The organism is Moraxella atlantae NBRC 14588 (assembly GCF_001591265.1).
GTDB classification, from domain to species: domain Bacteria; phylum Pseudomonadota; class Gammaproteobacteria; order Pseudomonadales; family Moraxellaceae; genus Faucicola; species Faucicola atlantae.
The window spans coordinates 230,687-288,357 of the sequence record NZ_BCUL01000001.1 but is presented as its reverse complement, the minus strand read 5'-3'; the positions used below and the strand labels follow the sequence as shown (position 1 = coordinate 288,357).

Annotated in this window: 39 protein-coding genes (2 of these 39 running past the window's edge); 26 read left to right on the top strand and 13 right to left on the bottom strand. The window is 49.7% G+C overall.

The window, feature by feature from the left end:
- The 3 genes from MA2_RS01215 to MA2_RS01205 all read right to left on the bottom strand — a co-directional run.
- A protein-coding gene (locus MA2_RS01215; RefSeq protein ID WP_067055210.1) for an NADP-dependent malic enzyme crosses the window boundary here: on the bottom strand, positions 1-1,682 show its 5' portion. Its footprint begins 628 nt before the window's first position; only the first 1,682 of its 2,310 coding nucleotides appear in the window; the start codon lies at positions 1,680-1,682; its stop codon lies off the left edge, out of view.
- Positions 1,683-1,975: 293 nt separating this feature from the next.
- A complete protein-coding gene (locus MA2_RS01210; protein WP_067055208.1) occupies positions 1,976-3,466 on the bottom strand; it encodes a protein adenylyltransferase SelO in 1,491 nt (496 codons plus the stop codon).
- 26 nt (positions 3,467-3,492) lie between these two features.
- Positions 3,493-4,416, bottom strand: coding sequence for a LysR substrate-binding domain-containing protein (locus tag MA2_RS01205; RefSeq protein WP_067055205.1), 924 nt, complete (start codon positions 4,414-4,416; stop codon positions 3,493-3,495).
- Between the two features lie 280 nt (positions 4,417-4,696).
- On the opposite strand from MA2_RS01205, the gene MA2_RS01200 reads away from it, so the two are divergent.
- The 4 genes from MA2_RS01200 to MA2_RS01185 all read left to right on the top strand — a co-directional run bounded on the left by MA2_RS01200 (position 4,697) and on the right by MA2_RS01185 (position 9,396).
- Positions 4,697-6,247, top strand: a complete 1,551-nt coding sequence (locus MA2_RS01200; RefSeq protein WP_067055202.1) for an AmpG family muropeptide MFS transporter — start codon at positions 4,697-4,699, stop codon at positions 6,245-6,247.
- 28 nt (positions 6,248-6,275) lie between these two features.
- Positions 6,276-7,136 carry a peptide chain release factor N(5)-glutamine methyltransferase gene (gene prmC, locus MA2_RS01195; protein ID WP_067055199.1) on the top strand — a complete coding sequence of 287 codons (861 nt, stop codon included), beginning with the start codon at positions 6,276-6,278 and terminating at the stop codon, positions 7,134-7,136.
- A gap of 75 nt (positions 7,137-7,211) precedes the next feature.
- Positions 7,212-8,030, top strand: coding sequence for a HesA/MoeB/ThiF family protein (locus MA2_RS01190; protein WP_067055197.1), 819 nt, complete (start codon positions 7,212-7,214; stop codon positions 8,028-8,030).
- A gap of 55 nt (positions 8,031-8,085) precedes the next feature.
- Positions 8,086-9,396 (top strand): ABC1 kinase family protein, encoded by a 1,311-nt coding sequence (locus tag MA2_RS01185; RefSeq protein ID WP_067055194.1) that lies wholly within the window; start codon positions 8,086-8,088, stop codon positions 9,394-9,396.
- A gap of 2 nt (positions 9,397-9,398) precedes the next feature.
- On the opposite strand, the gene MA2_RS01180 is transcribed toward MA2_RS01185, so the two are convergent.
- Entirely contained in the window at positions 9,399-11,576 is a 2,178-nt protein-coding gene (locus tag MA2_RS01180; protein WP_067055191.1) for a DNA primase, read from the bottom strand.
- A gap of 192 nt (positions 11,577-11,768) precedes the next feature.
- A complete protein-coding gene (locus tag MA2_RS01175; RefSeq protein ID WP_067055188.1) occupies positions 11,769-13,073 on the bottom strand; it encodes an outer membrane protein assembly factor BamD in 1,305 nt (434 codons plus the stop codon).
- Between the two features lie 110 nt (positions 13,074-13,183).
- Here MA2_RS01175 and MA2_RS01170 point away from each other — a divergent pair, with 110 nt between their 5' ends.
- Positions 13,184-14,299 carry an RluA family pseudouridine synthase gene (locus MA2_RS01170; protein WP_079352156.1) on the top strand — a complete coding sequence of 372 codons (1,116 nt, stop codon included), beginning with the start codon at positions 13,184-13,186 and terminating at the stop codon, positions 14,297-14,299.
- Between the two features lie 44 nt (positions 14,300-14,343).
- Here the strand turns inward: MA2_RS01170 and MA2_RS01165 are convergent, their stop codons facing one another.
- Positions 14,344-14,778, bottom strand: a complete 435-nt coding sequence (locus tag MA2_RS01165; protein ID WP_067055186.1) for an MliC family protein — start codon at positions 14,776-14,778, stop codon at positions 14,344-14,346.
- A 183-nt stretch (positions 14,779-14,961) separates the two neighbouring features.
- Here MA2_RS01165 and MA2_RS01160 point away from each other — a divergent pair, with 183 nt between their 5' ends.
- The 12 genes from MA2_RS01160 (at position 14,962) to MA2_RS01105 (ending at position 33,301) form a co-directional block, all read left to right on the top strand.
- Positions 14,962-16,056, top strand: a complete 1,095-nt coding sequence (locus MA2_RS01160) for a WavE lipopolysaccharide synthesis family protein (RefSeq protein ID WP_067055183.1) — start codon at positions 14,962-14,964, stop codon at positions 16,054-16,056.
- 15 nt (positions 16,057-16,071) lie between these two features.
- Entirely contained in the window at positions 16,072-17,262 is a 1,191-nt protein-coding gene (locus MA2_RS01155; protein WP_115254050.1) for a hypothetical protein, read from the top strand.
- A 136-nt stretch (positions 17,263-17,398) separates the two neighbouring features.
- Positions 17,399-18,604 carry an amino acid aminotransferase gene (locus MA2_RS01150; protein ID WP_067055177.1) on the top strand — a complete coding sequence of 402 codons (1,206 nt, stop codon included), beginning with the start codon at positions 17,399-17,401 and terminating at the stop codon, positions 18,602-18,604.
- Between the two features lie 350 nt (positions 18,605-18,954).
- Complete coding sequence (locus MA2_RS01145) at positions 18,955-19,701, top strand: vWA domain-containing protein (RefSeq protein WP_067055174.1); 747 nt, start codon at positions 18,955-18,957, stop codon at positions 19,699-19,701.
- Positions 19,702-19,741: 40 nt separating this feature from the next.
- Positions 19,742-21,562 (top strand): PP2C family serine/threonine-protein phosphatase, encoded by a 1,821-nt coding sequence (locus MA2_RS01140; protein WP_067055171.1) that lies wholly within the window; start codon positions 19,742-19,744, stop codon positions 21,560-21,562.
- 15 nt (positions 21,563-21,577) lie between these two features.
- Entirely contained in the window at positions 21,578-23,938 is a 2,361-nt protein-coding gene (locus MA2_RS01135) for a hypothetical protein (RefSeq protein ID WP_067055167.1), read from the top strand.
- Between the two features lie 98 nt (positions 23,939-24,036).
- The gene (locus MA2_RS01130) at positions 24,037-24,813 is read left to right on the top strand and encodes an RDD family protein (RefSeq protein WP_245945380.1); all 777 of its coding nucleotides are present in this window, start codon (positions 24,037-24,039) and stop codon (positions 24,811-24,813) included.
- A 34-nt stretch (positions 24,814-24,847) separates the two neighbouring features.
- Positions 24,848-27,142, top strand: coding sequence for an FtsW/RodA/SpoVE family cell cycle protein (locus tag MA2_RS01125; protein WP_245945322.1), 2,295 nt, complete (start codon positions 24,848-24,850; stop codon positions 27,140-27,142).
- Positions 27,139-30,048, top strand: coding sequence for a hypothetical protein (locus MA2_RS01120; RefSeq protein ID WP_174519464.1), 2,910 nt, complete (start codon positions 27,139-27,141; stop codon positions 30,046-30,048). Before MA2_RS01125 ends, MA2_RS01120 begins: the two co-directional genes overlap by 4 nt.
- A 21-nt stretch (positions 30,049-30,069) precedes the next feature.
- Entirely contained in the window at positions 30,070-31,146 is a 1,077-nt protein-coding gene (locus tag MA2_RS01115; protein ID WP_067055161.1) for a hypothetical protein, read from the top strand.
- A gap of 296 nt (positions 31,147-31,442) precedes the next feature.
- Positions 31,443-32,381 carry a pseudouridine synthase gene (locus tag MA2_RS01110; protein WP_067055158.1) on the top strand — a complete coding sequence of 313 codons (939 nt, stop codon included), beginning with the start codon at positions 31,443-31,445 and terminating at the stop codon, positions 32,379-32,381.
- Positions 32,382-32,491: 110 nt separating this feature from the next.
- Positions 32,492-33,301 (top strand): alpha/beta fold hydrolase, encoded by an 810-nt coding sequence (locus MA2_RS01105; protein WP_067055155.1) that lies wholly within the window; start codon positions 32,492-32,494, stop codon positions 33,299-33,301.
- Positions 33,302-33,418: 117 nt separating this feature from the next.
- Here MA2_RS01105 and MA2_RS01100 read toward each other — a convergent pair whose 3' ends face one another.
- From MA2_RS01100 to MA2_RS01090, 3 genes are all read right to left on the bottom strand, one after another.
- Positions 33,419-34,930 carry an NAD-dependent succinate-semialdehyde dehydrogenase gene (locus tag MA2_RS01100; protein ID WP_115254051.1) on the bottom strand — a complete coding sequence of 504 codons (1,512 nt, stop codon included), beginning with the start codon at positions 34,928-34,930 and terminating at the stop codon, positions 33,419-33,421.
- Positions 34,931-35,131: 201 nt separating this feature from the next.
- Entirely contained in the window at positions 35,132-35,785 is a 654-nt protein-coding gene (gene thiE / locus MA2_RS01095) for a thiamine phosphate synthase (RefSeq protein WP_067055149.1), read from the bottom strand.
- Between the two features lie 42 nt (positions 35,786-35,827).
- Complete coding sequence (locus MA2_RS01090) at positions 35,828-36,775, bottom strand: lantibiotic ABC transporter permease (RefSeq protein ID WP_067055146.1); 948 nt, start codon at positions 36,773-36,775, stop codon at positions 35,828-35,830.
- Positions 36,776-36,937: 162 nt separating this feature from the next.
- On the opposite strand from MA2_RS01090, the gene accB reads away from it, so the two are divergent.
- The 6 genes from accB (at position 36,938) to MA2_RS01060 (ending at position 42,117) form a co-directional block, all read left to right on the top strand.
- Entirely contained in the window at positions 36,938-37,450 is a 513-nt protein-coding gene (gene accB / locus MA2_RS01085) for an acetyl-CoA carboxylase biotin carboxyl carrier protein (RefSeq protein ID WP_115254052.1), read from the top strand.
- Positions 37,451-37,569: 119 nt separating this feature from the next.
- The gene (gene accC, locus MA2_RS01080) at positions 37,570-39,003 is read left to right on the top strand and encodes an acetyl-CoA carboxylase biotin carboxylase subunit (RefSeq protein WP_067055139.1); all 1,434 of its coding nucleotides are present in this window, start codon (positions 37,570-37,572) and stop codon (positions 39,001-39,003) included.
- 50 nt (positions 39,004-39,053) lie between these two features.
- Positions 39,054-39,755, top strand: a complete 702-nt coding sequence (gene pxpB / locus MA2_RS01075; RefSeq protein WP_067055135.1) for a 5-oxoprolinase subunit PxpB — start codon at positions 39,054-39,056, stop codon at positions 39,753-39,755.
- Between the two features lie 74 nt (positions 39,756-39,829).
- Entirely contained in the window at positions 39,830-40,873 is a 1,044-nt protein-coding gene (locus MA2_RS01070) for a 5-oxoprolinase subunit C family protein (protein ID WP_067055132.1), read from the top strand.
- A 26-nt stretch (positions 40,874-40,899) separates the two neighbouring features.
- Positions 40,900-41,658, top strand: coding sequence for a 5-oxoprolinase subunit PxpA (gene pxpA, locus MA2_RS01065; RefSeq protein WP_211269862.1), 759 nt, complete (start codon positions 40,900-40,902; stop codon positions 41,656-41,658).
- A gap of 30 nt (positions 41,659-41,688) precedes the next feature.
- On the top strand, positions 41,689-42,117 hold the full coding sequence (locus MA2_RS01060; RefSeq protein WP_067055129.1) for an acetyl-CoA carboxylase biotin carboxyl carrier protein: 429 nt from the start codon (positions 41,689-41,691) through the stop codon (positions 42,115-42,117).
- Positions 42,118-42,448: 331 nt separating this feature from the next.
- Here MA2_RS01060 and MA2_RS01055 read toward each other — a convergent pair whose 3' ends face one another.
- Positions 42,449-45,301 carry a DNA methyltransferase gene (locus tag MA2_RS01055; protein WP_067055126.1) on the bottom strand — a complete coding sequence of 951 codons (2,853 nt, stop codon included), beginning with the start codon at positions 45,299-45,301 and terminating at the stop codon, positions 42,449-42,451.
- Positions 45,302-45,655: 354 nt separating this feature from the next.
- On the opposite strand from MA2_RS01055, the gene MA2_RS01050 reads away from it, so the two are divergent.
- The 3 genes from MA2_RS01050 (at position 45,656) to MA2_RS01040 (ending at position 48,431) form a co-directional block, all read left to right on the top strand.
- The gene (locus MA2_RS01050; RefSeq protein WP_306303887.1) at positions 45,656-46,936 is read left to right on the top strand and encodes a cupin domain-containing protein; all 1,281 of its coding nucleotides are present in this window, start codon (positions 45,656-45,658) and stop codon (positions 46,934-46,936) included.
- A gap of 154 nt (positions 46,937-47,090) precedes the next feature.
- Positions 47,091-47,777, top strand: coding sequence for a hypothetical protein (locus MA2_RS01045; protein ID WP_067055120.1), 687 nt, complete (start codon positions 47,091-47,093; stop codon positions 47,775-47,777).
- A gap of 90 nt (positions 47,778-47,867) precedes the next feature.
- Positions 47,868-48,431 carry a hypoxanthine-guanine phosphoribosyltransferase gene (locus tag MA2_RS01040; RefSeq protein ID WP_067055117.1) on the top strand — a complete coding sequence of 188 codons (564 nt, stop codon included), beginning with the start codon at positions 47,868-47,870 and terminating at the stop codon, positions 48,429-48,431.
- 57 nt (positions 48,432-48,488) lie between these two features.
- Here MA2_RS01040 and recD read toward each other — a convergent pair whose 3' ends face one another.
- The 3 genes in view from recD to MA2_RS01025 are tightly spaced (at most 41 nt apart) and all read right to left on the bottom strand, a layout consistent with a single transcriptional unit that may run on beyond the window.
- Entirely contained in the window at positions 48,489-50,456 is a 1,968-nt protein-coding gene (recD, locus tag MA2_RS01035) for an exodeoxyribonuclease V subunit alpha (RefSeq protein ID WP_067055114.1), read from the bottom strand.
- 41 nt (positions 50,457-50,497) lie between these two features.
- Complete coding sequence (locus MA2_RS01030; RefSeq protein ID WP_067055111.1) at positions 50,498-54,832, bottom strand: UvrD-helicase domain-containing protein; 4,335 nt, start codon at positions 54,830-54,832, stop codon at positions 50,498-50,500.
- Between the two features lie 32 nt (positions 54,833-54,864).
- Positions 54,865-57,671, bottom strand: the 3' portion of a protein-coding gene (locus tag MA2_RS01025) for an exodeoxyribonuclease V subunit gamma (RefSeq protein ID WP_067055107.1). Its footprint extends 1,462 nt past the window's final position; the window shows 2,807 of its 4,269 coding nt (coding positions 1,463-4,269); its start codon lies off the right edge, out of view — the gene reads right to left on this strand; it ends in the stop codon at positions 54,865-54,867.

The following is a 57,671-nucleotide window of genomic DNA, read 5'->3' as shown; positions in this document are numbered from 1 at the left end:
ATGCCGTCTGCCGCGCCCAATTCAACCAACAACGCGCCAATCAATGAGGTTTTGCGGCGCACATCACGGCGCGCAAGCTCGACGGTGACGCCACGGCGTTGATTTTTTTGGTAATAAAATTGCCAGTAGTCTTTGTAGCGTGGGTCGCTTTCAGGATTGACCAGTTCAAAATCCGTGCCTGCCGTCAAGCGCAAGCCCAATAGCTTGATTTGTCGCTCAACAATGGTAGGTCGCCCGACCAAAATTGGTTTTGCCAAGCCTTCATCAACCACCACTTGCACCGCGCGTAGTACGTTTTCGTCCTCGCCTTCACAGTATACGATACGTTTAGGGTCTTTTTGCGCTTTGGCAAAAATCGGCTTCATCAAAAACGCTGAATTATAAACAAACTCAGACAATTGTTGGCGATAGGCGCGCATATCATGAATGGGTAGGGTGGCAACACCTGTGTCCATCGCAGCTTTGGCAACAGCAGGTGCAATTTCAATGATCAAGTTTGGCTCAAGTGGGCCTGGGATCAGATAATCACGCCCAAAGCGTTTGCTTTCATCAATTGCTTTTTGTCCAGCAGCAGGGGTTGCCTCAACGTGTGCCATCGCAGCAATCGCGCGCACGCATGCAATTTTCATGTCTTCATTGACCGTGGTCGCGCCCACATCAAGCGCACCGCGGAAAATATACGGAAAGCACAGCGCGTTATTGACTTGGTTGGGGTAGTCTGAGCGCCCTGTGGCAATGATGACATCAGGACGCGCAGCTTTGGCATCTTCAGGCAAAATCTCAGGGTTTGGGTTTGCCAAGGCAAAAATAATTGGGTTATCCGCCATTTGCTTGACCATGTCGGGTGTGAGCATACCTGCTGCCGACAGACCCAAGAACATATCTGCACCTGCCATCACGTCTGCTAAAACTTTAGCATCGGTATCGCGCGCGTAACGCTGCTTGGATTCATCCAAATTGGTGCGACTGGTCGAAATGATACCTTTAGAATCCGCCACCACAATGTGATCTTTGTTTACCCCCAATGCACAAATCAAATCCAAACAAGAAATCGCTGCCGCACCTGCACCCGAGCACACCACACGAATGTCTTCTATTTTTTTGCCATTAATCAGTAGCGCGTTTAGCAATGCTGCGCCAACGATAATCGCCGTGCCGTGTTGGTCGTCATGAAACACAGGGATGTTCATGCGTTTACGCAATTCGCGTTCGATATAAAAACACTCAGGGGCTTTGATATCCTCAAGGTTGATCCCGCCAAAGGTTGGCTCAAGCGCAGCAACCGCCTCGATGAATTTATCGGGGTCATTTTGCGCCACCTCGATGTCAAACACATCAATGCCAGCAAATTTTTTAAACAATACGCCTTTGCCTTCCATGACAGGCTTGGATGCCAGCGGCCCGATGTTGCCAAGTCCTAGCACCGCTGTACCGTTGGTCACCACACCAACCAAATTGTTACGCGCGGTATACAGCGCGGCTTTTTTGGGGTCTTTTTCAATCTCTAGGCACGGAATTGCCACCCCTGGTGAGTATGCCAACGCCAAATCGCGTTGGTTTGCCAAAGCTTTGGTCGGGGTGACTGAGATTTTGCCAGGGCGACCGTTGGCGTGATAGTGGAGCGCGGCTTGTTCAAACTGTTCCTTTTCTGACGCGGTGGGCGCGGTTTTGGTCTGTTCCATGGGGCTTCCTGATGATGTTAAGGTATCCAAAGGTAATTTTGCTTGTGATTATCGGCTTAGTATCAGCTTTATAACGTCAGCAAATACGCGATTGATCTTGTATAACAAAAATAAATGGTCGCGTTTGTTGTATTCTAACACCAATTTTTCCGCTGTAAATAGGTGAAAATGACTGTCGGGATGATGGTTTTACTGACCATTGGCTAAGGTATGGGTTTTTAGCAATTGTTGGTTGGCAAAAACTTTTATTTGACCGCTACTATTTGACCGCTACCTGAATGTAAGCAAACAAACTAAGACGAACAACTGACACAAATTTCTGCTGCATCGGGTGCAGGTGGTTGCGTATCTTCGGGGCGGGCAAGGGGTGAGACGGTGTATGGTGTGGCAAGCACATCAAATAGCCGCGCCACCTCGTCCATATCGCCTTGTTCGGCGCGTTCAATCGCCGCTTGCGCCATGCTGTTACGTAGTACATACACAGGATTATACTGCGCAATTTGCGCCGCGTCGGGGCTGAGCGCGCGATAATCGGCTTGCCATGCCCTCCATGCCGCCAACCCATCAGGTGTTGCTGCCAGCTCGTTGTTTAAGGTTGCTAGCAGTGCCTGTTCATGCAAGCCTGCCTCATCGCTTGCGATCGCCAATAATGCGCGCAGGCTGTTGGTATAATCCAAGCGATGTTGCTGCATGATGTCCAAATAACGCAATGCCACCGCCGCGTTGGCTGCGCTGACAGGCAAGCCGAATTTTTGGCACAAACCGCGCTCATACGCGGCATAAAAACGCTCGCCAAAGCTGTCTAAAATATCGGTCAAAACCTCGCGGCTTAAGTCCTCACGCGCGTGTTGTTCACTAAGTGCCAACCCATCAAGGCGTAAAAAATGGGTAATCAAGCGTGATAAGTTCCACAGGGCGATCGATGGCTGATTTTGATAAACATAACGCGCGTTGTAATCTGAATGGTTGTTAATCCACATTGGGTTGAAGCGCTCCATCATGCCAAATGGACCAAAATCCAACGTCGCGCCTGTGATGGATAAATTATCGGTATTCATCACGCCATGGGCAAAACCGACCAGCTGCCACGCCGCTAGCGTCTGTGCGGTGGCATCCACCACCGCTTGCAAAAACGCTGTGATAGGTGTATTTATTGCCAAGCACTCGTCAAAATAAGTCGCAATGACATAGCGCGTAAACGGCAACAGCAAATCAGGTGCGAATGCAGCAATCCATTCAACATGCCCAAAGCGTATGTGGCTATCAGCCGTACGCAACAACGCCGCACCACGCTCCAGCCGCTCGCGGCGCACGGGTGTGTCGCTGATGACAAACCCCAGTGCATTGCTTGCGCGAATACCCAACGCATTGAGCGCGTGCCCAGCCAAATATTCACGCACCACGCTGCGAATCACCGCGCGTCCATCACCCATGCGCGAATACGGCGTGAGTCCTGCGCCTTTAAGGTGTAAATCCGTCAAACGCCCATCGGTGTCCAACACCTGCGCCATCAACAAGCCGCGCCCGTCGCCCAATTGCCCTGCCCATTGCCCAAACTGATGCCCTGCATACGCCATCGCCAGTGGTGCAAAGCCGTTTGGCACAATCTTGCCACCAATGATGGCGACCCAATTGGTCATCAAAAAATCATCATCCAACCAACCCAACCTAGCGGCTAGCTTACGATTAAAATGCCCTGCTTGCGGATTGGCAAGCGCGGTTGGCGGCTGCTTATGGTAGAGCCGCGCATCTAAGGTTGCGTAGGTATTATGAAAACGTAACATGGGCAATTCTCATGATGGTGGCAAAACTAAGCAAACTGCTGCTGACAAATAACAATAAAATCCTTGGCAAAATGGCGCAAATCACTATCGGCGCGTGTCGCAATCCACGTCACATGTTTGCCAAACAGCTGGGTGGGGATTTTTACCAGCCCACGCGCATTGGGTGCATACGCCATCTCGGCAATCGTACCCACCCCCATGCCAAGCGCAACATACGTGCTAATCACATCGGCATCCAGTGCTGTCAAAACAATATTGGGCTGCAAACCTGCGCGCGCAAACGCCGCATCAATCGCCCCACGCCCCGTAAAGCCGCCGTGATAGGTGATCAGCGGATACTGCGCCAAAGTAGCGATATCCACGCTGTCTTGCGCCGCCAACGCATGACCCTCAGGCACGATGATGTGATGATACCAGTCATAATAGCGCGTGCATTGCAAATTGTCTTTGGTTAAAAGTGACTCGGTAGCAATGCCGATATCCGCTTGCCCTTGTGCCACCATATGTGCAATGGACTCAGGATCAGCTTGGCTTAAAATCAAGCGCACATTGGGGTAACGCTCGCGAAACCGCTTGACCACCCACGGCAGCACGTAGCGTGCTTGCGTGTGCGTCGTGGCAATCGCCAATTCACCTGTATCGGGATTTTGAAAATCCAGCGTCAAATTTTCAATTGTACGAATTTCAACAAAAATTTTTTCAATATGTGGCAACAACTGCTCACCAATCGGCGATAGCCCAACCAAGCGTTTACCTTGACGAATAAACACATCGGCTTTAAGCTGATTTTCTAGCGCGGCGATGTGTTTGCTGAGGCTTGATTGGCTGGTGTGCAGCACCTTGGCGGCTTGGCTGAGGTTATAATCGTTGATGACCGTTTGCCATACCGTCTCTAGCTGTTTAAGCTGAATTTGTAAATGCCGCTGATTGATAACCACCTGAATCGCCATAGGTTTCCTTACTTGAGTGCAAAAAGTTTAACTATAAAAGATTTACAAACAAAATCGCTTGTCTAAAATAGCCTAAGTAAATGTTAAAACCGTCATGCCAAATTTCCACAAATTTAAAAAAGCACCGATTTTAAAGCAAACCTACAGTATAGCACAGCCATGCGCAAAATTTGTGCTTGTACCGTGTGGCAAACAGGTTACAATAGCACAATTTTTGCTTGACTTTATACGCCATCAGCGCGTTTGATTCTCAACGATTTGACAAATTTAGGTACTTTGCATGGCACGCCAATCCGCTTCCCCTAAACGCCAAACCTCATGGCAGCAGGCACTTTTAGCATATGCTGATAAACGCGCAGGTATCATGGCGTTGCTGGGTTTTTCGGCAGGTATCCCGATTTTGCTGATTTTCTCTAGCCTATCGCTGTGGCTGCGTGAGGCAGGGGTGGATCGTAGCACGGTGACGATGTTTAGCTGGGCGGCGTTGGGCTATTCGTTTAAGTTTATTTGGGCGCCGCTGATTGATGCGCTGCCGTTGCCTGTTTTGACGCGTACGTTGGGGCGGCGGCGTGGTTGGCTGTTGGTGGCGCAGTTGATGATTATTGGCGCGATTTTGTGGATGGCAAGCGTCAATCCTGCCAACGGGACGCAGCTGTTTGCCATGGCGGTGGGCGCAGTGTGGCTTGGGTTTTCATCGGCAACGCAAGATATCGTGATTGATGCGTACCGCATTGAGCTTGCCGATACCCAAATGCAGTCTGTACTCTCGGCAACTTACAACGCAGGCTATCGTATTGGCATGATTGTTGCAGGTGCAGGGGCGTTGTTCTTGGCAGAGTACTTTGGCTCGGTCAAAGACGCGTATATTTATGAAGCGTGGCGCAATACATACTGGGTGATGGCAGCGGTGATGGGCGTGGGCGTGGCGACAACGCTGATGATCCGCGAGCCTGCGGTCAATCGTGCGCCGCCTGAGCGTCCTGTTGGTGATTATGCGCGGTTGGTGTTGGTGTTTGTGTGCGCAGTGTCGGTGTTTGTCGCTTGTTTTGCAGGTTTGGGCAAGCTGTTGCCTGAAGTAGAAGGTGTATTAGCCGGGTTTTTGCTAGAAGCGATCACGCTCGTTGCGTCGCTGGCAGCGGCATTGGGTGTCGGTACAGCACTGGTGCATGCAGGCGTGGTGCAAAAACAAGTCGCCGTCACCACGTGGGTTGAGCCGATTTTAGACTTTTTTCGTCGCTATGGCAAAAGCGCATTTTTGCTGCTACTGTTGATTGGTTTGTACCGTATTTCGGACATCGTAGCAGGCGTGATTTCCAACGTGTTTTATGAAGACATGGGCTTTAGCAAGTCTGAGATCGCCACAGCGGTCAAGCTATATGGCGTGATTATGGTGATTATTGGCGGCTTTGTTGGCGGTATCGTCGCGCAGCGTTTTCGCATTATGCAAGCGATGATGATTGGCGGTGTATTGGCATGTATGACCAATTTGATGTTTGTGTGGTTGGCAAGCGTTGGGCATAATTCATTGGTGATGTATCTAGCGGTCATCATGGACAACCTTGCCTCGGGGCTAGCAGGCGCGGTGTTTATCGCGTTTTTGTCATCCTTGACCAGTATTCGCTTTACCGCCGTGCAATATGCGATTTTTAGCTCGCTGATGACGCTAATTCCCAAGGTGTTGGGTGGCTATTCAGGCACGATTGTTGATAACATGGGCTATGCGTGGTTTTTTACCTTTACCACGTTGTTGGGCTTGCCAATTTTGGCGTTGATTTATTGGGTGGATAAGACCGTTATGGCAAAGCCTAATGACACAGCGGTGGTCAAGTAATTTTTTAAAATAAAAATAGCCTAAGTAAATGCAAAATTCAATCACCATTAAACAACTGCTTGCCGAAAGCAGCCCCGTTGATCGGCACACGCGGCAGCAATGGCTTTTACATTGTCTCAACCAGCCGTTGGGTTACTTAATCAGCCACGGCGATGACACGCTTAGTGATAAGGTGTTGGCAAACTATCGCGCAGGGTTGGCCCAACTTGCCCAAGATATACCCTTGGCGTATGTCATTGGTAAACAAGCGTTTTGGCGGCATGAATTTTTGGTCAATGAACACACGTTGATCCCACGCCCCGACAGCGAACGACTGGTGGAAACCGTGCTTGATGTGCTAAATAACCCCAAAAATAGCCTAAGCAAAAATCACACGAACCAACCAAAACAGCTGTTAGACTTAGGCACGGGTAGCGGTTGTTTGGCGATCAGTCTGGCGTTAGAATTGCCCGATTGGCAGGTTACCGCTGTCGATATTTCTACCGACGCGTTACAAGTTGCCCAACAAAACGTGACGGCATTACAGGTCAATAACGTCACCTTGCGACAGGGCAGTTGGTTTGCATCGTTTGCTGCCATGCCGTCGCCGCCGCAATTTGAGGTGATCATCAGCAATCCGCCATACATCGCAGCCGATGACACACACCTAGCGCAACTACACGCTGAGCCGCTGCGTGCTTTGGTGGCAGCCGATAATGGTTTGGTAGATATTGCCCATATCATCGAGCACAGCCGCGCATTTTTGGTGGCGCATGGGTTATTGGCGTTTGAGCATGGTTACCAACAGGGTGGGGCAGTGCGCAAGTTATTGGCAGAGGCAGGCTTTGATGCGATTCAAACCGTGCGCGATTATGGTGGCAATGAGCGCGTGACGTTTGGTTTTGCCTAAACGACTAATAAGCAAATAGATCGCTTATTGCTCGCTAATTTTTTATAAAATAGCCTAGGTAAATTTAAAAATCTTATGAATTCCACAACAAAAAATAATTTTTTAAACCAAACGCTCAGTGACGATGAGCTCATGCGCTATGCTCGCCAAATCCTGTTAGATGAGTGGGATATTGAGGCACAACAACGCTTGAAAAACAGTAGCGTGTTGATCATCGGTGTTGGTGGGTTGGGCTGTCCGTTGGCAGAAACCTTGGCACGGGCAGGAGTTGGGCAGATTACCTTGCTTGATGATGATACGGTAGATATCAGTAACTTACAACGCCAGAGCCTGTTTTTACCCAACAATGTCGGGCAGCCCAAAGCCTTGGTTGGGCAAGCGCGTTTGCAAACTATCAACGAGTTTTGTCAAGTTGATGCGCATTATACCCGTTTAAATGCGAGCAATGCCGATGTCATTTTAACTCAGTTTATCCAAAATAGCCTAAGTAAATTAATTTGCGACTGCACAGACAATTTCAGCATACGCAATGATCTTAACCGCTTGGCTGTCAAGTATCAATTACCCTTGCTTAGCGCATCAGCAATCGCCCAGCAAGGGCAGTTAGCACTGTATGAAGCTTATTTGGGCACAGGCTGTTATCAGTGTGTCTTCCCTGAAACGGGCACACAGGATGACACGCGCAACTGCGCGACTAGCGGCGTACTTGCCAGTACGACACAAATCATGGCAAACCTACAAGCACAAGCTGCTTTGACATTTTTGGGATTAAACAAAAACCCAATCGCAAATCAGTTATTGTTGTGGCAAGGGCAGAGCATGAATTTACGCAAGTTACGTTATCAGCAAGATCCACAATGCCTAGTTTGCGCGCAGACGGATCGCATTTTTTAGCTCAAACGAAATATGCTAAAATACCTTAGCATCTATTTTAACTGACCAAAACGCTATGAATTTTATTAAAAAATCGCTTAATGTTGCACAGCGTATCGGGCAAACTGCCAATGTTGCTGCCAAGACAGGTTTGCACCTTGCGCGTGGCGAAAAAATGAGCCCTCAGCTATTGCGCCAAAGTTTTGAGCAGTTGGGTACCACGTATATCAAAATCGGGCAGTTTATTGCCAGTACGCCATCATTGTTTCCGCGTGAATACGTTGAGGCGTTTCAAGGCTGTCTAGACCAGACCACGCCATTGCTATATGACTATATCGAAGGCGTATTGCGCACTGAGCTTGAACGCGATGGGCAAACACTAGATGATATTTTTGCCAGTATTGATAAGATACCGCTGGCTTCGGCATCAATTGCGCAAGTACACGCTGCTGTGCTAAAAAATGGTGATCAGGTTGTGCTTAAAGTACAAAAGCCCGATGTTGCTACCACGATTGATACCGATTTGGGCGTATTGTACGGCGCAAGTAAGCTGCTTGAGGCACTCACGCCGTCATTAAAATTTGCCAGTCTTGCGCCAATTATTGATGAAATTCGTTTGCGTATGCTGGCAGAAACCGATTTTATCGAAGAAGCACAAAATATTGATGAGTTTCAAGAATTTTTGCAGCATACCGACAATCAGCGTGTGGTCGCGCCGCGTGTGTATCACGAGCTATCTACCCAAAAGGTACTCACCATGCAGCGATTGTATGGCGTGTCAATGATTGATGAAACCGCCATGCGCCGCTATTGCGCCAACCCTGCGGATGTGATGGCGACAACCTTGAACACATGGTTTGCAAGCCTTATGCTGTGCAACAGTTTTCATGCCGATTTGCACGCAGGCAATCTCATGCTGCTTGAGGATGGGCGAATTGGGTTTATTGATTTTGGTATTGTTGGACGGCTCAAGCCTGAGGCATGGCAGGCGTGTGTGGGTATGATGACAAGCTTTGCCGCAGAAGACTATCGCAGCATGGCAAAACACATGATTGAGATGGGTATGACCCACGAGGCGATCGCGGTTGATGTGGACACGCTGGCGGCAGATTTGCGCCGTGTGATGAAACAGATTTTGGCAGAAGATAGCTTGTTTATCGGCAAAACCATCGACCAGCACGACCCAACGCAGCTCAAAGATCATGCTGAAGAAATTAATCAAATGCTGCTTGAGATGGTGGAGGTGGGCAAGCGGCATGGTATTCATTTTCCACGCGATTTTGCGTTACTCACCAAACAGATGTTGTACTTTGATCGTTTTATGAAAGTACTTGCCCCTGAGATGGATATGTTTCAAGATGCGCGCATTCAGATGACCCAACGCTAACGCTATTGTAATTGCTGGCGGTGGTAGTCGCGTTGCCATTCGCTGATGGCAATGAGGTGTTGGCGATGGGTTTGTACGGCAAGTAGATCGCGTTTGGGCAGCGTTTTGCTTTGCTCCTCTAATGCTTGAATCATTAAATTTAGTAAAATCTCGTTGATCATCACCGTCAAGTCATCAACCGATCGCGCTTCTAAATCAGCCGCAAAGTTCAACCAATGCGGCACTAGCTGGCGTTGCTGCTCGGGCGGTAAGCCTGCCAAAATAAAATACGCCTTGGCATCGGTACGCTCACTGGTGGTGAGTGTGTCGTCGTTGTAAATTTCAGCAAGATTGGATTGGGCTTGTTGTACACGTGCAATTAACCGCAGCAAGTCATCATCGGCGATGTTTTGCCAAGTCAAATAATGGTGTTGATAGTGCAAAAATAACAACCGATCGATAACACTTGGGTTTTGCTGCAGGCGTACATATAAATCATGGTGATCGTGTCGGTAGGTAGGCAAAAACGTTAGTTTGGCAAAAAGCCGATGGGCATTGGGTGAGGTAGATTTTTTTGCCAAACGCGGTGGTAAAACAAATGCCCGATACGCGCGGCTGTCTTGATAAATTTGGGTCAGCAGCGTTTGGTTAAGGGCACCATCGACGTTTGCGCCCAGCAATTCGGGATGATACAAAAAACACAGCTGAAGTTGGATTTGTGCGGTGACTTTACTGGCAAAGTTAATCAGGGCATCTTGGGCTTGTCGCGCCTGTTGTCGCCGACCAAGTCCCAACCGTGTGCGGATGTCCTCACGCAACAGCCAACCATAGCTGCCTTTAGGTAGTTTTTGGGTCAGCGTACTAACTTGGCGTAAAATCCTGCTGCGATCTTCGGCACTGGTAATGTCATAGCGACGGCTTAAAATTGAGAACAAATATTGTGACAGCGGCACAGCTTGGCGGATTTGCTCGCGCATTGCCTCGGCGCCATGCGCTTTAACAAAGCTGTCGGGGTCATGCTGGTCAGGCAGGGTCAAAAATCGTAGCTCTTTACCATCGCTAAGCGCGGGCAAGCCGTTTTCCATGGCACGCCATGCTGCTTTTTGTCCAGCTTCATCACCGTCAAAACTCAACGTCAAAACAGGGTTAAGCTGCAACAATCGCTCGATTTGTGGTGTACCAATCGCTGTGCCCATACTGGCGACCGCGCCATACACGCCTGCCTGATACAGGCTGATGACATCCATATAGCCTTCAACCACCAACCAGTCGCTGGCTTTTGCCGTGCGTGCCTCATACAAGCCGTATAACAAATGCTGCTTGTGAAATACAGGCGAATCGCTAGAGTTGATGTACTTGGGCTTGTCATTATCCGACAGCGCGCGTCCTGCAAAACCTACCACTTGTCCTTGATAATCGCGAATTGGAAAAATCACCCGGTGACGCAGCAGGGTATAATCATTGCCAGTTTTGTCAGACTGGCGCACCAGTCCCAACGCGCGCAAGCCCTCAATGTCACGCGCAAACGCCTGTTCTAAGTGGTGCCAATCGGATGGCGCATAGCCAAGCGCGAACGTGGCGATGGTATCGTCAGTCACGCCGCGGTTTTTAAAATACTGCTGAGCGATTGGGCTTTGTTGTAGCGCATGCTGATAAAACTGACAAACGGCTTGCAGCAGTTGATACAAATTGCCTTGCGTGTCTGCCTCATTGCTCGCAGTGGGATTGGTAGGCGCAAAATTTGCTGCCGTGTCCTGAGGCAAAAACGGTATATCATCACCATGATTACTCACGGACGCATGCCAATCGGGTGGTAAACTTGGTGATGGGCTAGGTAGGTTTTGGGGTGGACTTGTGCTGGCTACAGGCACGGGCACGATGGGCTTACGCTGATATGATACGTCTTTGGGCTTGTCTTTGGGCAGCTCAATACCTGTTTGGCGCGACAATTCTTGCAACGCCTCGCCTGCGGTTAGGTTTTCATATTCTTTTAAAAAGGTTAAGGCATTGCCTTTGGCACCGCAGCCAAAACAGTTGTAGAGATTTTTTTGGGGATTGACAAAAAACGACGGGGATTTTTCGCCATGAAATGGACAGCAGCCTTTATACTCTTTGCCTGAGCGTTTTAGTTCGACATGCTTGCCGATGATCTGCACGATATCGGCATTGGCAAGGATTTGCTCGATGATGGCATTGCTCATAGTGACTGGGCGGCTGGTGGCTTAATAACTGCAAAAAGTAGTGGGCGGTATTTTTTAACCAAAAGTTTGGCTCAAACGATATTGAGAAGACAAAAAAGCCGCGCGTCTGGGTAGTTACAAACGCGCCAGGGTATATCGTTAAGCTTAATCTAGAAAAATCTAAATGGGGCTGTGTTCGGTCTTTAGCAAGTTTTATTTGACAGGGCTGGTATTATCAGGCGGCAAACCTAAACCAAAATTGATGTTATCCAATGGATTGGGTGCCACTGGTTCGGCTTCTTGCGCAGGTGTATTGGGCAAGTTGGTATTGGGCGTGGCGGTTGGTGCATTGGGCGCAACGTCAGCATTGGCAAGTCGTAAGCTTGCTGCTTGTTGGATAGCGGCTTGTTGCTGAAGTGAAGGCTGGATAACTTGAGTTTTGGTGGCAGTTTTGGTGGCATCTGGTTGGACGGTAGATAGGTCGCGGTTGGTTGCGCTTTGCCCAAGTAGGCCCAATGTGGCTTTATTCAGCCAGCTTGAGCCTGTCCGCGCGTCTTCTAGGCGTACGTTACCGTTACGGTCAAGTAGCTGTGGGTAGTTGATGGCAAGTAGCTGCTGGTATTGCCGTGCGGTGTCAGTCATGCCCAGTTGTTGGTAGCTGTAGGCAAGGGTCGCGATGGCTTCAGGAGTTGCCTCACTTTGCGGATAATATTGAAACACCCACTTGGCACGATTGGCAGATGCCACGTAGGCTTTGCGCTTGATATACCAACGCGCAATGTTCATCTCGTGCTCGGCAAAAAGATTGTACATATAGCGCAGACGCAGCGCGGCATCAGGGGCGTATTGGCTGTTGGGGTAGCGCGCAATCAGCTCTTGCAAATTAGCAAATGCCACACGGTAGTAACCCATGTCTTGATGGGCAGGGTTTAGGTTGGTGTATTTAGAAAATCCATCATTGGCAACCTGCATGTTTGCCACGCCGCGTACATAATAAGCGTACGCAATTTGTGGATTGCTTGGGTAGGACTGAATAAAACGCTCGGCACTTGCCACCGCATCTAGGTAATCGCCATGCTGAAATTCGGCATACATTTGGTCAAGCAAGGCTTGTTCGGCGTATTCGCCTGCAGGATAAAAGGTGCGCAAGTCCTTGAGTGTCGCAGTGGCGCGCGCGTAGCTGCCTTTAGCGATGTAGTTTTGCGCCTCACTGTAGTAGCCTTGTTGGGTAGTGCGCGCTTGGGTGGCTGAGATGTCATCTTTTTTGCCCTTGCCAAACACACCTTTGACTGTCTGACAACCCGTTGTGGCAACCGAACACGCCAGCACTAATGCTAACAAGCGCACTGAGATGACATTAACTTGACCTAATCGCATGGCGACACCCTCTTGATGGGCGCGTTTTGCTCGCGCCGTATAGCTATAAAAAATCTGTAACAACCGCAAAAATTTATCAATCAAAAATTCTGCTAAGTCTAGCATATTTTGGCGGCGTGGCTGTAGTGAAATTTGAACCACCAAAACGCTTGGCTTGTATCATGCTATAATGCAAAGTCAATTTTTAGCCAAATAAAGTTTTTAGCCAAGTAACCCAAGCAATTAACCTGAGTAATCAAAGTAACGCCACCATGACGACAGCCGCAACTGATGTAACCCGTTTTGATGATGCAAACACACCAACCACTTTGGCTGATTTAAAGGCTGATCATAGCGATTTTGATGATGACAGCGATGGATTCATACAGGCACAAAATGCGGCGCAAGGTCTAGCCGCGCCGAGCGTTTTGCAGCAGTCAATGACGATCAGTGACACGCAGGCAGGTGAACGTATCGATAAAGTTGCAAGTCATTGGTTGGCAGATTTTTCGCGTGAGCAGGTCAAAGATTGGCTCAATGATGGCGCATTAACCATCAATGGCATGACACAAAAACCCAAATACCGCGTCAAGGCAGGCGATGTGGTCGCGCTTTATGCAGCATTACAGGCAGCACAAGCAGATTTACCCGAAAATATCCCGTTAGATATCGTGTTTGAAGATGCGTATTTGTTGGTGGTCAACAAACCTGCAGGCTTGGTCGTGCATCCAGGGGCAGGCAACTGGACGGGCACCTTGGTCAATGCGCTACTGTATCATTACCCCGATAGCCGCGTATTGCCGCGTGCTGGGTTGGTGCATCGAATCGACAAGGACACCACGGGGCTATTAATTATTGCTAAAGACCACAAAACCCAATTGGCGTTGATCGCGCAGCTTAAAGACAAAACCGTATATCGCCGCTACCAAGCATTGGCATTGGCTGATACCGATACGCTTGCCAGCTTACCGCGTACGATTGATGCACCGATTGGGCGGCACGCCAGCCAGCGCACCAAAATGGCGGTGACCTCAAGCGGTAAGCCTGCCGTGACACACGTTGATCAGCTAACACCCGTCACGGACGGGTTGGTGTTGGCGGATTTGCGCTTAGAGACCGGGCGTACGCACCAAATCCGTGTGCATTTGGCGCATATTGGTTGCCCGTTGCTGGGAGATCCTATATATGGATCGACGCGCCAAACGGCGAAATTATGCAAACATCTGAACACAGCGCAGCAGACACAAGTCAATGACTTTGCGCGGCAAGCGTTGCACGCGTATGAGCTGGGCTTTGTGCATCCCATCACGGGGCAGGCGGTGCGTGTGCAAGCACCTTTGGCAGCGGATATGCAGGTGTTGATTGATGTTTTAACAAAAAAGGACTAGCCGAAACAGGCTAATCCCTTGGATTAAAAAAAAACGCCAGCAAATTACATGGCTTGGCAAGCGGTTTCTACCGTTGAGCCGTCCGTGCCCTTAAAGGTGAAAATCGCTTCATTGCCTTTTTCGTGCCATTCTGCACCTGTCCCCCACATACCTGTGGTTGCCACATAGCGCGCGCCTGAGCCTGAGGTGGCAATATTAAGCACTTGGGTTTTACCTTGTACGCTAATTTGCGCTTGGTTGGTGTTTAGATAGGTGATTTTTGGCATAAAACCGTTTTGGCAACGAAACGTGCGTGTGACGGCTTGGGTGGTGGTTTGCACGACAACAGGCTGCGCGGCAATGTGTGTTGTATTTTGTGTGGTGGTTGTGGTTTGTACCGCTGTGGTGGTTTTGGCGTTATTTGGCGCAGTTGAGTTACAACCAACCAAAGCGGCTGCGCTAAGTGCGGTTACGGCGGTGATGTTTAGCAATGTTTTCATCGTTTTTCCTGTTTAATATGTAAATTAACAATAGGCTTGATTAGACCTTCGGCATACTATCGTATGTTAAGCAGTGCGCTAAGTCAAATATAATTGTCGTGCGCTCTTAAATTATGGCGCGTTTTATTTTATGATAGCCTGCCAAGCAAAATTTAATATCCTATAATAATTTGAGATCATACTATGCCAGATAGCAGTCAAGTCACGATTATTTTTCAAGGTGGGCTCAATACCCAAAATCTTGGTACAGGCAATGACGATGGCAGTGATTTTTTGTATAACGTGACGCGTACCAAAGCCGCTTATCCACAAGCTCACATTATTTTATCCACGTGGCAAAGCGTAAGTTTGCCTAAAAAATGGGCAACTGCCGAACAATTGGGCATTGATCACATCGTGCGATCGCCAGACCCTGGAGGGTTGCCAAATATCAAGTTTGGTTACCATGCACCCAACAATGTTAATCGGCAAATTGTGTCAACCTTGGCAGGGCTACAGGTGGCGACTACGCCATACGCCATCAAGTTACGCACTGACAGCTATTTGACCTCCCATCAATTACTTGATTACTACCAATATTATCAGCAAAAAGTTTTCACTCATCAAAACAAAGTTTTCACTCATCAAAACGCGGATAATCACGCCCAACACGCGCCAACAAATACACGCCCAGCGTATGCGCCGATTGTGGTGCCGCATTTGTTCACCATTGACCCAAATGTGTATGAGCACATGGCGTATCATATCAGCGATTGGGCGCAGTTTGGTACAACCGAAGCGTTGCAGGCGTATTGGTCAGTGCCATTGATGCGTGAGGCGGATGCACGCTACTTTGAATACCACGAGCATGACATCGAGGCAAGTTACGGCAATGATGCATTTCGTACGCGGCTTGCAGTTGAGCAGCATATTGCTACCCATTATGCCAACGCGCGTGGGTTTGTCACGCCAGCATACTACAATCAAATCACGCCACGTATTTTGCAGGCGCACCAAGATTTTTTGGCGCGTCACATCATTGTGCTTGATACGGCAGCGTTTGGACTTGCTTTGCCAAAATACGCATGGGCATATACCGATGAATTTATGCGGCTAAATTGCATCAGTCACGATGACTGGTATCAGCTATTTTGTGATTATTGGCAGCTGCCCAATCCCGATGCCACAAGGCTTGGACACGCACAGGCAAGAGCGCGGCAAAAACAAGCGGCGCGTAGGGCATTTGAGCGCGCGCATCCACCTAAGCGGCGTAAGATTTTGGCTCGGCTATATCCCTAAACACCCATGACATTTATGACTCGTTTTGACCAATCAGGCTTTCAGATTCTAGCTGTACCCAGCCGATTTGCCACAATTACCGACGCGCTGAATTACTGCAAACGCCAAATTACTGATTATGGCGATGAACGCTTTTTTCAAATAAAAATCGCCGATGGTGTGTACTATTTTGACCAAATAGAGATCGATTTTTTTAGTGATAAGGTCGAAATTATCGGCAATGTTGCGCATCCTGAAAACGTTCAGCTGCATTTTAGTAGTTTGGATAATCGGTGCGGGTTTTTGCTACAGCGTGGTAACGGTATTTTTAAAATAGACGGCGTGACCATCAATGGGCATGGTGGGTTTTTAAGTTACGGTCAATGGGCGGATGAAAGCTATGGCGCAGGCATCATGTGCGCTTATAACAGCCAACTGCTGGTGGGTACAGGTGTGCGCGTGAATCATTTTTATTATGGCATCGCAGCGCGATATGGCGCAAGCGTTCGCTGTGAACCGGGTGTGATTGTGCAATTTGCAGGCGATGTGGGGTTTTTTGCGTATGCAGGCTCGATGGATGCTCAGCACTGTGAGGCGTATCACTGCGCGCATGTGGTTGAGGATTTGGGTTTTGGTTTTTGTGCAGAATCGGGTGGGTTTATCAATGCCGATTGTAGCAACGCCGCTCACAACCACATGGCAGGCTTTTATGCGCTGACCAATGGCTCACTGTGGTGTCACGACAGCAGCGCGAATGACAACCGTCATGGCTATTTGGCATTGCACAATGGCGTGCTAAGTGCCAACAGTATCAATCGGCGAACCAATGCGTATCAAAATTTTGGCTATGGTTTTTTTGCTGACAACGGCGGGCGCATTTTAGCAAATCGCTGCATGGCGAATGAAAACACCGTGGGCGGTTTTTTTGCCCGTCATTATGCCAGCATTGACATCACCAAAGCCACTGCCAATCACAATGCAGGGCATGGTTATGTTGCCATCAACGCAACATTGCTGGGTAACGCAGCGCAAGCCAGATTTAATCAAGGCAGCGGCTTTGTTATTGGGCAGGCAGGTTTTTTGGATGGCGAGTACTTGATGGCGTACGGCAATCACGCGTACGGCTTTGAGCTCAACCACGCGCAAGCTTATATCCCAAACGCCCGTGGCTGGAAAAATGGCTTGGGCAGAATGCTAAAAAATTACAGTTGGGTGGCAATTCGTTAGCAACCGCAGCGGCGTATAGTTTTGGCAAAATGTGGTCTAGGCTTTATGTTTGACTGACAAAGTGCTATGCTATGGCCATTTTGTAAGATTTAGCATGACAACAAACAACCTTTACTAACAACCATAAGGAGCTAACATGTTTAGCCATTTAACAGCCTACGCTGGCGACCCAATTTTGGGTTTGATGCAAAAGCACGATGAGGATTTACGCGGCGACAAGGTCAATCTGGGCGTGGGTGTGTACTACGACGATGATGGGCGCTTGCCTGTGCTTGAGTCAGTCAAACAGGCTGAAGAACGCATTGCCAATCCCATTAAGCCACGTCCATATTTGCCGATGGACGGCTTGCCTGGTTATCGTGCGGCCTGTCAGCGTTTGCTATTTGGCAAAGATGCGCAGGTTATCAAAGATGGACGTGTGGCAACTGTGGCAACGATTGGCGGTTCAGGCGCGCTCAAAGTTGGTGCAGATTTTATTCATGCGTGGTTTCCTGAAGCCAAATGCTATGTCAGTGACCCAACCTGGGGCAACCATATCGGGATTTTTGAAGGTTCAGGTTTTGAAGTTGGTAAATATCCGTACTATGACCCTGCAACCAATGGCGTGCGCATTGATGACATGCTCGCGTTTTTGGACAAGCTAAACCCCAATGACGTGGTATTGTTACACCCTTGCTGCCACAACCCAACGGGCGTGGATTTAACACGTGAGCAATGGGATCAAGTATTGGATGTCATTAAAAATAAACGCTTGCTTGCGTTTATGGATATCGCGTATCAAGGCTTTGGCGAGGATATGGACGCGGATGCGTACGCCATTCGCCGTGCAGCGGAGCTGGGCTTAAGCTTTTTTGTCAGTAATTCGTTTTCTAAAAACCTATCGCTGTACGGTGAGCGCGTGGGCGGTTTGTCGGTGGTTTGTCAAGACGCGGCGCAAGCCAAGTTGGTACACGGCCAGCTTAAATACACCATTCGTCGAATCTACTCAAGTCCAGCCTCACATGGCGGCCATGTGGTTGATATCGTGATGAATGATGACGCGCTGTTTGAACAGTGGGTCGGTGAGGTGTATGTCATGCGCGATCGCATCCGCGCCATGCGTGCACAGCTGCGCGAAGCACTTGAGCAAAAAGTTGCTGGACGCAGCTTTGAATACCTAACCAAGCAAAACGGTATGTTTAGCTTCACAGGGCTCACACCTGAGCAAGTCCAACGCTTGCAAGATGATTTTGCCGTGTATATGGTTGGCAACGGTCGGATGTGTGTGGCAGGCTTGAATTCACGCAACATCGATTATATTGCCAATGCAATGGCTGCGGTGTTGGCAAATGACAACGCCTAATTGGCGATCGGCTAGGTTTTAGCCAACTGCATCAATCACAAATCCCCTTACACCTGTGTGTAGGGGGTTTGTTTATCAGCCGTTTTTTAGGTTGCGGTTTGTTGGTTAGACGGTTGTTTTTTATCCATTTTATGGTTTACCAAATTAAGCCAAAGCAGCAAAATTGCCTGTATAAATCTGCGCTATGATGGGCACTTTTTTGATCGAGCCGTAAGCCATGATCGACCGCTGATTGCATTTTGTTGGATGGCAAAAAACATTCACCCAAATTTCATCTACAAAATCGCCATCTGCCTGCCAACTTTGCTACACTAAATGCCCAGCGCTAAGTAGGAAAAAGGAAAAACCGTATGCAGCCCACGCCCGCCACCACCTACACACCACAAGGCAATAGCCAATTTCGCCCGATTGACTACGGCAACAACGTCGCCCAGCGCACGCTGTGCGTATTGGTGCTGGATTTGTCGGGTTCGATGGAAATTGCAGCAGGCAACGGCAAGCGGCGCATTGATATGCTCAATGAAGGCATTGCCGCGTTTTACCACGACTTGATGACCGATGAAACCGCGCGTAACCGTGTGCGACTGGCGATTGTGATTGTCGGTGGTCCCAATGACACGGCAGAATTGATGATGACATGGACAGATGCGGTGGATTTTATGCCGATCGTGTTTCGCCAAAACGGCATGACGCCGCTTGGGCAGGGCATGTTGTTGGCATTAAACCTCATCGAGGACGAACGCGCCAATTTGCGTGACAATGGCATCAGCTACACGCGCCCATGGATTATTGCCATGACCGATGGGCTACCAACCGACAACCGCGATGTGTGGCAAGCGGCGGTACAGCAATGCCAAGCGGCAGAGCAAAACGGGCAGTGTATCATCTACCCAATTGCCATTGACGCAGGCACGCAGGAGCTTAACACGTTGCGCCAGTTATCCACGCTCACCCCTCCGATGCCGCTTAATTCGGTCAAATTTGTTGAGTTTTTTGTTTGGCTATCGGCAAGTCTTAAGACCATGTCGCAATCTGCACCAGGGGAGACGGTGCAGCTCGGCAGTATTTCGCCGTGGGCAACTATTCAAAACTATTGACAATATTATTTAAAAAATTTTAAAAAGTGTTAATATAAATATGACCGATAATCACACCAACGCAACTGCCAATCGCTGGCAAGGGTATTGCGCAAGCAGCATAGGCAAAGCACATGTCGACAGTGGTTTGCCCAACCAAGACCGCGCCAATATTTGGCAAGACGCGCGCGTAACGGTGGCGGTGGTATGTGATGGAGCAGGGTCAGCCACGCATAGCGAGCAGGGGGCAGATTATTTTTGCCAAGCGGTGGGGCAAGCGTTGTTTGTCATCGGGCAGGATCTGACCGATCACCACACCACACAAGCACGCCAAATGATCAATCAAACCGTGCTGGCGCGCCTTAGCCAAAGCCGCGACCAACTGGTGCAGCAGATGACGGCAGGGCAGAGCTTGCGTGATTTTCATACCACGCTTAGTGCTGTGTTGGTGGTTGAGGACGCGGCATTGTTGGTGCAAATCGGTGACAGCCCGTTGATGACCAGCAGTTTTGTGATGGATGATACAACCCAAACCGCGCAGGTGGATTACTTTGGTGATTTGCAAGTCTTTGCAGGCGATGATGGCGAATATGTCAATGAAACGCAGTTTATCACCCAAGCTGATTGGCAAAGCCAGCTGATGCTGCGCTGGTTGGATATCAGCGCGGTGGATTTGTTGGCGTTGATGTCAGACGGCTGCGCAGATTTGGTATTTACAGGCGCAAGCACACAAACGCAGGTGTACCGCCCGTTTTTTGGCAATGTGGTGTTTAATCTGTGCGCGAGCATATCATGCGCTGACGCAGAGGCGATGCTCTGCGACGTGCTTGCCAGCCCTGCAACGTATCGTTTGACAGGTGATGACAAAAGCTTAATCGTACTACTCAAGCAGCCCGAACGCTATCGCGGCATTGCGCCACTGGCTGACACCCCCCAAAAAACGCCCAGTATGCCAACCTCACCAATCGCGCTAGCAGCCAGCCCAACAGCAGCAACAGACCTACCTACAAAAAACCGTACGCCTGTATCCGCCCTGCCTGCCAACCAAGTGGTGACAGCAGCAACCCAACAGCGACGCAATGTGGCAGTGGTGGCAAGTGTTGCGGTATTGGTAGGTGTGGGTGCGTTATTGTGGAGTAATTACAGCCGCATACAACACTCTTTAACCGCAAATGTGGCAAGCACCCACGTACAGCCAGCACCCACGCCCGTGTTGCCGACATTAAGCACCCCTGCACAAGCGTTTGCACCGACGGCTGCGTTGGCGATGTGGCACGCCCAACAAACCCAGCCGCAGCAAGAGTTGCGCCAACAAGGTGTGATTGCGGCATGGGCGTTACAGTTTGTCATCGATGATAGCGCCGCGTCAGCCCTAGATGAATCAGTCCTAAGCGCGTCAGTCCTAAGCGCGTCAGTCCCAAGCGCATCGGTGGCGCAGACTGCTGTTCAACAAACGACGCAAGCGGCTCATGGCATACCAGCCATCATGACTGGCAAGATTGTAGCGTTTGATACGTTGCGCCCGTCAAATGATGCCATCGCGCTAACGTATGGTTTAGCCTGCCATGAAGTCACGCCTGCTGAAAATCAGACGCTTGCCCGTGTGGGTGTACCTTTGCTTGATGTCACCAGTCGCTACCAGCGACGCTATTGCCGTTTGACGTTGCAGCCTGTGCAGACCGTGGCAGCGTATAACACGCGTGCGTTGGTGTTGGCGCATGGGGTGGGCGAGACGTTAAAACATGCCACTAAAGACAGTCAAGTGTTTTATTTGCCGCCATCGTTTGATATTGATATGACGCAAACAAGCGTATCCGCCAGTGCCGTTGCCAGTCAGCCAGTGACCCAACAACCAGATCATCGCGCTAACTTGTCAAATTAAAAAGGTCAAAAATCCATGCCCTATCTGCTTTACAACACCCAACACTATCCACTTGAGCTTTCACCCAGCCAGCAAATTGGCGCAGGTGGCATGGGTGTGGTGTATCAGATTGGCGATTTGTTTGGCACAGGGCGGTTGGTGGCTAAAGTGTTTAAACGCCCCGATGACCCCAAAAACCCAAGCCTTGCTAAGCTGCAAACTATGTTGGCGCGCCCGCCTGCGCATGTGCAAGAGGTCATCACCGGCACGCGCTACACCCAATTTGCGTGGGTGCAATATCTGGTGTTTGCCGATGATGGGCGGCTGATGGGCTATGCCATGCCCGAGCTGGACTTTGACCGCTCAATTTCGCTAAATCCATTCATGTATCCACGTGAGGCAGCGCGGCTGACCCCATACCAAAACAGCCTAAATTATCGCGTGCAGCTGTGTGCCAATATCAGCGCATTGATGGCGGATTTGCACGCGCATGGGCATGCGTTTATTGATTTTAAAGAACAAAATCTGCGTTTGATGCCCGAAAGCGGCGCGATTGCTAATGACGCTTACAAAGGCTTTATCGTCGGGTTTATCGATTGTGACAGCTACCGCATCACCGATGAGCACGGGCATGTATTCCCTGCGCCTGTGATATCACCTGAGATGACCAGCCCCGAGTATCACGAACACAAGGACATCAGCCGCCTTGATGAACGCCATGACCGCTTTGTGTTGGCGATTGAGCTGTTTAAAATCTTAAATTTTGGCATTCATCCGTTTTATTTTATTCCATTGTCTGAGCGCCTGCGCAACTTGACCCAGCGCAACACCGACCAGTTTATTAAAGAACGCTTGTACGCCTACAGTTTAGCAGGACATCCTGAGATTGCACCGCTTAAAACAAGCATTCACACGTTTTGGGATGATGGCACGCGCCAGATGTTCGACCGTGCGTTTTTAACGCCCAATCCCGATGACCGCCCCACCGCGTATGACTGGGAGCAGCACCTGCGTGAGCTCAGCCGTCAGCGGCAGTTTGTTGCCTGTCGTGCGTTTCCTGATGATGCCAGCCATATCCATTTTTTGGGCAAGCCGTGCCATCGGTGTTTTTTGTTGGGCGCAGGCGAATTTAGCCCAGCCGCCGCGCCTGCACCAAACCAAACACATTTAACCCAACCCAGTTTAAATCAAACGATGCCCAGCGCGTCACCTGTGCCGATTATTCCTGAATTTAACCAAGCGCAAAATGCCGCCAAGCGCGCGCCCATTCATCCAGTAAATGATACGACCAATGACACAGCAACGAATACAGCATCATCACGTCCAGCAAAAATAACGACCGATCAAAGATCGCAAGCCGACACCTCGGCTGCGCCAAGCCAAAATCAGCCGATTAAAAAACGGGCTAAAAAAAGCCACCTTGCGCCGTTGATGGGCTTTATCACAGCGTTTGTGATTGGTACGGGTGGTTTGTGGGCGTATAGCCAGTCATCACCGCACAAAAACACTGGCAAGCTTGCCAACCAAACCCAAACCACCGCCAACGCCAAACCGCGCAGTTTTGCTGCCATCAATCAGCAGCTGCCCGAGACACGCCGCCAAATCAACCGTAAGCTTGCCGACTTTGCACAAACGCACCCTGCCAACCAGTCGGGCTGGCTGGCAAGCCGTCAGGCAAAAAGCGACGCGCGCGCATTGTATACCGACACGTTGGGGCTATCAGGCGAGTTTTTTGATCGTGTGTTGGCAACCGAGAATAGCGGTCAGCGCGATTTAAAAACCTTAAGCAACTTAGCGCATAAGCTAAACAGTGCCGACGACATCGCACAGCTTGAACAAACCGCGCAACAGGCGTTTCGCAGGGCAGATATGGCGTATTTTAATCAGTTACCGACCAGTGCCAACAGCAAATCACTTGCCAAACAGCTCAACACTGCTGCCCGTAATGCCTACTGGAACAAGCGTGACCCTGCTGCTGCGTTGTATTTACAAGCGCAAGCGGTGCAAAATCAACCGACACATGGTGAATATAGCGCAAATTTGGCGTTTTATTTGGCAAAAAATAACTACCCTAACGCGCAAGCGTTTGTCATGTACGCGCTGCAAACCCCACGCGCGGCTGACCGCGTGCCCAATACCTATATGATGGAATTGGCGGCGGCATTGGCGCAACAAAACGGTGACACACGCCTTGCTGAGGGCACGCTTTTGGCGCAGTTTTATTTGCTTGATGACAAGGCAAAACGCTGCGCCGCGCTGCTTAATTATCCCAAAACGTATCCTGATTTGGTGCCTGTGGCGCAAAGCGTGCTTGATACGCTCAATCGCCAAGCCGAGCGTGCTGCCATCAGCTTGCCATCTAACTGCAAGCCGCCGTATGCGTGGGCAACGTCATGAACCGCTTAAACGCAAGGGTAAATTTGGTTTACAATAGACCAATTTTTACGCACGTTTGCCCCTTTAATTGCTGAGTAATGGATGAGTATTTGCCCGCCATGTCTACCTTGATCTGCCCAACCTGCCAACAGGTGCTACCCAAAACCGCTGTGATGTGCCCAAATTGCGGCAATCGTAGCCTTGCGCCAAATACCGCCACACCAAGCGCAGCGCCAAGCAGCACGTTTACGCCAACCGCCAACAGCGCACCATGGGCAACCTCCACCCATGCAAATTATCCAGCCAATAGCCAGCCAACCCAAAGCCAGCCATACGCCAATACACCTGCCTATGAGCCGCCGTTTGCACTCGCTGAGCCTGTGGCTGAGCCAAGCTATCAGCCTAACCAGCCAGTGTATGAGCAAGCCGCGCCCACGCCTTACAAAGCTGCCGAAACCTTGCCCACGCCTGCCAATCGGCGCGCAAGCTTGATGGTGTATGCAGGCTTTATGCGCCGTGCGTTGGCGTTGGTATTTGATTGGGTAATTGTCGGTGTGTTGATTGCATTGGCATACCAGTTTGCGTTGCCGCCGCTATTGGCGCAATTTAAAATCCGCGCGCTCAATGACCAAGCCTTGTTTGCAGCAGGTTTTGGTATTTATTGGCTGTATCATGCAGTCTTAACGTGTGTATCACGTCAAGCCACGGTGGGCAAAATCATCATGGGGCTGTGGGTATTTGACATGCAGGGGCAGCGCATTGGGCTACTGCGCGCATTGTGGCGTGAGCTGATTAAGCCGCTGTTGCTACCGTTTGCGTTTATTTTGTGGTTCACCGCGCGTAAGCAGACGCTACATGACTTGTTGGCAGGCACGGTGGTGCTGTTTGACCGCTGATTGATCACATTGAAATTGAAAAAGGAAAGCTGCTTTGCGTACGCCTAGCTCTCATCGTTCCACCCGTTCGCGCCGTGCCTTGCCTGTGGCTCAGCACACCGCCGCAGCAAACCGCGCCAAACTGACAAAAGAAGTACTGTGTTTGGCACTGGTGTGGCTGGCGTTGGTGGTGGGATTTTTGTTGGCAGGTTATGGCGATGGCACAACGGGCAAATCGCAACGTTACGCGCTTGAGCTTGCCAGTGCGACCGCTGGCGTGACCAAACCGCAACTGCTCACCGCAGCGTGTGGTGAAGATGTGATGACACGTCTTGCCCAGACGATGGCGCAAGGTACTGACCCAAACAACACACTGGCACAAGTCTGCCCAAACTTACAAGACGCCACCGCACGCCAAGCGAGCATCGCACAGGCGCGTGAGCAGTTTGACAATGTACAAACCGCATTGGCACAAGCATGGCAAAGCGTACGCCGTGACCAGCGCCAAACCGATTTGGTGCGTAACGAGACAGGCGTGGTGCTTGGCGCCGACCGCTTGCACAGTCGGCAAGATTGGCTCAATCTCAATGCCGACGGGCAGTTAGACAGCGTAGCAACGCTACTGACAACCAAACAAAATCCAAGCGACAACCTTGCGCAAACCTTGGCGTGGCTTGCGGTGGCAGACGGCAATCGGCGGTTTGCATATTCTAAATTGTTTGCCGATGACCCTGCCGCAGCCGCACGCTACAACCAAGCCGCCAGTGATGTGGCGCGCGTGTATGACACCAACACCAACCAAACCAAAGCCGCGCAAGCTCTGTCATTGCTGCCACTGTTTGGCAAGGTTACGGCATTGGGCTTGCTTGCGCAGGTGTGTATTTGGTCATGGGTGACGTGGGGGTTGCTGCTGCTTGCGCAGCGTGTTCACCCTGTGTTGGCAATCGGGCAAGCGTTGGTGGCATGGGGTGTGGTGATCGCTGCCATCAGTCATGGCGTGATTGCACCGTTTCGGGTCGGTATTGTGCTGTTTTGCATTGGGGTGGCATGGTGTGCAGCAGGCGCGTTTGCACCCGTTGAGCGACGGCTTGCACGGCTGCCCGATAACCGCGAGCTTAAAACCAGTGCATGGCTATATCCGCTGTTTGTTGGCTTTGCCAGTTTTGGGCTGCTTATCGTGTTTGATTTGAGTACACGCAGTTATTTGTCGTTACGCTATTTATTTTTAAACCATTTTAAAGATCTGTTTTGGTGCTTTGCCATGGTGAGCCTTGCGCGCCCGTTGGCAAGTGTGGTGGCATGGGCAATGCAAAATCTGGCAGCGCGTAATCTGCTACATGGGCTGTGGGATACCCACACAGGCGAGCGGCGCAAGGCTTGGCTGTGGTTGGGTGCGGCGTTGGTCGGGTTTTTGGGGTTTGTGGTGCTGCTGCGCGGTGATAGCGCGAAGGTTGCCGAGCTTGCCAAGGCGTGGCTACTGGTGTTTTCGGCGGTGTTTTTGGCGATTAACCAACGTGGATTGATTGGGCAAATCTTGCCACGGCGCAGCAAGATGACGGCATTGTTGGTATGGGCGTTGCTACCGCCTGTTGCGGCATTGCTGCTGGCCAATGAAAAAGGCACGCTGCTGGTTATCGGGTTTGTGCTGACGTTTTTGCTTGGCGTGGCGTTGTCCAATCTGATTTTTCAGCGCGGTGGGCGCGGCTATGTGCTCGGTGTGCTGTCTAGTACGGCGATTTTGCTGCTGCTTTTGACAGCATTGGTCAATGTCAGTGGGTTTGATGCACGTACAGCCGAGCGCGTCAATGCGTGGATCAATCCGTTTATTGCCAGTAATGACCAAATGGCGATTTTGCATTGGTTTCGTGAAAGCGTACCGCCTTTAGGCTATGGACTTGGACATATCCCGTGGTGTGGCTACAGGCTTAGCGGCTGTCAGGGTGTGCCGCTACAAATGCAAAGTGACTATACGATCACCTCAGTCATGGCGGTGGTCGGGGTCGCGCCTGCCATCGCGTTGATGGTGGTGTATTTTGCTTGGCTATGGCTGATGGCACGCCAACAACTGGCGTATGGCAATGAGCAAATCAAGACCCAGCTGCAACACGGCGGCTATTTTTGGTTGGCGTGGTTGATTTTGCTGTGGGTGGTGGTGACAGTGTTTCAAGCGTTGGTGACGATTTCGGGCAATTTAGGCTTACTGCCATTGACGGGCGTAACACTGCCGTTTATCAGCTATGGCACAAGTAACTTGTGGTTTAATACCGTGCTGTTTAGCCTGACGCTGTTTAGCCCTAAACTGATATTGGCAAATCTAGCACCTCATGCGACAAATAAGGCAAGCCGATGACCGATGAGCAACACAATCAAGTAAACCAACCGCCACACGCGCCAATGCCTGACGGTACGCCAGTGGATGCGACGGCGGGTGATGGTTTGGCAGCACAACAAGCACAAACAAACGACACTACCGCCAAATCTGCCACCAAACCGCACCAACCGCGCGACGATGACCCTGCGCCTGCCAATTTTCGGCTTAGCCAAGCGTTGTACAATACCATCTTAACCAACCTCAACGTGATTTTGGTGCTATTTATCATCGGTTTGGGTGGTTGGTTGCTGTGGTATTTGTCGCCGTTGACCGCGCAAAATAACACCTACAATGCCGAGCAGTACCAAAACGCTTTGGCATTGGTCGTCAGTAGCATTGAGCCTATCACCGCTGCCCAAAGCATGGGCAATACCGTGCCCGATGTCGCCAGTGTGGGCGCAAATTGTCCGTTTAGCCAAGCCAGCAATCAGCAGCCGTATCAAGCCGCCATCATGCGTCTTGACCAGCGGCTGACTGATTTACAACGCCAAAAACGCCTTGCCAACCATTACCACATCGCGCCCACCACGCTATGGCAAACCGCCTGCCAGCAAGGCGTAAGTGCCGACGCGCTGAGCTTTGCCTTTAACACCTTAACGCCTGATAAACTCATGCAGCTACAATGGCTTGAGCAGCGCCCCAACCGCGCGCGCCGTCAGCTGACCGATGGCACGCTCAGCGCCGCCGAATTACCACCCAACTGGCTAACCCAAACCAATCCGTGGTACGGGCTGGCAGGCTGCGTGTATATCAAAGCACCCAACGATAGCGGCTATGCGTTTGTAGGTGGGGCACAAAGCGCGCAAAATCAGCTGTGCAACCACCCCAAACTCATACCGCCAAGTGTCGCACACGCGGCTTACCAAACCGATGATGTTTCAACAACCGACAGTGAAGCCAGTGGGGTAGCCACCAATGAACAAGACAACGGCCTACCCAATGTCACGCTTGACAAGCTAAGTGATGCGCTGAATAAAGGCTTAAACGGTTTAAATATCGGTCAATCTGGTACAGCCGACACGCCTGTGATTCCATCGACCGACAGCCAGCAAATCGCCTTGCCTGCCAATCTTGGCACCATGTACAGTGAGCTATCTAACATCCATGCCAATCACTTTGACCGCCAACTGCTAGACGCCTACCAGCACTACCAACGCCAAACCGACCAACGTCATTTTTGGCAGCGTTGGTTCGCACCGCCCGTCAATACCATCGCGCTTGATGGTGCCAATATCAAAATTGGCTACAACATGGCATTGACGCTTGACCCGACCATCCAAGCCGACGCGCAAAACATCGCCGATTGCTTTACCAACAGCCCGTACGCCGATGTCGATTGCCGCAACGTGCTGTCGCCAACCCTGCAGCAAGCGGCAAATCAGATGTATGAACATGCGTTGGCACGCAGCATTGGCATTGCAGTGCTGGATGTCAAAACCCAAGGCGTATTGGCATTGGCAAGCAGCGATTCGGCATGTTATCGGCAAGACAACGGTGATGGTTTAGCCAACAGCAATTTGGGCAAAGCTAAAGCTGCCAACTGTCCAACCCTGTGGCCAACCGACTACACACGCCAAAATCTCATGAACCACGCGCTATACCAAACCGTACACCCCGGTTCGATCGTCAAAACAGTACAAGCGTTAGCATTGGTACGCGCCAACCCTGTGCTTAAAAACCCCGATAGCGCGGCGTACCGCTACTTAAAGCAAGTCATGGCAAGCTCATCGACCGAGCGGGTGGCAAACTTTTTATACTGCCAAGCTACCACCAGCCAGCTGATTGTCCCACGCGGACAAGACGGTGTGTGCCGTGGCATGCCTGCGCTTAAAAAAGCCAGCGACGATGTCGGCTTGAGTGCCAATTGCCAATCTACAGGCAACAACCCAAACTGCGGCTTTAAAGACTTGCTATTTGGCAAGCCGTACAACGCCGAGCCCATGCTACAAAGTCGTTATTTTGCAGGCGTGATGCTCACCGATGGCAAACATGACTATGCCGCCAAACAGCTTGAATTCACGCCACAACAGGTGCAAAGCTGCGTCACCGCCAATGGTGGGCGCATGAATGGCAGCTGTCGGCGCGGTGGCGACTTACTCAATGCCAGCATGAATGAAGTCTTTGGCGCAGGCAATGCCAAGGTGTCGGTATTGGGCGCGGCGGATATGTTTGCCAACCTGCTGATAGCCGACAACGGTGACCGCAAGCGTCGCGGTGCGCACCTGATTGAAGACGTGTGGGGCGTGGGACAAATTCCCTTGCGCCCCAAAGCGTGGCGCGGTAACGCCCCAGCAGGGCAATACGACCACTTAGCCATACTGCCTGTGCGCATTAGCCAAAGCGATGCCCACAGCGCGTTGAGTTTGGTTTCAGGCACACTACTGGCAGGTACGGGGCTAAACGGACGCGCAGGCACAGCGTACAGTGCATGCCAACAAGCCATTGGCGATTGTGGTTGGACGCGCGGCGTGGTGATTGGCAAAACAGGCACACCAGGGTTTAACTACCCGACACGACAAAACGGGCGCACAGTCTACACCGCCAACGTCACCACCAATCAAGTTGCCAACCTGTGCAACCCGAAAACCGCCCATGACCCAACCAAATCGCCCAAAACCTTGCCTGCATCGTGCTACAGCCGCCCGTACAAGTGGTTTATTTATGGCATCAAAGACCGCAGCGGCAAATGGGACAAAGCCGTTGCCGTGCTTGTTGAGCGCAACTGGCAAACCTCAGGTGTAGTCGATGACCCGCGAGACGGCATCAACCGCGCTGTGCAAGCAGGTATGCTGTTGGCAAAACAACTGTATCAGGCAACAAGCCCAAAAACCGCAAGTGACAATTTGGCTGATCCCAAAGTCGCCAATACATCGGCAAAACCATGACCTATAAGGCAGACGACAACCATGGCATATATCACTACCCATCACCGCTTTGTCATCGATGACAACCACCCAAGCGACGTTTTTGGCGAGCTGACGAATTTTTTTAGTCTATATAGCGCGACGGTTGATAACCTGCGCCATCTAAGCCTTCAGCTGACCGTACCGCCCGATTTTGACGTGGATGACAACAAAAAACTTGCCGCGGCTTATCGCCAGTTTATCCAAGGCGTGCGCTACACCGTACCCGACGCGCATATTTTGCCGCTTGCGTTTGATACACAAGATCAGACCACCGACAACGCCAACACCTTAACCCTACTGATCCAGCACATCGCCGAATATGACGCGGACGCAGATGCCGAATTTAACACGCCAAGCCTGTATCAGCGCACCTTAGGCAAGCTATTGCCAAAATTTCACGGCGAACGCAGCGATGACGGACTATATCCTGCCCAGTCTACGCCAACGCTGCCGCAAGCCACGCAAGCATTGCCGCCTGTCGCCCCGATGGTCAATATTCCTAGGCAGCCTATGCAAGCGCCACAATACGCCGCACCTGCCCCCGTCAATCCACCAGCTAGCCAAAACACGTACGCCACACCGCCACAGGATCAGCACCATCAGCCACAACGCCAAGCATACGTTCAACCCCAACCGCCACAACCTACACCAAGCACATCGCAACCACCACTGCCCAATATCGCCCACAGTGCCAAGCCGCACTACACCTATTTAACCGACGTGATTGTGCGTGAAGCCGAGCGCAAACGCGCCCAACTTGTCGGACAAACCGTGCGCAGTATCACGCTTAAGCCTGCCGATGGCTTGACGCTGGCGTGGGTTGAACAGTTGTTTGCCAGTTTTAATGCCGCTGCCAGTCAAGCAAAAGGGCAAGCCGCGTCTGACGCGATAGGGCTGGTGTCATACGGTTATGAGATTTTAAAACCCAAGCTACAGGTGATGGGGGTGAGTGTTGCTGAGGATATGACGTTTGGGCTAAAAACCACTGCCAAGGCTGGTGTTGCAGAACATAGTACGTTGCAGTCAGGGACGGTTTTGCCAAGTCAGTTAAATCTGGGTGTTAAGTTTGTGGTTTGAGTGTTGGTGGGTTGAAGGCGTTCATAAAGTCGGGACGATTGACATAGTGAGGGATATTTTTTTTGAGATTCTATAAGAAATTCAACGGCTCGAGTCTTGATTTTAGTTGAGTATTATTTGGTTTTCCTGTCGGTATTGTCTCAGCGAGACAGCGAGATGACCAAGACAAACCCGCTGACTTGGTCAAACGCAACTTTACCGCAGATAGCCCAAACAAGCTATGTGAACCGTCCCAGAATTGTCGCAGACCTCAACATTTGAGACAATAGCACAAAACTTCAACCAATTCCCCTAAAATGACCGCCACCAAACCAACAGCCACAAAACCCAGTCGGATTTATTTACCGCACAACCCAGCATATTTGCATGGCACATTGCTGGATTTTTTTAGCCAGCATTTCGCCCATATTCCGCGTGACGTATGGCAAGCACGGTTTGCCGATGGACTGATAACCGACACCCACGGCAACGCCCAGGCAGCCAGCGCGCCGTATCGGGCAGGGCAGACGCTGCAATATTTCCGCGCCGTGGCAAATGAGCCTGTCATCGCCGCCGAACCGACCGTGTTGCACCTTGATGCGCATCTACTGGTTATCGACAAGCCGCACGGGCTACCTGTCATTCCAACGGGGCAATACGTTGAGCAGACTGTGCTTGCCAAGCTACGGCGCAATGCCGACTTATTGGCACACCACGCGGCAGGGCAGCTTGATATCATGGCGATATCGCCCTTGCACCGTTTGGACAAAGACACAGCAGGCGTGATGCTGCTGTCTGTCAATCCTGCCAGCCGTGGCATCTATCAGCAGGGCTTTGCCAAACACACCATGCACAAGGTCTATCATGCCATCGCACCCACGCGCACGGACTTGACATATCCTTACCGCGTGGCAAACCGTATCGAGCGCGGCGAGCCGTTTTTTTTAAGCCAAATCGTGGCAGGCGAGCCCAACGCGGTGACCGACATTGAGCTGCTGCGGCATGGCGGCGCGTTTAGCCACTATCAGCTAACCCCCTTAACGGGCAAAAAACACCAACTGCGCGTGCACATGGCAAGCCTAGGAATGCCGCTGCTTAATGATCGCCTATATCCAGTCGTGCAGCCGCTTGGCACAAGCGACCCGGCACGTCCATTACAGCTATTGGCAAAAGTCATTGACTTTATTGACCCCATTAGCGGACAGGCGCGTCAATTTATCAGCCAACAGACGTTGGTATTATGCAGTGAATCATAAGTAACACTTGGTCACACAAGGTTAATTTATCATAAAACGCTTGACAACTACCCACCATCGGCTAAAACTAGCTTACTGGCACAACACACAACACCGAGTCCGAGGCAACGATGGCAACCAATTTTCAAATCGCAGGCGTAAATGGCAGTATTGAAGGCGACGGCGAGCAAACACTGGTCATGATTCATGGCTGGCCAGACACCAAAGCTCTGTGGCAACAACAAGTTGCGTTTTTTAAGGATCATTACCGCTGCGTGACATTTACCTTGCCTGCGTTTGACCAGCCTGACGCACCCCCACGGGTATTTTCGTTGCAAGAAGTCATCGACATCATTCGCCAAGTCATTGATCACGTCAGCCCCGAGCGCCCCGTGATTTTGATGACCCATGACTGGGGCTGTATGTACGGCTATCAGTACACGCTACGCCATCCTAAGCGCGTGAGCCGCTTGATTGGCGTGGATGTTGGCGACGCTTATAGCGCGGCGTTTAACCAAAGTTTGACGCTCAAAGACAAGCTTGTGATTGCAGGTTATCAGCTGCCGCTTGTGGCAGCGTTTCGGATTAATGGACGCATAGGCGATAGCATTGCTGAGACGGTGGGCAAGGTATTGGGCGCGCCTGCACCTGCTAGATCAATTCATGCCAACATGGGTTATCCGTATTATTCGGCGTGGACAAAAGCAAAAGGCGGATTTAAAAATTTAAAACCGTTGGATTTTGCTTGCCCGTTTTTGTTTGCTTATGCCACCCAAAAGCCGACGATGTTTCACTCAGAGGCTTGGCTGATTGATGTCGCCAAAAATCCTGACAACCAAGTCAGCGGCTTTAAAACATCGCATTGGGTGACGGTGGATGAACCTGATCTGTTTAATTACACCGTGTTGTCATGGCTTAGACGGCTTGATGTCACGGCTTAGTGAGTTTTTACCTAGGCAAAGGTCAAGCCTAAGAGGACGGTTGCAGTGGTTTAAACTGCTAAATAAAAAACTGTGCATAGGTAGCCACGGCGTTCTAGCCACAGCTACCTATTTGGATCAATGAGATGTACCCAAACGCACTTGCCAATATTTAACCGAGATATATTCCTCAATGCCGTATTTTGAGCCCTCACGCCCAAAACCTGACTGCTTCACACCGCCAAACGGTGCAACTTCATTGGAAATCAGCCCCGTATTTTGCCCAACCATGCCGTACTCCAATCGCTCGGTGACGCGCCAAGAGCGTGCCAAATCGTTGGTGTAAAAGTAACTGGCTAAGCCAAACTCGGTGTCATTGGCACGCGCGATGACTTCGGCTTCATCATCAAACGTGGCAATCGCCAACACAGGGCCAAAAATTTCTTGTTGACTAATTGCCATGTCATCGGTCACACCCTCAATTACGATGGGCTCAACCAGTAGATTGGGTGCGCCGTTGGCAAGCGTGGCAGGCGTGTTGGGTAGCGGCTCACCCAACACCAACTTCGCCCCATTGGCCAATGCGTCATTGAGCAAATCGCGTACCTTGTCCACCGCGTTGGCATTGATGAGTGGACCGATGGTGGTGTTATCATCCATACCATTGCCGACCTGTAAGGCGCGTACTTTGGGCAATAACACTTGTAAAAACGCATCTTTGCTATCAGCTTGTACAAACACGCGGTTAGCGCACACGCACGTTTGCCCTGCATTGCGGAATTTAGAAGCAATCAAACCTTCGGCAGCCGCGTCCAGATCCGCATCATTAAACACGATAAACGGCGCGTTACCGCCCAGCTCCATGGACAATTTTTTGAGTGTATCGGCCGATTGCGCCATCAATAGCCGCCCTGTTGCCGTTGAACCTGTAAACGATAGCTTACGAATTCGCGCATCACCTGTTAGCACATCGCCCACAACATCGGATTGGCCTGTCACCATTTGCAACACGCCTGCAGGCACGCCTGCACGCTGCGCCAATTCACCCAACGCAAGCGCGGTTAATGGCGTCAGCCCAGCAGGTTTGACGATTATCGAACAACCTGCTGCCAAGGCAGGCGCGACTTTGCGTGTGATCATCGCGGCAGGGAAGTTCCACGGGGTAATCGCTGCACATACGCCAATCGGCTGCTTGAGCACAACAATGCGTGCATCATTGGCAGGCGCGGGGATGATATCACCGTAAACACGCTTGCCTTCATCGGCAAACCAACGGATAAAACGGTTAGCGTAGTCAATCTCGCCACGTGACTCACCAATCGGCTTGCCTTGCTCTAGCGTCATGATGGTCGCTAAATCATCGCGATTGGCATCAATCAAATCCGCCCATTGGTGCAGGATTTTGGCGCGTGTTTCGGCGGTTTGCGCTGCCCAGTCAGTTTGCGCGTGGGTGGCATGGGCTACGGCAGCGCGCACGTCATCGGCAGACAGGCTTGCCACTTGTGCGATGAGCGCACCATCAAACGGATTGGTGACCGCAAAGGTCTGCCCATCGCTGGCAGCTTGCCATTTGCCATTGATGAGACTGTTTGTTTGCCATAGGCTTGGGTCGGTTAAGTGCTGATGAATGGTAGGATTGGGGGTGATCATCATAGATCCTAGTTAGTTATATTAAATAATGAATTTATGCAGAATAGCTAAATTGGCTGCAACCAATATACCAATGCCATTAGTCGCAGCACAATGAATAGTAACGCAATTATTGTAGAGGAATATGTCGTCGGCGTATGTAATGTTTGTTTGGTGGTTTTTTACGCGCCAATCACCAAACCTGCCCATAGCCCAAAAAATCTATTGATGGGTAAGCCAAGATTGCTTTAAATCCGCCGCTGCTTGGCGCGTATCCGCCGCGCCCAAAATCGCCGACACCACGGCAATGCCATCAGCTGTGACCCCAGCAGTCGATAGATTGTTTTGCAAAGTGGGTAAAGTTTTGGCATTGATACCGCCAATTGCCACCATCGGCAAATCCACCGCCGCGCGCATAGCGGCAAACGTTGCGATATCCACGGTCTTGGCATCGTGTTTGGTGTGGGTGGCAAATACCGCGCCCACACCCAGATAATCCGCCCCATCAGTTTGGGCTTGGCGGGCTTGCGCCACTGTACGCGCCGATACACCAATGATTTTATCTGCACCCAATAACCGCCGCGCGACATCAGCAGGCAAGTCGCTTTGCCCGACATGCACGCCATCGGCATCGATCGCCAATGCGATATCCACGCGATCATTGATGAGTAGCGGCACATGCTGCGCCTGACAAATGGCTTTGACTTGTAAGGCTTGCTCAAAAAATGCACGGCTATCAAGGTTTTTTTCACGCAGTTGCACCAGCGTCACGCCCCCTGCAATCGCTTGTTCGACTGCATTTGCCAAGGTCACGCCTGCAGGCAAACAGCTTTGATCAGTCACTAAATACAAGCTATAATCTACTGGCTTACGCATCGTTTTATCCTTTTTAACCTTTTTTAAAAAAACAGCTATCAATCATTGATCAAGCATCACGGTGGGTTTAGCCCCGTGTATCTGCTGGTGTCGTGCAATCATCCGCCGCGCCACCCATGACAGGCTAAACATCGGTAATTGCGCCGCGCCAACCAGCGGCAAAAACATCGTACCCAAAAACGGCAGCGCAATTGAGTAAGTCAGCATCAAATTGCGCCCACCGCTAATTAGCGAGGCGGTGATGTATTCCTCAAGCCCTTTTTTGCGATACAGCAGATACATGCCAAAATAATACAGCACCACCAGTGCCACCGCGATGACAAACAACAAAATACCTGTGCCCAAATCTTGGTCAAGCTCACGCCGAAAACCACCCACCAGACCCAGCGGAAATGCCATCAGTAAAATGATATTATACCGTGCCACCAACGGATAGGCAGTTTGTAACCAATGCTGCGGCAACGTGCGCCGCGCCACCGCCGCCAAAATCATCGGGGCGATAACATACACCGCCAACCGCCGCCCATACATGGCAAAATCCACCGTCGCGCCATCCGATGCTAACAGCGTCAACACCCCAAGCAAAATCACAGGCATCAATAGCGTTGCAGCAATCGTCATTGCCATTGCCTCAAGCGCATCAAAGCCCAACGCATTGACCAACGCACCACTACCAAACAGCGGCGCAGTCACCGATATTGCCGCAATCGCCAGTAGCAAATCACCACGCGCACCACACAGCCATGCCACCCCTGTGGCAATCAGCGTCATGCCCGCTGTTTGCATCACCGCAAACCGCCACGTTTTGGGCAGTGCCATGTTGCGCAATAGCTTGCGCTCATCTAACCCAAGCAACGTAAAAAACATCAAAAAAAACAAAATCGCAGGCAATGTTTTGAGCACCATTGCCGACAAATTAGGTAACAACATACCCAACACGCACAACGCAGGCATGACAATCGTACTATTTTTGGCAATCCATCGCAGCATGATAATCCCTAAGTTCTTGCAAAAAACCAATCTTATCATGCACCATGCAATCTGCGAGAAATATTCGTTGGTTTGGCGGTGCAGATATTGTCACCAATCTTGCCGCTATGCTATAGTAATTGTTTACCAAAAGGCTTGCCAAATCGGCACGGAGGCGTATACATGGCAATGAATATTGATTTGCAGCAGTTGGCGGACATACTGGCACTTGCCGAACAAGCCAAGATCGATGCCTTGGAGCTACGCCAAGGCGACACCCATATCCGCATTGTCTGCCGTGATGGTGAACCACCCACCACGACAAACAACCATCACACACCCAATCGCCAACAACCTGTACCCATCGCCAATACGCAGCCTCAACCAACATCAGATCCAAATGCTGACCGCTCAAGCCAGCAGACAGCTACTGACAAGACCAACCACCCAAATACTGATACCGCCACGTCCATCACCTCACCGATGGTTGGTACGTTTTATCGCCAGTCAAGCCCAGACAATCCGCCGTTTATTGAAGTGGGCAAAACCGTGGCTATAGGTGATACCTTGTGCATCATCGAAGCCATGAAGATCATGCACGAAGTGAAAGCCGAACGCGCAGGCACCGTGCGTGAGATTTTAGCCAATGACGGTGATATGGTGGAATATGACCAGCCGTTGATTGTTTTGGGCTAACGTTGAAATTTTTTTCTGATTTTATACTGCTAAATTTGTACCCAGTTGCCCACGCATTGTAGCTCAATCGTAGCGAATGCGTGGGTTTTTTACGGTTTTAACACGAGACAAACACTGCCATGACCACAACTGCCCACCACCGTCCATATTTTGACAAATTGCTAATTGCCAACCGTGGTGAGATCGCCTTACGCGTGATTCGCGCGTGTCGTTTGCTTGGTATTCGCTCAGTCTTGGTGCATTCAACCGCCGACCGCGATTCCTTGCCCGTGCGTATGGCAGATGAAACCGTGTGTATCGGTGGCGCGCCTTCGACCCAAAGCTACCTTAACCAAGATGCGATTTTGGCGGCAGCCGAATTGACAGGCGCACAAGCCATTCATCCAGGCTATGGTTTTTTGTCAGAAAATGCCGAATTTGCCGAGCGTGTCGAGCAGGCAGGCTTGATATTTGTTGGACCGACTGCCGCCAATATCCGCCAAATGGGCGATAAAGTTGCCGCCAAACAAGCCATGCTTGCCGCAGGCGTGCCGTGTGTGCCAGGTTCGGACGGTGCATTGCCTGCTGATGACGCGGCGGTGTTGGCACTGGCGCAGCAAGTCGGCTTGCCTGTTATCATCAAAGCAGCAGGCGGTGGCGGTGGGCGCGGTATGCGCGTGGTCACTCAGCAAGATGAATTGCTAGCTGCCGTTGCGATGACGCAAAAAGAAGCCAGTACCGCGTTTGGCAACCCAACGGTGTATATGGAGCGTTATTTGCAGCAGCCGCGCCATATTGAGCTTCAAGTCATCGCAGATAATCATGGCAATGCGGTGCATCTGGGTGAGCGCGATTGCTCAAGCCAACGCCGCCACCAAAAAGTCATTGAAGAAGCTCCTGCGCCACAAATTAGCGCCGATGAGCGTGCCAAAATCGGGCAGGCGTGCGTTAATGCGTGTCGCCAAATGGGCTATCGCGGTGTGGGCACGTTTGAATTTTTGTATGAAAACGGCGAGTTTTTCTTTATTGAGATGAACACGCGTATTCAAGTTGAGCACCCTGTGACCGAGCTTGTGACGGGGATTGATTTGGTTGCCGAGCAAATCAAAGTTGCAGCAGGCGAGCCGTTGAGCTTTGGGCAAGATGATATCAAATGGACAGGGCATGCCATTGAATGCCGCATAAATGCCGAACATCCGTTTAATTTTATGCCAAGTGCAGGCAGGATAGACTACTGCCATTTACCAGCAGGCAACGGCGTGCGCGTTGATAGCCATATCGAATCAGGCTACCGTATACCAACGCAGTATGATAGTTTGATTGCCAAGCTGTGCGTGCACGCACCGACACGAGAACAGGCTATCACAAATATGCAAGCGGCATTATCAGAGCTCACCGTCACAGGGATTTTAACCAATAAGGCATTACACCAAGCATTTTTGGCAGATGAAAAGTTTGCCCAAGGCGGTAGCAGTATTCATTATTTGGCAGAATGGCTAGCGGCAAATCAAGCCAATCTACCGATGAACACCACAGATTTGCCCAAAGACAGCGTGCGCGTTCCCAATACGTAAGCCCAATCGTCACGCGCTATCCAATCAATAACCCACATAGGACAAAAATCATGCCAGCGGATGCTAATCACACGACACACCATACAGCTGCTACCTGGCAGCTTTGTAGCGAGCGTTGTTTGACGCTGTTTTTGCCCAAGCCTGTCACGCTTGAGCAGCAACAGCTATGTTGGTATTGGGCAGAGGCTATCCCGGCATTGACAGGCGTGGGGCAGTGGGTGGCAGAAACTGTGGTTGGCATGAATACGCTGAGTGTCTATACCCACGCGCTCAGCACTGCCGAACTGCGCCAGTTGCACCATGCTTTGCAAGACTTTACCGACCACACACGCACGCCCAAGCAGCTTGATGGGCAGCACATCAAAATCCCCGTGCGCTATGGCGGTGAATATGGTCCTGATTTAGCCGCAGCGGCAGCGCTAAAAAACTTAAGCATCGGCGAGTTGGTCACGCAGCACACCCAACCGATTTATACCGTGTATTTCATCGGTTTTCAGCCTGGTTTTCCGTATTTGGGTGGTTTGCCTGCCACGCTACACATGGCACGCCATGCCACCCCACGCAAACAAGTGCCTGCAGGTTCGGTAGGAATTGGTGGTGAGCAGACAGGGATTTATCCGTTTGCCTCGCCAGGCGGTTGGCAGCTGCTCGGTCGCACGGATTTACCGTTGTTTGATATCACCAAGCCTCAGCCGACATTACTTAAAGCAGGTGATACCTTGCAATTTGTCGCAGTTGAAGTTATTGAATAAATTGTAATTTAACCTAAATTCAATGCAATCAAAACAAGCGTAAAAACAGCCCAAAACCGAGTAGGGGATAGCCCATGCAGCCACAACTTTCGCCAACAAATACCACCGCAACCAATACAAACGCGCTACAGATCCAAGCCATCAATGGCTTAGCCAGTGTGCAGGATTTGGGGCGTTTTGGGCAACGTGGGCGTGGTATTGGCATCAACGGCGCGATGGATGCGTGGGCATTGCGTGCAGGCAACGCGCTATTGGGTAATGATAACAATGCCGCCGCAATTGAGCTTACCTTAGGTGGTATGACGCTAACGTTTAGCCAAGATACGGTATTTTGCCTTACAGGTGCGCTATTTGAGGCGTATTTAAGCAGTACAGCAGACGATAAGCAGCGCGTGCCAAACGGCTGGCGCATACAGGCACGGGCAGGCGATACCTTAACCTTGGTGCGTGCGGTACAAGGCATGCACGGTTATTTATGCGTGCAAGGCGGCATTGACGTGGCAAGCGTTTTGGGATCGGCAAGCACCAACAGCAAGGCAGGATTTGGCGGTTATCAGGGGCGTATGTTGCAAGCAGGGGATCGCGTGCCTATTGTTGCGGCTAACCATACCAACCGCACCGCAAGCCAACCGATTGGTATTGCGCCATTTGTGCCGACTTTTTGCCAAGCGTTGCAACAAGTCGCGGCTGAACATCCCGACACGCCGCTAATTCGTGTGCTCAAAAACAGCGAATTTGACGCATTTAGCCCCACCGCGCAGCAAAATTTTGTCACCACACCGTGGAAACTAACCAGTAGCAGCAACCGCATGGGTTATCGCCTTGAGGGGGCAGCGCTGACCCTAAATGCGCCGCTACAGATGAATTCACACGGTGTTGATATCGGTATGATTCAAGTACCACCACAGGGGCAACTAATTGTCCTGATGGCAGACACCCAAACCACAGGCGGCTATCCCAAAATCGCTAGTATTATTGAAGCCGATATCGGACGTTTTGCCCAATTGCGTTTTGGGCAGGCGTGCCGTTTTGTCTATGTTGATGTTGCACAGGCGATTGCCGCGCGTGCAGCTTATGAGCGCTACCTAAAACAAATACGCCAATATGCCAAAGACTGATGTTAAAAAATGAATAAGGATTTTACATGACACAAATGTTACGTATTGATTTAAACGCCGATGTTGCCGAAGCGTGCGGTCAAGACGCGGCATTGTTGCAAATCGTCAGCTCTGCTAACGTCTGCTGCGGGCTACACGCAGGCTCTGCCGTGACCGCGTACCAAACTGTGCAGTTTGCTAAACAACACGGCGTGCGCGTTGGGGCGCATCCAAGCTACGATGACCGCGCAAACTTTGGGCGCACCAACCAAAACCTGTCTGACGATGATGTAACAGCCGTGCTCACGTACCAGCTCGGCGCAATACAAGCCTTATGCCAGCAAGTCGGCGTACCGTTGTCGTACGTCAAGCCACACGGCGCGTTGTACAACCAAGCGGCAAAAGACCCACAGCTTGCCGCCGTTGTAGCACGTGCCATTCAAGCGTTTGATCCAAATTTGTCTGTCATGGCACTGTCGGGCGGCGCACTAATTGATGCGGCATGCGCCATTGGTTTGGCGGTAGAATCAGAAGTCTTTGCTGACCGCCGTTATGAGGACAATGGCGCGTTAGTCGCGCGTAGCCAGCCCAATGCCGTGATTGAAGACGATGACGAAGCTTTGGCGCAGGTGCTACAGATGATTACCCAAGGCACGGTCACCAGCATCCATGGCAAAACCATTCGCGTACAGGCAGATAGCATTTGTTTACATGGTGATTCGGCGCACGCCGTTGCCTTTGCCCAGCGCATTTTTGCCACACTCAATGAACAAGGCATTATGATTGCCGCGCCAAACCGCGTTTAGACTTTTACCCAACACCCAAGAGACCCGATCATGCTAAATATTGACATCGAGCAGCTACGCACATTGGTGCGCTTAATTGCCCAAAGCCAGCTTGTCAGCGTAGAGGTTACGGTGGGCGACACCTGTGTGTCTGTCAAAAACCGTGCCAACCACGCAACCACGGATACGCCAACCGCCAACACCGTCGCCGATCAGCAGACCACAACCAGACAACCGCAAGCCCAAACAGAACTTGCCATTCATTCGCCATACGTTGGACGCTTCAAGACTGCACCTGATGCAATCAGCCTCACGTGTGTGCAAGTGGGCGATCATGTGCAAGTCGGTGATACTATTGGCTATGTTGCGTCATTGGCGCGGCTATTACCCGTGGTCAGTGAACATGCAGGCACGGTAACAAGCGTATTGGATCATGACGCTCGAGTGGAATATGACAGTGTTTTGGTGACATTGGGCTAATTGGATTATTGTCTAATGTGTAAATGTTTATTTGTCTGAACGCTTAAACGTAAAAAGCCTGTTTAATTACAGGCTTTTCATCAAATGAGCGGATGGCTACTGCTAGACGGTCAAGCCTGAGCGCAAAAGCGCAAATCTAAGCTATTTGATAGTTTATACCAAAATTTTAATATCTTCGCATAATGTATATTATGTTAAATAATATTGGTGAGTTTTTGGTAAGATTTTTGACTTATTTGGTATGACTGACATTGTATTTCACTTTGGTTAGCTTAGCATAGTTGGGCAAAAGCCGCACGTTACTTTTGCCAAGTTTTGTACCAAATTTTGCTTATGTGGTTGGGTGCTGTGGTTGGTCGTTGAGTATGCTAAGCCGTTTTAATAAAAACTCTACCCTGCTTTCGTCACTGCCATTGCCTTTGTAGCCGTATGCTTTGTCCACCGCTTTGTCAAGGGCGGCATGCGCTTGGGTCAGTTGTGGGTATGGGTCTATCAGGTGACGGTTGTACAGCTGCGCCAATGTGGGTTTGGGGTTGTCTGTGTTGATGTTGTGTGTGCGATAGTGTTTACGCGCGTCTAAGACGGCTTGTCCTGCTATACCGATGGCTTGGCGCGCTGCGGTGGCTTTTTTGCTGTTGTCGTCTGCCATGAATGGGTATGGAAAGTTGTTGTAAACGATGGTATTTGAGTAGCGGTAATCGCTTTTTAATCGTCCTGCTACCAGTCGCATAAACGCGTTGTGCATACTGCTTGATAAAACGCCAAAATGATAAGTTGTAGCATCTTGTAAGCTAAAAACAAGGTTGCTACATACTGTGTTATGGTCGATAAAACCAATAGGAACTAACCGCCTATTTTCTGAAGAAACACTGGGAATAAGCAAGTAATTTCCTTGACTGGGTTGGCGTATAGATTGGAATAAATGCGGCATATCCGCCATTTTTTGGGTTTCTTTGTTGCTACTTTCTAATCTCATTTTTTTTACATTTTCAAGTCTTGCAATAATTAATGGCATTTTTTCTAAGTCTTTATTTAATTCAATTGAATCATAACCGTCAAACCATAGACACCAACGGCTAATATCGTTTAAAAATTCCTGTGCACCTAAAAATGGGCGGATATATTTTTTTGTCAATGGTTCTTGTTGTATTAATTCTATATATTCCTCGTTTGATAATAATAAATTGCCACCATCTGTCGGTTGGCTACCTTTATACATTAAATTTTCTTTAGAATATTGTTTAATTATTTTATCAAAAAAGACATTTTCGCTATTCACCAAATAACCGTTAATATTTTTGGCTTTATTGGGCTTGGGATCGCCTGCGATATCATCATAAGTAAACAATGTTTTGTCATCGTGTTCCTGCAAACCAAACCCAACAATCACACAATGCACCGCTGCCACACCCCTGCCCTCATTCGTCCATTTAAACGTCTGATGGGCAAAATTGATAAAGCCGCCGCATGACTCTAGCAGATATCGCCACAAAATCGCCACCTGCTCGCCTTGGTTGATAGAATTGGTTGAGACAAACGCGGTTTCAACGTGGTGGTTTTGTTTCGCTGCCGCCTGCATAAAACTCATAGCTTTGATGTACCAACCTGCGACATAATCTAGCGTTTTGTAGCCTTTGATATGCCCTGCCACCGCCTCTAGGTCTGCTTTTTGCGCAGAAGTTTGATAAGCCTTACCGATAAATGGCGGATTACCCATGATATAGTCGCACTTATTGGGGGCAATTACGTCTGACCAATCCAACTGCAAAGCATTGCCTTCAATGATATGCGGACTATACACAATCGGCGTGGTCGGGCGCGTTGTGCCAAAGCGTTCGGCAGTCGCTTGGTTGAGCTGATGGTCGGTAATCCACAACGCCACACGCGCAATGTGGGCAGCGTGTGGCTCAATCTCGATGCCATAAAACTGCTCAACCGTCACGCGGCACATGGTAGAAATATCCAACAAACCGCGTTGGTCGCCATAGATTTGGGCGATTAGCTGATTTTCTAACAAACGCAATTCACGATACGCAATAATCAAAAAATTGCCACAACCGCAAGCAGGGTCAAAAAATGTCAGCGTGGATAATTTTTCATACAACCGCATGGCGCGTGGTTTGTCTTTTGTGCATTTGCTAAACTCGTCTCGCAAGTCATTTAAAAATAAAGAATTGATGACTTTTAAAATGTTTTTTTCACTGGTGTAATGTGCACCAAACTCGCGGCGTGTGTCTTTGGCATTTTTACTGTCGCTGTGGTCAGTGTTGCCCATATCAAGCACACTTTGAAACATCGAACCAAAAATTGCAGGGCTGATTTCGCTCCAGTCTAGCGTATTACATGCCATGACAAGGTTGTACAAATTGGCATCAAAATACGGTATCGGCACATTGTCGGCAAACAAATTGCCGTTGATATAGGCAAACTTGGCATAATCAGCTGGTAGACGGCTAGAGCGACTTTGGGTGTTGAGTGTGTCAAACAAGGTGGCAAATACTTGGTGCAGGTTGCTGCCGTCAGGGTGAGCTTGGCGTTCCAATAGCTGTTGTAACAAGTGTTTTTTGCCAAAAATACCCGTATCATCGGCAAAAAAACAAAAAATTAAACGTGTTAAAAACAACGCCAAGTCATCGGGATTAACGCCATCATCAATAAAAGCTTGGTGTAGCTTAGCAACCATCTCAGTCGCTTGGCGGTTGATGGGATTTTCCTCAATAATTTCATTGGCATGGCTATCGGGCGATAAAAACCCAAGCCACTCAGCGTGTTTTGGTAGGTCAATTAAAGCGCATTGGTGGGTTTTTATCGCTAGTGGGTTGGCAATGTCATACAGCCACAATTCATCAAAATTTGATAGCACAATATAGCGTGGCTTTTCGCTAGCGTTGAGCTTGTCATAGTATTCACTGACCTGTATGTAGGCTTTATTTAAGTCCACGCCGCGGCTTTTTTGCTCAATCATGACAAGCTTTGGAATAAAAGCATCGATGTATTTTTGCCCTTTGCCATCTTTAAGTCGATGCTCAAATGCTTTGATTTGAGTTTGCCCCGACACGCCATACGCGTTGAATACTTGCGTCCAAAAGTTTTGCGATTGTCCGCGCTCATAACCTTCGGCATCTTGGTAATCATGAATGACTTTTTGTAGCTGTTGGCGAATATGGCTAAAATCTGCGCTCATCGTGTTTCTCAAAACCGTTATGACTTGAACATCAAAACCAACCGCTATTATGTGAGGTTTTTAACAAAAAGCCTAGCGGTTTTGGCTAGGCTTTTGTGGTGTGATTTTAGGCTTGTCGATGCGGCTTTAGCCGTACAATCCCTCGGCAAATAAAGGCTGGCAATTATACTTGCCGATGATAGCAACAATTGCCCTACCCAAGCCGCCCACACGCCTGCCACATTCCTTGTGGTTTTTTTACCGCTATTTTGCTTTGGCGTGCTATGCCTAACATAGCTCAAAAGCCAATGCTTGTAAAGCCCTTGTTCCAAATTGACGATGCGTTCATATAACTGCCGACATCATACGCCAGCTATGCTACAATCACGCCAACATTTAGCCGCCAGACCAAACCAACCTATGCCAACACAAGCCCACACTATTCCCCTATGCCTACCGTCTGATATCACCGCCGAACAGTTTTTGGCAGAATACTGGCAAAAAAAACCACTGCTGATCAAAAACGGCTTGCCGCAATTGGTCGGTATGTTCGAACCCGATGACATCATCGCACTGGCACAAGATGACAATGCCACCGTAAGGCTGATCAGCCAACAAGACAACCACTGGCAGCTACATACCAGTCCGTTTAATGATGACGTTTGGCAAAATTTGCCTACGCATTGGACGGTGCTGGTGCAAAACTTGGAACAATGGTCGCCTAAGCTTGCCTCGTTATGGCAAGCGTTTGCCTTTGTCCCGCAATGGCAACGTGATGATATCATGGTGTCTTATGCACCTGCAGGTGGCGGTGTCGGCGGACACTATGACAATTACGATGTATTTTTAGCCCAAGGTTATGGCAAACGCCGTTGGCGACTGGGTAAAATGTGTGACACCAATAGCGAGTTTTTGCCCAATCAGCCGCTGCGTGTGCTACGCGATATGGGGCAAATTATCTTTGATGAGGTGCTATCGGCTGGCGATGTGCTGTATGTACCCAGTAATTTGGCACATGATGGCGTAGCAGTGGATGACTGTTTGACGTTTTCGTTCGGTTGTCGTCGTCCCTCGGCGCTGACTTTGCTAGATGCACTGGCAGATGTGGCGACACATGATGACGCTTTAGCAATTCCGCTAAAAATCGTCCAACCGCCCCACCCTAACGCGCATCATGCAGTGGGCATGGTCGCCCCCGAAAGCCTTGCCGATATCAAACGCCAGCTACTTGCCTTGTTGCAATCTTCACAAGGTGACGCGCTGCTAAACCGCGCCATGATGGAAACGGTCAGCAAACGCCAATATGATTTGTTATTGCCCGAGCTAGACGATGATTTGACCGATCTAGACGCACTGGCGCAAGCGTTGGCAGATGGCGCAGGCGTACGTCAGGATTTGGCAGGGCGTATGGTGTATCAGCGCACAACGCGCGACACCAACGCCAGCAATTTGGATTTTGCGCTGTTTATCAATGGTGAATACATCGCGCCTGATGATATCGCACCCCATGCCCAAGTGTTGTTGCGTCGTCTTGCCGATGGTGAATGTTTGACAGGCGCGGATTTTGAGGCGGCGGGCGTGCCGATCGATGAACTTGCCGATTGGCTAGAAAACGGTTGGGTGTGGCTGGATATCGATACAGAAACGGATTTTTAGTGTATTTAAAGTACCCAAACGGTTTTGTTGAAATTATTTTGCGAACGCGTTTGGGTGATTGTTCTACTGATAGGTTCCTGTTAAAGTGATGATTTAAAACCCAACGCCCTGCATCGGTGTATTTAACCTGTCTAGATAACAACAAGTGATGATTATGAGCTATTATTTCGGTTTTCACCCCTCACAAGATTTGTCTGATAAAATCGACAAAGCCTACGCCCTCATTGAAAGCGGTGCAGACGTGCGTTATGACACCTACCGCGACCAAATCACCCACATGGTCAATCAAGAATTGCTAAATGCCATGCTAGGCAAGCTTATCGAAGCCATGCCCGAGCACTCTGAACGGCGCGCGCATTTGGTCAAAGCCAATGACACTATTCATGTCACCGTTGATAAGCTGATTAATACCTTGCTATCACCTGCCGATAACGCGCAAGTATTGCCAAGTTTTGAGTTTTTGGACGAACAAGTGCTATTTCGTGATACAGAGGGGCAACGCCGTATCAGCGTGCCGCTAGATGATACGTTTGCGCGCGAATTGCTGGCGTGTATCGAGCGCGTGCAGCAAGGGCATGGCGAAGCCGAGCGCGACAACTTGACGCGTTTATTTACCCAACTGGTGCAGGCGTGCTTGCAGCATTTTATGGGCGATTTCACCAAAACCTTGCCGCTAGGTATGATCAAACGCCGCGCCATTCCTGTTGCTGAAGGTGTGATTAACAAAGTAGTGTCCGTGGCATTGCAGCGGCTGATTCCACAAATGCCACAAGATGCACTGGCACGATTTAGCGCATATTATGGCACACTGATTTTTCAAGCCCAGTCATCCCAGTCATAACCCGTGATTAAGCGATATCGCTAGCCAGTCGCCGCTAGCCAAACGCTGCGCCCGTAACCCTACCCTAAGCCACTTTTACAAGGAAACACCATGCCCGCGCTTAGCAATCAAGAAATTGAACGTGTATTGCGTAATTCAGAATGCCTAATCAGCCGTATCGAGGTGCAAGCCGCGTACGAACGCTTGGCTGCCAGCGTCAATCTGTACTACGCAGGGCGTAACCCAATTGTTATGGTAGTGATGAACGGCGGTCTAATCCCTGCAGGGCAACTTTTGACTCAGTTTACCTTTTACCACCGTATGTACTACATTCACGCCACGCGCTACCGCGATAACCAAGGCACGGACAAGCTAACATGGCTGCACCGCCCCGATGTCAATTTGGCAGGCGAGGATGTGCTATTGATTGATGATATTTTTGATGAAGGTATCACGCTTAAAGCCGTTGTGGATGAACTGCGCGCCGAAAATCCTGCCAGCGTGCGTACTTGTGTACTACTCAATAAGATACACGCGCGCAAAGTGGCGGACTTTACGACAGATTTTGTCGGACTAGATGTGGCTGACCGTTATGTGTATGGCTGTGGTATGGATTATCACGGCTATTTGCGTCATATGCCTGGTATTTACGCGCTTAAAGAAAACGCGATCTAATCAGCCATTTTCATCTATTTAACGCTTGTACAACCAAAATGTAAACCAAATCACCAATTAAAGTGCGTCAAACTGCAACATTAACCCCGTTTGGCGATTACCGCGTTGGGTAATCGCTTGGCGCAACATAGCCTCACTACTTACAAGCGTCAATGCGCCGCGGCTGCGCGTGATCGCGGTATAAACCAACTCTTGGCTAAGTAAGCGTTGGTGGCTTGCATCAATACATACCGCGACATGGTCAAATTCTGAACCTTGCGATTTATGAATACTTAGCGCGTACGCCCATTCACAGCTTTCTTGGCTCAAGCGGCGGCTGTCAATCGCCTGATCAGCAAAGCATACCCAGATTGTGTTGTCTTGCTGCACACAGATCCCAATATCACCGTTGAATAGCCCAAGCTGATAATCGTTTTTATTGATCATAATCGGCACACCGTGATAAAAAAAATCTCGCGTTGCACTCATGTGAGCAACATTAAAATATGCCTGACGTAGCATTTTATTCAGCATTTGCGTACCAAGCCGCCCACGATGTCCTGCACTGAGCACACGATAAGCATCAAACTGCGCAAATAGCTGTTTTCGGGTGGCTGCATCGTGGATATTTATCCCACTGGTTTGCCAATCGCGCATGAGAGCAAAAAAATCATAAAACGGTGCAGCAATCACACGATACAAATCATCGCTGAGTGTATTTTGGCGCACACCAAACCAACGCAACGCTGGCTGCTGCTTGGCTGTAGTTTGACTATATTCGTGTTTGATAGCAGTTTTGATATCGGTTTTAGTCAGTAGTATTTTGGCTTGTTGAAACTTAGCTTGCTTGTTGGCGGTGCTATCATTTGGTAAAAGAACCACTTGCGCCAGTTGCCCTAAGGCAGAATCAGCGGCGAAGCGTTTAGACTCGGTCAGCTCGGTATGATACGGCTGCAAGGCGTTCACTTGGCATAAATCCGACAATACCGCGCCTGCCTCAACCGCTGCTAGCTGATTGGCATCACCCAGTAGTATCAGCTGAGCCGTTGGTCTAATCGCATCTACCAACTGACTGGCAAGCTCTAGCCCAAGCATGGATGCTTCATCAACAATCACCACATCATACGGTAGCGGATTACCTGCATGATAACGCGGCACACCTGTTTGCCCAATGCCCAACAAGCGGTGTAAGGTTTTGGCATCATCCAGTGTATGGATTGCGTCGGGCATACTTTTGGCAAGTGATTCGCGCATACGTTGCGCTGCCTTACCCGTCGGCGCAGTCAAAGCAATCGCTAACGGTGGCAGATTGGGGTTATCTTGTCGAGCTTGTGCATGTGCCACCAAGCGCGCCTGCACAAGCTGCGCCACCGTAAAGGTTTTACCCGTGCCAGGACCACCCGTGATGATGCTTAAGGCGTATTTTTGTGCATTGATGATGGCTTGCTGCTGCTGGGCGTTGGGTTTTGGCGCATTGTCTTTTGTCACATTGATTTGCACCGACTGCCCTACTTCTTCATGCCGACTGCAAACTGGTTGCTGGGCGATTGCTAAAAGCTGCTGCGCCAGTTGGTGCTCGGCTGCCCATTCACGCTGTAGCCAAAATGTCGCTGTATTTTTCGCAAAATCGGTGTATTGCATCACTAGCGGTGTATTAACTGCGGCGGGATTGATTTTGGTGTGCGCGTCCAAAACTGTTAGCCATTGCTGTGTTTGCCAGTTTGTGATGTTCTCTAGGCTAACACAATTGCCCAGATCTAGCTGGCAAATGGTGTGTCCTTCGCTTAGGTTTTCACTAAGCTGAGTAAATAGATATTTTAAACAATCGGCTTGAGTGATTTTTCCTGGTTCTTTGATGTGTTTAGTTTTTTGATTTTTATTTGTACTTAGGCTATTTTTAGTAACTTGTCGAGCCAATATAAAGTCCATTACTGTCTGTAATTGCTGGCTAAATTCACTCAATTGATTTTTGTCAAGCTCTGACTGCATGGGCGGTGCTGTCGGTTCGATATCATCCTTCGAATTTGGTGGGTTTTGTGAGTGCATGTTATTGTCTCAATGGTCAATTTAATAAAAATCAAGTGGTATCAAAACGTACCAAACGTTTCGTCTAGTTCTTGGATCAACTCAACATCAGGCCGCCATATCAGCTTACCTGTGTGGTTATTTTCACGCGACATCCCACGCAAAAACACATATTCAACCACGCCTAGATGCTTGGTTATATCGTAATTTGGCAAGCGCAGCTTTAAAAACCGATGCAGTGCGACTTGGTAGATACACGCCTGTAGCCAGTAGCCATGTTTGTTCATCTCTTGCATCATGGCAGACTGGTTGTACGCATCAAGGCTTGTTCCCAAAAAATTACTTTTATAATCAACGACATAAAACTCATTATTATGCTGATATACCAAATCAATCTCGCCGCGCAAATATCGCCAAATCGCGTTTGGATTGCCCTGCCCTTGTAGATGCAGTGCCACATTATGTTTGGCAAGCAGTTGATTTAACGTATTGGTAGATAGGTGATTTTTTAAGCGCAAACTAAAGCCCATTTCGGCAATTTTATGCTTGCCGTCAATAGCAACCAAGCTTTGCCCCGTCGCGCCAAACGGTGTGTGGATGATGTCAAATAACCACTGACTAAGCTGTATATAATCGGCTTGTGGTGCCTCAATCAAGCCATCATATCTGACTGGTTGGTAACTGGCGTCAAGGGTGGAAAAATACTTGGCAGGCATTTGCTGGTTGCGCAATGCACGGTCGATCATCGCCGCCCAACGTGTTGATTTAAACAATTCTTGCTGAGCATTGTCGTTATTGGCGATATCATCTGACGGCACCTCATGATAATACTGGGCGATATCCTCTAGCACGTGGTGCAAAAACGTCCCTGCATTGATGCCTTTATCAAAGCGAAAACGCATAGGGGCATCGGGTGATAGGACAGCGTGTGCAATCGAACCGTTTGGCTGATGGTTGCTATTGCCATCTAGCTTGTCATGATCGTCGCCGCCTTTTTCAAGTTCATTGGCATTGATGGCAGCATCTTGTTGGTTATGGTCTAAAAATTTTGCCAACGCGCTAAAACTGGTATTTGCCCAACCCTGAAAGGCTTGTTCAAAATCCGCTTGCTGTATGCTGTAATCGATGATTTGACGCGCTGGGCTATCGTCTTTGGGCGCATGGTAGCGATAATTTTTTGTCAAAAATGGGTATAAGGTTTTGATATCCACATGTTTAACAAAGGGCTGCAAATCATCATGCAAGCTTAAGGTTTTGACATCTTTTACAAACGCCTTGAGTATATAATCGTTTTCCGAAACTGTTTTTTTATTAAAACTCGTCACCAAGTACAGCCGCTCACGCGCACGCGTCATGGCAACGTACAACAAGCGCAAGCCATCTTCACGCATCTGCTGTTTGCTGATAGCCACCAAATCAGTTTGGCTATCGGTGTGTTGCGGACTGGCAGATAGCCTACGCCCTTGTAGACCAATTTTGCTGCGGTCAGTCGTTGGATCAATGTCATACGCGTCATAACGATATAATGTGTGTTTATCCTTTTTGTTTGTGGTTCCGATTTGCCCACTGATACCCGCCACAAAAACGATTGCAAATTCTAAACCCTTAGAACCGTGCATGGTCATTAGCTGCACGCCTTGTTGTGATGCCAGTGTGTGCTGTTTTGCCCAATCGTCTTTCGGCGGTGTACTGATCATTTGGTGCATCCAATCTAGCAACTGATAATCATTGGCTTGCTGCTCACCGCCCTGCTCGTTGATGATGTCAAGTAGCTGGCGCAAATCAAGCAACAGCCGCTCGCCATCGCGATGACTTGCCAATTTTTGCCAAAAGTTCATCGGCTGCTCGTCAGATGGTAGCGCGATTTGGGTCAGCAGCCATTGCACGGCCGCCAAAAATCCTTGCCGCTGCCACAGCTTGCTACTGTTGGCTAAAATCGTTTGGATATGCGCGGCGTCACCTGTTGGGGCGGATGTGGTCGTGCTTGCGCTTGGCTCATCTTCTGTCTTGTTGTCATTGAATACAGCTTGCGCTTGCTGAATCGTCAGCTGAAAAAACACCGTCAATAATAGCGCGTTGATTTTGGCGTGTTGGTAAGGTGCTAACATAGCGTGCATCAGCGTAAGCAAGTCCTTTGCCATGCGATCAGTAAATACGCTGCGGTCGCCACCGCGTACACTGGCAATACCACGTTTGGTCAGCTCGCGCTCAACCGCCGTCAGCTCATCGTTTTTCTTTGCCAAAACACAGATATCGCTGGGTGACAAAGGTTTGCCATCAAGTACTAGCGGTCTGCCATCTTGAGCTTGGCTTAAAAGTGCTGCAATTTGAGCAGCGATGACTTGCGCTTCGGTCAGTTCATTTTGAGCGTTTTCGCTAGCCTGTTGCTCGGTTTGTGGCGTGTTGGCTGCGTTTATATCTTGATTACCAGTCTTTTGGTTATTATCTTGTTGTAAAATTTGTAAATGGTACAACGTCGGCAATTCAACATCGTCGGCAGCGGCTAGTGTCAATTCGGGTGTGTCACGGGTGGCTTGGATATGCTGATAATAAATCTCACTACCTAAATAAAACCGCTGGCTGGTAAGTACCTGAGAATCGGCGTTTGCCAGTCGCGCTTGTGTTTGTTTAACTGTGGTTAGCGTCGGCGCACCAAACCAAACATTGAGCGCGTCAATCAAGGATTTGGCTGATCGGCGGTTGTGCGTCAGAGTCATCGGCTGGTTAGCAAACAAGCGTTTAAGCGCGTTGTAATTATAGACATCACCGCCACGAAAGCCATAAATCGCTTGTTTGGGATCACCCACCAACAGCAAAAACCCTGCCGCTTGCCGCGCGTTTTGGCGCGATAGGTCAGCGTGATTGGCAGGCGTGTCGTGGCTATCCAAATAAATCCGCTGAATCATCAACGCTTGTTCGGTGTTGAGATCTTGTGATTCATCAATCAAGGCATTGGGGTATTGATGACGAATATAACGCGCCAGTTGCAAACCTTGCTCGCCTGCCAGCGCGTGATTGAGCCGCGCTAACTGTAGGCTGTAAGTGGTCAGACGTTGGGCTTCAAGCACATTGGGTAATTGCTCGCGTACATAACGGCTGATAAATTGGATGAAATATTGGGTTATTTGTTCTAGATATTTTTTAGTATTTATCAGCCAAACATACAGCTCATCAAACCACCGCAAAAGCTGAATTTGTTTAAATGCCTCTCTTTGCTGAGTATAGGGCTTATTAAAGTGTTTGTCATATTCAAAAACTTCATGTAACCCTTTAAGCCATTTATAGGCATCATCAGACTCATTTAGGTCAAACAAATCCTCTATCGACGCGTGAGTAAATTTTTGTTTTAAATACAAGTATTGTTCAAATTGTGTTGAAACAATTCTACCTTTAGTCATGCCTTGCTGGTCACGAAATGCTTGATTGATATAAGGGCGTAGCTCACTATCATCGGCAGTGGCAATTTTTTGCATCAGTATAAGCGATTTATCCAAATCAGTCGGCACAGCAGGAAAAGGCAGCTCATCAATTTGCGCGGTATAAAATGTTTGTGCTTGATCCACCACCGCTAAATAGTCTTTTGGACTGGCAAGTTTATTTTTGGCTTGTAAAATATGGACTAATGTTGGAGCATTTTGATAAATCTGCGCCAAAAAAGCGCGCAACTGGTCATGGATCATGCCCAGCATAATATCATTAACATTATCACGAATCTGAATATCTGGCGAAAAACCCGTATCACTGCTAAACTCGCGCAGCCATTTTTGGCACAGGCTATCGAGCGTACCAACAAACAAACGATCAAGCTGATTGATCGCGGTGACCGTACGCTGATAGGCAATGCGAAAATCCACAGCAGGCTTGGGCTGACTGACGACATGACCCGCCAGCCAACGGATTAAATGCGTGTTAATCGGATCGCTCAGTTGGTCTTTTAGCTGATGTTGTTCGGCAAGCGCCATCAGCTGGGCAAAAAACACCTCGACAGCCGCTTGTTGGTCGGCGGTTAGCGTCAATTTGCCATTGTGATTGTCCTTTGGTGGTTGGTTTGTGGGTGTGTTGCTTGTTTGTTCAGGCTGAACAGATGGACTTGGCAAAACCAGCGCATGACTGCGTACCAGCTGCACCACCCGATAAAAATCTTGCAAACGCTCACGAATACGTTGGCGCATTTCTGCCGCCGCGCTACGGGTAAAGGTGGTCGCGATGATACGCTCACATGGCTGCCCACCCTCAACAATCAAGCGCAGCACCACCCCTGTCAGCGTCCACGTTTTGCCTGTGCCTGCTGAGGCTTCAATCAGGTGTTTTCCCGTCAAAGGTAAATCAACGGCAGGCGGCAATGGTGGGTTAGCTAAATCAGCTTGGTCAATAGGCTGTGTGATTTGGTTTGGCATAGTCATTGGTTATTTATTTCAATCAGTGAAAATTACGCTTGTTTTAGATGGTCTATCATCGGTAGATACAATACGTCTGCCAATGTCTGCAAAAACGGTGCAATCGCGCGCGTGTTGTCATCACCCAACAAAAATTGCCATAAGCTGTAGCTGGCGTAGTCTGGTTCCTCATAGGTGTTACGGGTATCAAACCATTTATCTAATTTTGGATTAGGTTCGTCGGGTTTATCATGGCGTTTTTTGGCATAATCTTGGCTCACATGCGGTGGTAAAATCGTGATTTGCGCCTGCATGAGCTGCCATACCATCAGCCAATCTTGCAAATACCTATATGCCTGTTGGCATTCAATCGGCGGTAGATAGACCAAACCATCACGGTGCTGCCACAACGCGCTGCCATGTTGCTGGGCAACTTGTTCATTGCTGGTTTGTCGGGCGACTTGCCAGCACAGATGGTGCAGCCAAAAGTTTAATTGGTGTTTGGCTTTGCGCTTTTTGGGTAAGTAATGCAGCCACACCGCTGTTTGGATATCCTCAGGCAATGCTGCCTTGAGCACATAGCCTTGTACATGCTGGCTTGGCATGCCGTCATCATCCAAGACTGGCACAGCAATACGCCCAATATTGGTTTCTTGCTTGGTGGTCAGCCAGTCGCGCAACTGATCAGTGGACAATGTGCCGCTAGCATTGGTCAAATGTTGTCTGATCATCGGTAACACATCTGCCAACGCGTTGTTGTCCTTAGCTTGGGTTAAATGGGCAATAAGGGCTTGTAAGCCTTGTTTGACCTGCGTTTGCTGCTCACTTAGCGTCAGATAGCGGTTAATCCCTGCAGGCAACAAGGCGTCATAGACCGCGCGGTGTTGAGACGCATCAACCACATTATCTGACATATCATCATCCGCCAATAGCTGCTTGATCAGCAAATCATTGAGGTGATAAACCATCAGATTATCGCTCGACAACGGTTCAAGCACGTTTTGTGCCTCATATTGTTTGAGCCAATTGATGCTTTGGGCGCGCAAAAATGCCTTGGCAGGGTCTTGCACATCCTGAATAACGGTTGATAAATCACAATAGTGTGTGTAAATATCGTCGGCAGATTGCGCGTGTGCCATGTGTTGTTGCCAATTTTGCCAAGCTGTTAACCATTGCTTGAGTTTTTGCTGCGTCCAAATTTCTGCCAATGCGTTTGGCTGGGTTTTGACTTGGTGCAAGGTTTCATAAACCTGCTGCCAAAGTTTGGCAGGTGGCGCAAGCGTTTGCTTGGCTAACTGAATTTGACTAAATTCTGCCCCAGTTTGTGTAGATTGCGATGACTCAAAATATTGCGCATCAAACGGTAACGCTTGGTGGTAGGTTACCAAATACTGCTCTATCTGTTGTCCAAAAGTTTTAGATTGAATTTGACTGCTTAGGCTATTTTTACTGTCGCCCAGTTTGCCATCCGGTGTGGGTGTATCAAACTCAACGTCCTGTAAAAAATTTAGCAGCTCTTGCACAGGACTGGCAGGCAGGTGCTCGTGAGTGTCAGTCGTGCTTTTGGCGTTATAAAACAACCAGCACGCCTCACGCGCGCACAGCAACGCGTCCAAAAACGCGCCCAAGTCATCGGCTTCACGAAAGCGATCGCCACGCTTACCCAATGTCGCTTGCGTCAAGTCATAGCGGTTCAATGGCTCACGCTTAGGAAAGTCATTGAGATTTAGATTTAGCATTGCAACCAGCTTATACGGCACACCGCGCACCGCACCAATCCGCGCAAAGGTAATCACGCCTGCAGGCTCGGCACTGACCTGCTGACTGGCTAGCTGCTCGGCAACGCTGCGCAAAACAAAATCCAATTTAAGCGGCAGTTCGGTTTGTGTGTCGCCTTGCGTGGGATCAGCGATGACCTTAAAATGCGCCTCGATATTGCGCCGCAAAGCATTAAGCGCGGCAAAAATCGACAGCAGTGCTTTAGTTTGGGCAAATTTTTTCAATACGCTTTGGATGGTGTCTTCAATCTCAGCCAACCACACACCAATCAGCTGCGCTTGCCTGCCAATATCGCGTTTGGCGTGCAAACGTTGGTACAAATTGCACAGCATGGCAATAATAGGAGCATCTGCCAACGTCACGCCTGCCAGCGGTACAACTGCCTCATGATGCCCGCTTAAATTTTGGTAATCGCCAAATTGCACCACCTCGGCAGTCGGCGTCAGCAGACCTGCCACCATGCGTTCTAGGGCGTAAGCAAAACTGTAGCGATAGTCATCATCGGCGGTGTGCAGCGTGGCTTGTAAGTGCTGCTCATCAAACCCACGCACAAAACCTGCGTTGGTCAAAAGCTCGCATGCACGGTTGATTTGGCTCAAACTTAGCCCAAAACTTTCGTACAACGGCGGTAAACATAGCCAATCGAATACCTCTAGCCGCCCAAAGCGCGCGCCTGCTTGATTGAGTAAATCATAAAAACCGACAATCGCTTGCCAAAACTGGTTGATATCCTGACTGGTCACCCCTGTGACCTTGGCAGGCAATGTATAGCCATCTGTTCCCACACCTTCAGGAAACATTGCCTCAATCAACATCTGCTCTGCCTCAATATCGGGCAATAGCACCAGAATATCGCTTAGGCTGCGTTTGTCCCTTGGCGCATCTTTTGGTAAATCGGTGTAATTGAGCCAACCGACAATCATGGCGCGCAAAACCTCAAGCTGACGCAACGTACTGTGACAGGCATGTATCGCTAGGCTATTGTCGATGGTTGGCGGTGTCCATGCTTGCTGATTGTGCTGTGCCTCTTGTTGCAGCCTAGTCAGTAGCGCGTCAAACGCTTCATTACGGCTAAAACCTG

Coding starts and splice junctions, on each gene's coding strand:
- MA2_RS01150 (WP_067055177.1), top strand. CDS start 17,399: ATGTTTAGCCATTTAACAGCCTACGCTGGCGACCCAATTTTGGGTTTG.
- MA2_RS01170 (WP_079352156.1), top strand. CDS start 13,184: ATGACGACAGCCGCAACTGATGTAACCCGTTTTGATGATGCAAACACA.
- MA2_RS01090 (WP_067055146.1), bottom strand. CDS start 36,775: ATGCTGCGATGGATTGCCAAAAATAGTACGATTGTCATGCCTGCGTTG.
- MA2_RS01165 (WP_067055186.1), bottom strand. CDS start 14,778: ATGAAAACATTGCTAAACATCACCGCCGTAACCGCACTTAGCGCAGCC.
- prmC (WP_067055199.1), top strand. CDS start 6,276: ATGCAAAATTCAATCACCATTAAACAACTGCTTGCCGAAAGCAGCCCC.
- MA2_RS01200 (WP_067055202.1), top strand. CDS start 4,697: ATGGCACGCCAATCCGCTTCCCCTAAACGCCAAACCTCATGGCAGCAG.
- MA2_RS01160 (WP_067055183.1), top strand. CDS start 14,962: ATGCCAGATAGCAGTCAAGTCACGATTATTTTTCAAGGTGGGCTCAAT.
- MA2_RS01115 (WP_067055161.1), top strand. CDS start 30,070: ATGGCATATATCACTACCCATCACCGCTTTGTCATCGATGACAACCAC.
- pxpA (WP_211269862.1), top strand. CDS start 40,900: ATGACACAAATGTTACGTATTGATTTAAACGCCGATGTTGCCGAAGCG.
- MA2_RS01110 (WP_067055158.1), top strand. CDS start 31,443: ATGACCGCCACCAAACCAACAGCCACAAAACCCAGTCGGATTTATTTA.
- MA2_RS01210 (WP_067055208.1), bottom strand. CDS start 3,466: ATGTTACGTTTTCATAATACCTACGCAACCTTAGATGCGCGGCTCTAC.
- MA2_RS01145 (WP_067055174.1), top strand. CDS start 18,955: ATGCAGCCCACGCCCGCCACCACCTACACACCACAAGGCAATAGCCAA.
- MA2_RS01055 (WP_067055126.1), bottom strand. CDS start 45,301: ATGAGCGCAGATTTTAGCCATATTCGCCAACAGCTACAAAAAGTCATT.
- MA2_RS01060 (WP_067055129.1), top strand. CDS start 41,689: ATGCTAAATATTGACATCGAGCAGCTACGCACATTGGTGCGCTTAATT.
- MA2_RS01140 (WP_067055171.1), top strand. CDS start 19,742: ATGACCGATAATCACACCAACGCAACTGCCAATCGCTGGCAAGGGTAT.
- accC (WP_067055139.1), top strand. CDS start 37,570: ATGACCACAACTGCCCACCACCGTCCATATTTTGACAAATTGCTAATT.
- MA2_RS01040 (WP_067055117.1), top strand. CDS start 47,868: ATGCCCGCGCTTAGCAATCAAGAAATTGAACGTGTATTGCGTAATTCA.
- MA2_RS01180 (WP_067055191.1), bottom strand. CDS start 11,576: ATGAGCAATGCCATCATCGAGCAAATCCTTGCCAATGCCGATATCGTG.
- MA2_RS01100 (WP_115254051.1), bottom strand. CDS start 34,930: ATGATCACCCCCAATCCTACCATTCATCAGCACTTAACCGACCCAAGC.
- MA2_RS01155 (WP_115254050.1), top strand. CDS start 16,072: ATGACTCGTTTTGACCAATCAGGCTTTCAGATTCTAGCTGTACCCAGC.
- MA2_RS01120 (WP_174519464.1), top strand. CDS start 27,139: ATGACCGATGAGCAACACAATCAAGTAAACCAACCGCCACACGCGCCA.
- recD (WP_067055114.1), bottom strand. CDS start 50,456: ATGCACTCACAAAACCCACCAAATTCGAAGGATGATATCGAACCGACA.
- accB (WP_115254052.1), top strand. CDS start 36,938: ATGGCAATGAATATTGATTTGCAGCAGTTGGCGGACATACTGGCACTT.
- MA2_RS01130 (WP_245945380.1), top strand. CDS start 24,037: ATGTCTACCTTGATCTGCCCAACCTGCCAACAGGTGCTACCCAAAACC.
- MA2_RS01135 (WP_067055167.1), top strand. CDS start 21,578: ATGCCCTATCTGCTTTACAACACCCAACACTATCCACTTGAGCTTTCA.
- thiE (WP_067055149.1), bottom strand. CDS start 35,785: ATGCGTAAGCCAGTAGATTATAGCTTGTATTTAGTGACTGATCAAAGC.
- MA2_RS01030 (WP_067055111.1), bottom strand. CDS start 54,832: ATGCCAAACCAAATCACACAGCCTATTGACCAAGCTGATTTAGCTAAC.
- MA2_RS01205 (WP_067055205.1), bottom strand. CDS start 4,416: ATGGCGATTCAGGTGGTTATCAATCAGCGGCATTTACAAATTCAGCTT.
- MA2_RS01105 (WP_067055155.1), top strand. CDS start 32,492: ATGGCAACCAATTTTCAAATCGCAGGCGTAAATGGCAGTATTGAAGGC.
- MA2_RS01050 (WP_306303887.1), top strand. CDS start 45,656: ATGCTACAATCACGCCAACATTTAGCCGCCAGACCAAACCAACCTATG.
- MA2_RS01045 (WP_067055120.1), top strand. CDS start 47,091: ATGAGCTATTATTTCGGTTTTCACCCCTCACAAGATTTGTCTGATAAA.
- MA2_RS01185 (WP_067055194.1), top strand. CDS start 8,086: ATGAATTTTATTAAAAAATCGCTTAATGTTGCACAGCGTATCGGGCAA.
- pxpB (WP_067055135.1), top strand. CDS start 39,054: ATGCCAGCGGATGCTAATCACACGACACACCATACAGCTGCTACCTGG.
- MA2_RS01190 (WP_067055197.1), top strand. CDS start 7,212: ATGAATTCCACAACAAAAAATAATTTTTTAAACCAAACGCTCAGTGAC.
- MA2_RS01070 (WP_067055132.1), top strand. CDS start 39,830: ATGCAGCCACAACTTTCGCCAACAAATACCACCGCAACCAATACAAAC.